41 protein-coding genes, 1 tRNA gene and 1 pseudogene are annotated in these 43447 nt (G+C 60.5%); 22 read left to right on the forward strand and 21 right to left on the reverse strand.

Annotated elements, in window-relative coordinates; genetic code table 11:
• The 6 genes from ACS5Q1_RS27190 to ACS5Q1_RS27215 form a co-directional block, all read right to left on the reverse strand.
• Positions 1-223 (reverse strand): porin (locus tag ACS5Q1_RS27190; RefSeq protein ID WP_473101106.1); only part of this gene is annotated, 223 nt, incomplete at its 3' end.
• Positions 224-722: 499 nt separating this feature from the next.
• On the reverse strand, positions 723-1838 hold the full coding sequence (gene hppD, locus ACS5Q1_RS27195) for a 4-hydroxyphenylpyruvate dioxygenase (protein WP_473101107.1): 1116 nt from the start codon (positions 1836-1838) through the stop codon (positions 723-725).
• Between the two features lie 87 nt (positions 1839-1925).
• A complete protein-coding gene (maiA, locus tag ACS5Q1_RS27200) occupies positions 1926-2552 on the reverse strand; it encodes a maleylacetoacetate isomerase (protein WP_473101108.1) in 627 nt (208 codons plus the stop codon).
• On the reverse strand, positions 2549-3037 hold the full coding sequence (locus ACS5Q1_RS27205; RefSeq protein ID WP_473101109.1) for a MarR family winged helix-turn-helix transcriptional regulator: 489 nt from the start codon (positions 3035-3037) through the stop codon (positions 2549-2551). The genes maiA and ACS5Q1_RS27205 overlap by 4 nt, the downstream gene beginning before the upstream one ends.
• Positions 3038-3232: 195 nt before the next feature.
• Positions 3233-4222 carry an endonuclease/exonuclease/phosphatase family protein gene (locus ACS5Q1_RS27210; protein ID WP_473101110.1) on the reverse strand — a complete coding sequence of 330 codons (990 nt, stop codon included), beginning with the start codon at positions 4220-4222 and terminating at the stop codon, positions 3233-3235.
• Between the two features lie 21 nt (positions 4223-4243).
• Entirely contained in the window at positions 4244-5332 is a 1089-nt protein-coding gene (locus ACS5Q1_RS27215; protein ID WP_473101140.1) for a TRAP transporter substrate-binding protein, read from the reverse strand.
• Positions 5333-5405: 73 nt separating this feature from the next.
• Here ACS5Q1_RS27215 and ACS5Q1_RS27220 point away from each other — a divergent pair, with 73 nt between their 5' ends.
• Positions 5406-6425: a fumarylacetoacetate hydrolase family protein gene (locus ACS5Q1_RS27220; protein ID WP_473101111.1), complete on the forward strand. Its 1020-nt coding sequence runs from the start codon at positions 5406-5408 to the stop codon at positions 6423-6425.
• Between the two features lie 66 nt (positions 6426-6491).
• Positions 6492-6707, forward strand: coding sequence for a dodecin (locus ACS5Q1_RS27225; protein WP_203440205.1), 216 nt, complete (start codon positions 6492-6494; stop codon positions 6705-6707).
• 362 nt (positions 6708-7069) lie between these two features.
• Here the strand turns inward: ACS5Q1_RS27225 and ACS5Q1_RS27230 are convergent, their stop codons facing one another.
• Positions 7070-8035, reverse strand: a complete 966-nt coding sequence (locus tag ACS5Q1_RS27230) for a DUF6454 family protein (RefSeq protein WP_473101112.1) — start codon at positions 8033-8035, stop codon at positions 7070-7072.
• 182 nt (positions 8036-8217) lie between these two features.
• On the opposite strand from ACS5Q1_RS27230, the gene ACS5Q1_RS27235 reads away from it, so the two are divergent.
• Together ACS5Q1_RS27235 and ACS5Q1_RS27240 are read left to right on the forward strand one after the other, a co-directional pair.
• Complete coding sequence (locus ACS5Q1_RS27235; protein ID WP_473101113.1) at positions 8218-8847, forward strand: LysE family translocator; 630 nt, start codon at positions 8218-8220, stop codon at positions 8845-8847.
• 165 nt (positions 8848-9012) lie between these two features.
• A complete protein-coding gene (locus tag ACS5Q1_RS27240) occupies positions 9013-9258 on the forward strand; it encodes a hypothetical protein (RefSeq protein ID WP_473101114.1) in 246 nt (81 codons plus the stop codon).
• A gap of 513 nt (positions 9259-9771) precedes the next feature.
• On the opposite strand, the gene ACS5Q1_RS27245 is transcribed toward ACS5Q1_RS27240, so the two are convergent.
• From ACS5Q1_RS27245 to ACS5Q1_RS27260, 4 genes and pseudogenes are all read right to left on the reverse strand, one after another.
• The gene (locus ACS5Q1_RS27245; RefSeq protein WP_473101115.1) at positions 9772-10977 is read right to left on the reverse strand and encodes a calcium-binding protein; all 1206 of its coding nucleotides are present in this window, start codon (positions 10975-10977) and stop codon (positions 9772-9774) included.
• Positions 10978-11019: 42 nt separating this feature from the next.
• Positions 11020-11148 (reverse strand): annotated as a pseudogene (locus tag ACS5Q1_RS27250) (calcium-binding protein); the annotation flags it as partial.
• Complete coding sequence (locus ACS5Q1_RS27255) at positions 11091-12008, reverse strand: hypothetical protein (protein WP_473101117.1); 918 nt, start codon at positions 12006-12008, stop codon at positions 11091-11093. The pseudogene ACS5Q1_RS27250 and the gene ACS5Q1_RS27255, both read right to left, overlap by 58 nt.
• Positions 12009-12117: 109 nt before the next feature.
• Positions 12118-13929 (reverse strand): ABC-F family ATP-binding cassette domain-containing protein, encoded by a 1812-nt coding sequence (locus ACS5Q1_RS27260; protein ID WP_473101118.1) that lies wholly within the window; start codon positions 13927-13929, stop codon positions 12118-12120.
• A 112-nt stretch (positions 13930-14041) separates the two neighbouring features.
• On the opposite strand from ACS5Q1_RS27260, the gene ACS5Q1_RS27265 reads away from it, so the two are divergent.
• From ACS5Q1_RS27265 to ACS5Q1_RS27280, 4 genes are all read left to right on the forward strand, one after another.
• Positions 14042-16105 (forward strand): sensor histidine kinase, encoded by a 2064-nt coding sequence (locus tag ACS5Q1_RS27265; RefSeq protein WP_203440232.1) that lies wholly within the window; start codon positions 14042-14044, stop codon positions 16103-16105.
• Positions 16106-16226: 121 nt separating this feature from the next.
• On the forward strand, positions 16227-17840 hold the full coding sequence (locus ACS5Q1_RS27270) for an ABC transporter ATP-binding protein (RefSeq protein WP_473101141.1): 1614 nt from the start codon (positions 16227-16229) through the stop codon (positions 17838-17840).
• Positions 17841-17853: 13 nt separating this feature from the next.
• Positions 17854-19326 (forward strand): aldehyde dehydrogenase family protein, encoded by a 1473-nt coding sequence (locus ACS5Q1_RS27275; protein ID WP_473101119.1) that lies wholly within the window; start codon positions 17854-17856, stop codon positions 19324-19326.
• Between the two features lie 30 nt (positions 19327-19356).
• On the forward strand, positions 19357-20106 hold the full coding sequence (locus ACS5Q1_RS27280; protein WP_473101120.1) for an SDR family oxidoreductase: 750 nt from the start codon (positions 19357-19359) through the stop codon (positions 20104-20106).
• A 274-nt stretch (positions 20107-20380) separates the two neighbouring features.
• Here ACS5Q1_RS27280 and ACS5Q1_RS27285 read toward each other — a convergent pair whose 3' ends face one another.
• Entirely contained in the window at positions 20381-20668 is a 288-nt protein-coding gene (locus tag ACS5Q1_RS27285) for a DUF2218 domain-containing protein (protein ID WP_473101121.1), read from the reverse strand.
• A 196-nt stretch (positions 20669-20864) separates the two neighbouring features.
• On the opposite strand from ACS5Q1_RS27285, the gene ACS5Q1_RS27290 reads away from it, so the two are divergent.
• The 3 genes from ACS5Q1_RS27290 (at position 20865) to ACS5Q1_RS27300 (ending at position 24430) form a co-directional block, all read left to right on the forward strand.
• Entirely contained in the window at positions 20865-22346 is a 1482-nt protein-coding gene (locus ACS5Q1_RS27290) for an ABC transporter substrate-binding protein (protein ID WP_473101122.1), read from the forward strand.
• Between the two features lie 297 nt (positions 22347-22643).
• Positions 22644-23591 carry an ABC transporter permease gene (locus ACS5Q1_RS27295; protein WP_203440237.1) on the forward strand — a complete coding sequence of 316 codons (948 nt, stop codon included), beginning with the start codon at positions 22644-22646 and terminating at the stop codon, positions 23589-23591.
• Complete coding sequence (locus ACS5Q1_RS27300; RefSeq protein WP_473101123.1) at positions 23588-24430, forward strand: ABC transporter permease; 843 nt, start codon at positions 23588-23590, stop codon at positions 24428-24430. Before ACS5Q1_RS27295 ends, ACS5Q1_RS27300 begins: the two co-directional genes overlap by 4 nt.
• A 3-nt stretch (positions 24431-24433) precedes the next feature.
• Here ACS5Q1_RS27300 and ACS5Q1_RS27305 read toward each other — a convergent pair whose 3' ends face one another.
• Together ACS5Q1_RS27305 and ACS5Q1_RS27310 are read right to left on the reverse strand one after the other, a co-directional pair.
• Positions 24434-25426 (reverse strand): LLM class flavin-dependent oxidoreductase, encoded by a 993-nt coding sequence (locus ACS5Q1_RS27305; protein ID WP_473101124.1) that lies wholly within the window; start codon positions 25424-25426, stop codon positions 24434-24436.
• Positions 25427-25615: 189 nt separating this feature from the next.
• Entirely contained in the window at positions 25616-26704 is a 1089-nt protein-coding gene (locus ACS5Q1_RS27310) for a TRAP transporter substrate-binding protein (RefSeq protein ID WP_473101125.1), read from the reverse strand.
• 602 nt (positions 26705-27306) lie between these two features.
• Here ACS5Q1_RS27310 and ACS5Q1_RS27315 point away from each other — a divergent pair.
• Complete coding sequence (locus ACS5Q1_RS27315) at positions 27307-28062, forward strand: hypothetical protein (protein ID WP_473101126.1); 756 nt, start codon at positions 27307-27309, stop codon at positions 28060-28062.
• Positions 28063-28076: 14 nt separating this feature from the next.
• On the opposite strand, the gene ACS5Q1_RS27320 is transcribed toward ACS5Q1_RS27315, so the two are convergent.
• The gene (locus ACS5Q1_RS27320) at positions 28077-29153 is read right to left on the reverse strand and encodes a S66 family peptidase (protein ID WP_473101127.1); all 1077 of its coding nucleotides are present in this window, start codon (positions 29151-29153) and stop codon (positions 28077-28079) included.
• A 106-nt stretch (positions 29154-29259) separates the two neighbouring features.
• Here ACS5Q1_RS27320 and ACS5Q1_RS27325 point away from each other — a divergent pair, with 106 nt between their 5' ends.
• A complete protein-coding gene (locus ACS5Q1_RS27325) occupies positions 29260-29472 on the forward strand; it encodes an alkylphosphonate utilization protein (RefSeq protein ID WP_203440244.1) in 213 nt (70 codons plus the stop codon).
• A 123-nt stretch (positions 29473-29595) separates the two neighbouring features.
• Here ACS5Q1_RS27325 and ACS5Q1_RS27330 read toward each other — a convergent pair whose 3' ends face one another.
• From ACS5Q1_RS27330 to ACS5Q1_RS27340, 3 genes are all read right to left on the reverse strand, one after another.
• Positions 29596-29808 (reverse strand): SlyX family protein, encoded by a 213-nt coding sequence (locus ACS5Q1_RS27330; RefSeq protein WP_473101128.1) that lies wholly within the window; start codon positions 29806-29808, stop codon positions 29596-29598.
• On the reverse strand, positions 29801-30556 hold the full coding sequence (gene trhO, locus ACS5Q1_RS27335; RefSeq protein WP_473101129.1) for an oxygen-dependent tRNA uridine(34) hydroxylase TrhO: 756 nt from the start codon (positions 30554-30556) through the stop codon (positions 29801-29803). Before trhO ends, ACS5Q1_RS27330 begins: the two co-directional genes overlap by 8 nt.
• 187 nt (positions 30557-30743) lie before the next feature.
• Positions 30744-32168, reverse strand: a complete 1425-nt coding sequence (locus ACS5Q1_RS27340) for an amidase (RefSeq protein WP_473101130.1) — start codon at positions 32166-32168, stop codon at positions 30744-30746.
• A gap of 365 nt (positions 32169-32533) precedes the next feature.
• On the opposite strand from ACS5Q1_RS27340, the gene ACS5Q1_RS27345 reads away from it, so the two are divergent.
• The 3 genes from ACS5Q1_RS27345 (at position 32534) to ACS5Q1_RS27355 (ending at position 34295) form a co-directional block, all read left to right on the forward strand.
• Positions 32534-33319, forward strand: coding sequence for a Crp/Fnr family transcriptional regulator (locus ACS5Q1_RS27345; RefSeq protein WP_473101131.1), 786 nt, complete (start codon positions 32534-32536; stop codon positions 33317-33319).
• 106 nt (positions 33320-33425) lie between these two features.
• Entirely contained in the window at positions 33426-33710 is a 285-nt protein-coding gene (locus ACS5Q1_RS27350; protein WP_473101132.1) for a hypothetical protein, read from the forward strand.
• Positions 33711-33863: 153 nt separating this feature from the next.
• Positions 33864-34295: a hypothetical protein gene (locus ACS5Q1_RS27355; protein ID WP_203440253.1), complete on the forward strand. Its 432-nt coding sequence runs from the start codon at positions 33864-33866 to the stop codon at positions 34293-34295.
• Positions 34296-34364: 69 nt separating this feature from the next.
• On the opposite strand, the gene ACS5Q1_RS27360 is transcribed toward ACS5Q1_RS27355, so the two are convergent.
• The 3 genes from ACS5Q1_RS27360 to ACS5Q1_RS27370 all read right to left on the reverse strand — a co-directional run bounded on the left by ACS5Q1_RS27360 (position 34365) and on the right by ACS5Q1_RS27370 (position 38482).
• Positions 34365-35483: a branched-chain amino acid ABC transporter substrate-binding protein gene (locus ACS5Q1_RS27360; RefSeq protein WP_473101133.1), complete on the reverse strand. Its 1119-nt coding sequence runs from the start codon at positions 35481-35483 to the stop codon at positions 34365-34367.
• 31 nt (positions 35484-35514) lie between these two features.
• Complete coding sequence (solA, locus tag ACS5Q1_RS27365; protein WP_473101134.1) at positions 35515-36654, reverse strand: N-methyl-L-tryptophan oxidase; 1140 nt, start codon at positions 36652-36654, stop codon at positions 35515-35517.
• 154 nt (positions 36655-36808) lie between these two features.
• Complete coding sequence (locus ACS5Q1_RS27370) at positions 36809-38482, reverse strand: calcium-binding protein (RefSeq protein ID WP_473101135.1); 1674 nt, start codon at positions 38480-38482, stop codon at positions 36809-36811.
• A 427-nt stretch (positions 38483-38909) separates the two neighbouring features.
• Between ACS5Q1_RS27370 and ACS5Q1_RS27375 the strand changes: the two genes are divergently transcribed.
• The 6 genes from ACS5Q1_RS27375 (at position 38910) to ACS5Q1_RS27400 (ending at position 43074) form a co-directional block, all read left to right on the forward strand.
• Positions 38910-39395, forward strand: a complete 486-nt coding sequence (locus tag ACS5Q1_RS27375; protein ID WP_473101136.1) for a YidB family protein — start codon at positions 38910-38912, stop codon at positions 39393-39395.
• Between the two features lie 214 nt (positions 39396-39609).
• On the forward strand, positions 39610-39852 hold the full coding sequence (locus tag ACS5Q1_RS27380) for a hypothetical protein (RefSeq protein ID WP_473101137.1): 243 nt from the start codon (positions 39610-39612) through the stop codon (positions 39850-39852).
• A 197-nt stretch (positions 39853-40049) separates the two neighbouring features.
• Positions 40050-40349 (forward strand): hypothetical protein, encoded by a 300-nt coding sequence (locus tag ACS5Q1_RS27385; protein WP_203440259.1) that lies wholly within the window; start codon positions 40050-40052, stop codon positions 40347-40349.
• A 205-nt stretch (positions 40350-40554) separates the two neighbouring features.
• Positions 40555-40737: a hypothetical protein gene (locus ACS5Q1_RS27390; protein ID WP_473101138.1), complete on the forward strand. Its 183-nt coding sequence runs from the start codon at positions 40555-40557 to the stop codon at positions 40735-40737.
• 385 nt (positions 40738-41122) lie between these two features.
• Positions 41123-41213: transfer RNA gene (locus ACS5Q1_RS27395), tRNA-Ser, on the forward strand.
• 382 nt (positions 41214-41595) lie between these two features.
• Positions 41596-43074: a phenylacetate--CoA ligase family protein gene (locus tag ACS5Q1_RS27400; protein ID WP_473101139.1), complete on the forward strand. Its 1479-nt coding sequence runs from the start codon at positions 41596-41598 to the stop codon at positions 43072-43074.
• The last annotated feature ends 373 nt before the right edge of the window (positions 43075-43447 follow it).

Genomic DNA, 43447 nt, shown 5'->3' on the forward strand with positions numbered 1-43447 from the left:
GATCGGTCGGCTCGAGGTAGCGGAACTCGGCGCGAACACGGCCGCCGACGCGGAGGCAGGTTTCGGTGCCGGGGATGTAGAAGAAGCCTGCGCCGTAGGTGGAGCAGACGCGCACGTATTCGACAGCAGCGGCCTTCTTCGCGGGAAGGTCGGCGGCTTGAGCCCCGGCGACAGCCGCGAGACCCGCGACCGATCCGAGGAAGAGGCTCTTAGCGAGCTTCATGGTTAAACCTCCAAAGTTTCGAGACCCTGGGGGGCCGGGTTTTTGTGCTTCGGCAGCTTCAACGAAGCCTTCAAACACGTCCCTTTTCCCCTAGTACCCGGCGGCCCGTTTTCATTCGAACTCACCAGGATGACGACTGGGGTGCCCCCGTCGCTGCAGCCACATTATCCAGGACATTTCCGCAAGCAACCGAATGAAGGCACAAAATGGGCAAGAGAGGGGGCTTTTCAGGGGCATGTTGCACAAACGCAACGTTCGGTACCTCCTCCTTAACTGCTTGTTAAGACTATGCGCCCGTTCTTCAGAAATCCTTAAGGAACAAGGATTCTAGCTTGAGCCCGGATGCCGGCGGAGGAGAGGCCGGGCAATGATTGGAGCGCAACCCATAGACCGGGGCTGTGAATAACGCCCGTCACAATTTCGATAGCTCGCTTACCAAGGCACGCAGGAAAAAGGCCGGGCGAGCCCGGCCTCCCTCGAATCGTAGGAGTGTCAGAGGCTAGGCGACCTTGGGACCGATCACGCCTCGGCGAATCTGATCCTCTTCAATGGATTCGAAGAGCGCCTTGAAGTTGCCCTCCCCGAATCCGTCGTCGCCCTTGCGCTGGATGTATTCGAAGAAGATCGGCCCGATGGCGGTCTTGCCGAAGCGCTGGAGCAGGACCTTCGTGAAGCCGCCTTCGACCACGCCCTCCCCGTCAATGAGGATTCCGTTTTTCTTCAGACGGTGGAGAGGCTCCTCATGGCTGGGCAGGCGCTTGTCGACACGCGCGTAATAGATCTCGTTCGGTGCCGGCATGAACTCCAGCCCACCCTCGATAAGCGCCTCGATGGATTCGTAGAGATCGTGCGAGCCAAGAGCCACATGCTGGATGCCCTCCCCCTTGTACTCCTGCAGATATTCCTCGATCTGCCCGGTCTCGCCCGCATCCTCGTTGATCGGAATGCGGATCTTGCCGTCCGGGCTCGTCATGGCGCGGGAATGCAGACCCGTCAGCTTGCCCTCGATGTCGAAGTAGCGAATCTGGCGGAAATTGAAGAGGCGCTCGTAGAAGCCGGCCCACTCATTCAGGCGCCCGCGATAGACGTTATGGGTCAGGTGGTCGATGTAATAGAGACCGACGCCCTTCGGCTTCGGATCGGGCTCGCCCAGCCATTCGAAATCCACATCGTAGATCGAGCCTTTCGCGCCATAGCGGTCGACGAAATAGATCTGCAGGCCGCCGATTCCTTCGATGCCCGGGATCTCGAGCTCGCCAGGGCCGACCTGCGTTTCAATAGGCTTCGCGCCCATGGAGAGCGCACGGTCCAAGGCGTATTTCGCATCGGCTACGCGGAAAGCCATGGCAGGCGCCGAAGGACCATGCTCCCTCGCGAAACGCTCGGCAAAGGAGCCCGGCTGCGCGTTGACAATGAAATTGATGTCGCCCTGGCGATAGAGAATGACGTTCTTCGAACGGTGCTTGGCGACGACGCTGAAGCCCATCGTCTTGAAAAGGCGATCCAGGGCCTGCGGGTCGGGATGGCAGAACTCCACGAATTCGAAGCCATCCGTGCCCATGGGGTTCTCTTCGGAGATGGCGGCTGGCGGCGCATCGTGCGGAAACGGTCCCATGATTATCCTCCTGTTTTGCCTCTGACGATCGAGAGGCCTGTGCTTCTGAAAACAACGCATTCGCCCTGGAACGGATGCGATTCTTCGTCAGGCCGCGTCGGGCTGATTGGCCGGGGCTGCATCCTGAAAGGCTTTGTGCGCGGCGCAGGCCGCATCGACCGCCACGATCTTCGGATAGGCCTCGAGCGGGATGTTGAAGCGCCGTGCGTTGAAGACCTGCGGCACCAGATAGATATCGGCCAGGGTGACCCGGGCCCCGAAGGCATAGGGCCCGGGCCCTATGAGAGCTTCGATAGCCTCGAAGCCCTCGCGCACCCAATGCGCATACCATTCGTCGGCAGCGGCCTTATCGTGCCCGAGCCGGTTCTTGAGATAGGCCAGCGTTCCGGAATTGTTGAGCGGATGGATATCGCAGGCGATCAGGCTGGCGATGGCTCGCACCTTGGCGCGAGTGACTGCACCGACCGGCAGCAGGGGTGGCTCGGGATAGACCTCGTCGAGATATTCGAGGATGGCCGGAGACTGGATCAGGGTCGTGGCGCCGATATTGAGGGATGGCACGCGTCGTTGAGGATTGATGGCTTTGTAACCCTCCTCTCGCTGCTCCCCCTTCAGCAGATTGATCGACACGGATTCGTATGTCACGCCCTTCAGGTTGAGAGCGATCCTGACACGGTAGGCGGCAGAGGAGCGGAAATAGGTATAGAGCTTCACGCGTCATCCCCCTCGACGTCCTGAGGCGCCAGCGAACGGGCCTGCTGGGTGAGCTTGTCGATCAAGGCAGCAAACGTCTTCTGCTCCTGCGGGGTCAGAGCCGACAGGAGACGCTCCTCGACGGCGAGAGCCTCGGGAGCGACAGCCTCGTAGATCGCCCGCCCTTCCGGCGTCAGGGCCAGCCATTCCTCGCGCCGGTCGTCGAGATTGGGGCGGCGAACGACAAGCCCGCGCTTCTCGAGAGCCGAGACAGCCCGTGAAACGGTGGATTTATGCATGACACCGTCGGGTGCCATGTCCCGCGCCGTGCGGACCTCATATTGCCCAAGGGTGACGATGACCCGCCAAGCGGGAATCGAGAGGCCAAATCGCTCTGCATAAATCTGGGCAAGCGCGCTCGACGTCAGGCCCGCCAGAACATTCAGGCGATAAGGGAGAAAGCGCTCCAGAACCACCAGGGGGCCTGGCGCGTCCTCGTTCTTCATTGCAGACTGAGGTGCCATAGTGGACAAAAACCGTTGCTTATGCAACCAATAGATTAAGTTCGTTGCGCGTGCAACCAGGTTTGAGAACTCCTGGTTTCCCTCGGAGCACCAATATGTTTGGGCGGAGACGAGGGCTTCTGCATAAGCTCAGGATTTCAACGCCCCAGGCGAAACTTGCGACAGCCTTCCCTGCACCTATGGATTCGCGGCAAGCATCAGGTCAGCAAGGACTGGGAAATGGTCCGATCCCAGGTCCCTGCCCACCCTGCTCTCGATAACGCTAAAGCCTCGATTGATGAGAATGTGATCGATCGGCAGCCCGAACAACGGAAACCGAGAAGACCATGTTGCCGTGAATTTGCGCACTCTCGCCGTATCGTACAATTCAGCATCGCCGATCAGCGACTGAAATGCCGGCGACCAGGGCGTCAAATTGAGATCCCCCATAAGGATGACAGCATCGGTCGAAGCTGCCTTGACCTCGCGTGCGGCGATATCGAGCTGTGTGCGCTGTCGTTTTAGATCGTTCCCGAAGGGTTGAGCGGCGTGCAGGCCGACCAATGTGAAGCAACGGGCAGCGAGGTTGGGATGGCACAGACGCGTCGTCAGGACAGAGCGAAATCGCGCGGCACTCCTGTCCGCGGACCAGCTCCTGGGCTCCCAGCGGCTGAGGAGTACGACACCGAGCGGGAAGCCCTGATAATCTGAGATGCGATGAGGGTAGCGGTTCTCCCATCCGTGCAGGAGATAGCTTGTGTCATGTGGCGCTTCGGCCAACAGGATCACATCCGGATTCTCCCGCTCGACCATCTGCCGGAAAGCATCCGGATCGGTGCCTTGCCCATGCATGTTGAAGGTCAGAACGCGAAGCCGGACATGATCCTCGGCACTACTGCCTTCAGCGGCACGGACGCCGCCGGATAGGTAAGGTGCCAGAGGAGCAACGTTGATCAGGGTCGTTACAAGGCTCACGACCAAAGCCATTCGCGCAGACGTCAGAAGCGCCACCACGATGGCGACCAATCCTACGGCGGCGAGCTGCGGGCGGAAATGCGTCAGGAGATCGAGCTGCCACGACCAGGAGCCGAGAAAGCTCCCGATCGTCGCCATGCAGACCAGCGCCGCCAGTATAACTGGCAGCGCTTTCGCGACCGGTTGAATGGGCCAGAATATGCGCCGCCCCATTCCGGGAACATCCTTCAAGGACTACGCCCGTCCGCGGGTGCGGATCATGAAGGTGTCGAACGCATATTCGTTGAGCTGCCACCAGGGCAGAACATCGTTGCGATAGGCTACCATCGAGTCATAGGCCTTCTTGAAGTCCGCGTTCTTGGCGGAGAGCTCGGCATAGAGCTCGTTGGCGGCCTTGAGCGAGGCCTCCAGGATGGCCGGGGAGAAGCTACGCAGCTCAGCGCCCGCACCGACCATGCGGCGCAGGGCCTGGCCATTCACCGCATCGTATTTCGCCAGCATCCAGTTGTTCGCGGCTTCCGTCGCCTGGTTCATGATGGCCTGGTACTGCTTCGGCAGCTCGTTCCACTTCTGCTGGTTGATGACGAGGTGCAGCATCGCGCCACCCTCCCACCAGCCGGGAGCGTAATAGTATTTGGCGACCTTCAGGAAGCCGAGCTTCTCGTCATCGTAAGGACCGACGAACTCGGCTGCGTCGAGGGTACCGCGCTCCAGCGCCGGATAGACGTCTCCGGGGGCGATCTGCTGCGGTACAACGCCGAGCTTGGCCAGAACCTGCCCACCCAGGCCGCCGATGCGGAACTTAAGGCCCTTAAGGTCATCGATGGTGTTGATTTCCTTGCGGAAGAAGCCGCCCATCTGGGCGCCGGAATTACCGCAGACGAGGGAGGTGCAGTTATACCGCGCCATCACCTCGTTGATGATTTCCTTGCCGCCGGCGAAGTGCCACCAGGAATGGAGCTGGCGTGCGTTGAGGCTGAACGGCAGGCCCGTGCCCATGGCCAGGGCCGGCTCCTTGCCGATGTAGTAGTAGAGCGGGGTATGGGCGCATTCCACGACGCCGTTCTGCACCGCGTCCATGGCCTGAAGGCCACCAACGATCTCGCCTGGGGCGAAGACCTGAATCTGGAACTTGTTGTCGGTCGCCTCCGCCATGTACTGGGCGAAGGTCTGGGCGGTGCCGAAGATCGTATCGAGGGATTTCGGGAAGCTCGAGGTCAGGCGCCAGCGGATTTCCGGCATGCTCTGGGCGATGGCCGGGGCCGCCACCGTTCCGGCTGCCGCCGCAAGACCTGCCCCTTTCAGAAAGTTTCTTCTCTTCATCGTCGTCATTGGCGTTTCCCCGGAAAGCATTCTGTTGCAAGTTGAATGGACCATAACAACCCGGTCGGTGGCAATGAAGCTCTCCTCCCTCAACCAAGGCCGTGACGGCCGCCTCGTCATCGTCTCGAAAGACCTGACCCGCGCGACAGATGCTTTTTTCATTGTTCCGACGCTTCAGCAAGCCTTGGACAATTGGGAAAAAGTCGAGCCTCAATTACGCGACCTCGCAGAGCAGCTGGAGCATGGTTCCGTACCGGCCTTCCGCTTCCACGAGCATGACTGCGCCTCGCCGCTGCCCCGCGCCTATCAATGGGCCGACGGCTCGGCTTATGTGAACCATGTGGAGCTGGTGCGAAAGGCGCGCGGTGCCGAGATGCCGGCCTCCTTCTGGACCGATCCGCTCATGTATCAGGGCGGCTCCGATTCCTTCCTGGGACCAAGGGATCCGATCCTGGCGATGGACGAGGCGCATGGGGTCGACTTCGAGGCCGAGATCGCGGTGATCACCGATGACGTCCCGATGGGCGCAAGCCCTGAGGAGGCCGCCAAGGCCATCCGCCTGATCGTCCTCGTCAATGACGTCTCCTTGAGAAACCTGATTCCCGCCGAGCTGGCGAAGGGCTTCGGCTTCTTCCAGGCCAAGCCCTCCTCCACGCTGTCGCCGGTGGCTGTGACGCCCGATGAGCTGGGTGAGGCCTGGGACGGCGGCAAGCTGCACCTGCCCCTGCTCTCCAGCCTCGACGGCAGGCCTTTCGGCAAGCCCAATGCAGGCGTCGATATGACGTTCGACTTCCCGACCCTGATCGCCCACGCGGCCAAGACCCGGCCGCTCGGAGCCGGCACGGTCATCGGCTCCGGCACGGTCTCCAATAAGGACGAGGCGGGCGGACCGGGCAAGCCGATTACAGATGGCGGCTTCGGCTATTCCTGCCTGGCGGAGCTGCGCACCGTGGAGACGATCCTCCAGGGCGAGGCGAAGACGCCCTTCATGCGCTTCGGCGACACGATCCGCATCGAGATGAAGGACAAGCAGGGCCACTCGATCTTCGGTGCCATCGAACAGAAGGTCGAGGCCTATCGCAAGGAAGGCTGAAAGGCCCCATAGGCGACGCCATTCGGCGCTCTACGTTCATGCTTCCAGCAAAGCATGGAGCGGCCCATGGATGACCATGTCTACAAGATCGTCGAACTCGTCGGCTCGTCCGAGACCAGCATCGAGGATGCCATCCAGACGGCGATCCGGCGCGCGAACCATACCTTGAGAAACCTACGCTGGTTCGAGGTCATCCAGACCCGCGGCCATGTGGAGGACGGCGAGGTGCGCCATTACCAAGTGGTGATCAAGGCCGGGTTCACGTTGGAGGCCGGCGGGTAACCGGCTCTCTCGTCATCACCAGCCTTACGCCGGTGATCCGCGCCTTTTCTGGCTGAATCCTCATCCTGAGGAGCAGATGCAGTCTGCGTCTCGAAGGAGAATCCAGAGTGCACTGGACGCTCCTTCGAGACGGTCGCTGCGCGACCTCCTCAGGATGAGGACTGAGTATGTAGAGGTGGATTCCTTCCCTCGCCTGCAGCTCGCCGGGGATGAAATCCTCACATCATGGCCGGGCTTGTCCCGGCCATCCACGTCTTAAGAACCACGACGCATCAAAGGCGAGGATCCCCAGGACTAGCCTGAGGATGACGGCGAGAGTTTTGACCCGAACGCTCAGCCAACAAGCCTTCTGAGTCCAATCTCTACTTCACCTCGGCCTCGTAGATGTAGAGCGTAGACTTGTCGTCCTCGGGCATGAAATAGCCGCGGATTCCGGAATCGCTCGTTTCCATCCAGACCGGGTTGTGGGTCATGTCCATACCGCCGGCCGACCAGAGCAGGACCGGCGTCTGGAAGATCGGGCGGCCGTCGGCGAGGTTGACGAGATCGAGCCCGCCGAGACGGAACGGAGCAGCCTCCGGCGTCACGCGCATCTCGGTCACGCCGGAGCACAGCATGCGGCTTTTGCCGACATATTTGCAGTCCTGGTAATCGAGATAATGCGACGTGTTGAGCGCCCGCAGCTTCTCGGGACTTTCGTTCGCATTGGTGGGCTTGCCATTGGAATCGAGAGACCAGCGATAGAAACGGCGCGAACCCCAGCTCACTCCGTGCAGGGACTTGTCGGCGGTGTTGTGTACCACGCCGCCGATATGATCGGCGAAGCGGAACATCTCCTCGGCCTTCATGGTCTCCGGATCGACGCGATAGACGATGGAACGGCTGTTCGGCCGATACTCGGCCACCGGAACCCATATATATTTCCCGTCATAGTCGATCCCGCCCGGATGATAGATCGTGCCTTCACCAAGGGTGATGTCGGCAATGAGATTGCCTTTCATGTCGAGCTTGAACAGGTGCCCGACACCGGCACCCGTATCGCGATCATATCCGTCCACCGGCTGCGGAAACCGCTTGGTCGGTTGCTGGATCTCAACGGACGACACGAACAGCGTATCGCCGATCTTCACCATGCCCTGCGGATGATGGGTGAGGAAATTGACTGGAACGGCGGAAACGGGCTTCCACTGTGTTCCGCGCGACAGCTTCGTCACGCGCTCGGCCAGCGCGTCCCGGTCGGGCTCCGCAGCCATGAGGGCCGCGGGCGCAGCCCCGAGGCAGAGCATCGTCAGAATCGTAGTCAGGCAACGTCTCGAAAAGCAGCCCATCGCGTTCCTCCTTCAGTGACGATCCGCTTCTAACGAGCGGGTGATGTCAGTTTAGTGTCGCGCCCGACGTCCCGCTATCCATTCGTAAAGACGTTTTAGTCGAGGGCCTCCTTTCTGGGCCTCTTGCCTTGACCGCCGCGATGTGGCTTGGTCGCAAAAATGCAATGCGAGGGAGAATATCCATGCCCGATCCCACCTTGTGGGGGGTGTTCATCGTGGCATCGGTGGTGCTGCTTCTGACACCCGGCCCGGCCGTGCTCTTCATCATCGCACGCTCGGTCCAGCAGGGCCGGACAGCGGGGCTCGTCTCCGTGATGGGGATCCATCTCGGCACCATCGTCCACATCGTTGCGGCAGCGGTTGGGCTTTCAGCCCTGATCGTGTCCTCGGCCCTTGCCTTTGCGATCGTCAAGTATCTCGGTGCCGCCTATCTCATCTGGATGGGCATCCGCACCCTCATGGCCAAGGATCCCAGCCCCGAAATGCCCGTGGTCCCCGCCGAGCCACTGCACCGCGCCTTTCGCGACGGCTTCGTGGTCAATCTCTTCAATCCGAAGACGGCGATCTTCTTCCTCGCCTTTCTGCCGCAATTCGTCGACCCCGCGCGCAGCGCGCTCCATTGGCAGATCCTCATCCTCGGCCTGACCTTCATGGGGCTCGGCATCTTGAGCGACGGGATCTTCGCGCTGCTGGCCGGGGCAGCCGGCGATGCCCTTCGCCGCAGCCGGCGCCTCCAGCGTCTCCTGCGCTGGTTCTCCGGAACCTCGTTCATTGGCCTCGGGGTCACCGCAGCCCTGGCGACACGCAAGTAGATCTATAGGGACGCCTCACATCCTGAACCGAAGGTGTCATGTCTTCTTCAACATCCCTCGGGATGTGAACCGTACGCTCTCGGCCAAGCCGAGATGTAACGGCCTAGGGGGGATGATGAATCATCCGAACTGAATTACAAAATCCGCTTCTCCTCGGAGCGGCCCATGCGTAACGTCCTAGTCGTCACCGCCTGCATCCTTGCAGTACCTGCCTGCGCCCTCGGCCTTCTCTTCACGATGATGTGGCTGTCGCTCGATACGCATGAATTCGGCCCATGGGACTCCAGATATCTGCTCCTCATTCATGGAACTCAGAGTCTGACTCAAAATGCGGCTATCCGCTGCCACCGAGGTGTCTTCCTGGCGCTCCCCGCACCTGAAACGGTGAAAATCTGTCCCGTTTGGGCCTGATTAAGCTTCCTATTCCTGCCAGGATGCAGCCACAGGATGCGTTCCGGGAGTTTTCAGTCAGCCTCTCAGGTCGGGGAACTGGATCTGCTGGAACCCGTCGCCGGCAGTGTTGAATATATGGGACAAGGACAGGACGGTACGGCTCCCGCCTATGCGTATGTGACGTTCAAGACCAAGATTATGCCAGAAGAGGTTATCGACACGTACAGTGCGCGATGCCGTGCGATTGGGCTCGCCGCTCAACGACAGCCTAAGGATCAACAGAAGCTGGGACTAACTTGCGCGCGTGAGGGGGCTGAGGTCGGCATAGCAGCAGCTCAACTCGGTGATGCTACGGAAGTGACCATCAACGGATGGGAATTCGAACAGCTTGAACCAACGCCGCAGCGGCCTGCTTCTCAGTGCTCCTCGGCTTGGCCTTCTTCCACACAGCCCCGGCCTGCACGCTCTGCCCGTGCCAGGACAGCAATAAAAGGGGCGCCGTAGCGCCCCTTCATGAAGCAAGCCGCTGGCTCATAGGATGAAGAACTCGGTGTACTTCAGTTCCTTGCTGACGTCCTTGGAGAACTTGAAGATTTCGACCCCCCGCTTCGAGCCCGAGCCGTCGGCGTCGTAGTACAGGGTCTTCGTCTTCTTACTGTAGACCAGATAATCGTTCTGATCCTTGGCCTTGTCGCCTATTGTGAAGAATTTCTTGTTCAGCTTGCCCGGATTGGCCTCCGAACCCTTGCCCAGTTTTGGCATGTACTTGTTGTCGAGCCAGATCGCGTCGTCTGCGGCCTTGTAGTCGTAGATCGTATCGAGGTTCTTGCTCTTGCTAGGCTTGTTGGCGTCAAAAACGAAGATATCGCGGCCCACACCGCCATAGAGCTTGTCGCTGCCCGAACCGCCGGAGATCGTGTCATCTCCCTCGCCGCCCTTGATCGTGTTCTTGCCGACATTGCCCTTGATCGTGTTGTCGAGGGCGTTGCCGGTGATGTTCAGGTTGGATTTGCCGGAGGCAGTGACGCTCACCACGCCCGGGTCTAGCGTCACGCTCTTCGTGACCTGGACCGTCGGTGAAGCCAGCAATTGGTCGAGGGTGAACCGGCCTTCGGCAAAATCAAAGAACTCGACACCGAGAACGGTATCCTGACTATCACCGGCTCGGTTGTCGATGATAGCGACCTGACCGGTCCCATTCGTTGTGACCGCATAGTTCAAGCGGCTTCCCGCATAGGCCACGACGTCGACGCCCGCCCCACCGTCCAGCGTGTCATTGCCTGCCCCACCCGAGAGCGTATCGTTGCCGTTTTCCCCTCTCAGGCGATTGTTGAGGCCGTCGCCGATAATCGTGTCCGCATTGTCCGTGCCGCGAATACGCTCGATGGCGATCAGCGTGTCGAGATGATCCGTGGCATCCCGGACCTGTCCCTTGGTGAGATCGATCGTCAATCCGGTCTGGAGCCCCACGGCTCTTGCATCAGCCCGGTAGTCGACCTCATTGATGCCGAGGGTGCCGTTGAAGATATCGTTCCCCGCATAGCCGATGAAGCGCTGGTTGCCGGCGCCCAAGCCGCCAATGAACGTATCCGCGCCGTCGGTGCCGAACACCGCGTCAATGGCGAAGAAAGTATCGGTGCCCCCACCGTTGCCGGTTTTCTTAACGGTTCCGGAACGGGCGGTCGAACCGAAGGTCACTACGATCCCCGTGAAGCCCAGATTGCTGTAGTTCAGCACATTCCAGTTCAGGTCCGGATTGTCGTCAGCCCCGATCTCACCGCCATGGATCGTATCGTCGCCGGCGCTGCCCTCGAACAGATCCTCCCCGAAACCTCCGCCGATGCCGCCGATCAGGACATCGTTGCCCTCGCCGCCATCCAGTGTATCGCTGCCAAGACCACCATCCAGCGTATCGTTCCGCTGTCGCCCCGCAGCCGGTTGTTGAGGCTGTCCCCGATCAGGTGGTCATTATGGCGGGTTCCCCGCAGGAACTCGATGTTCCTCAGCTTGTCGACGTCGCCGTTGAACCACGAAACGGTCACGAACCCGTCGGCGCCGACTTTCGACAGATCGACGTCGACGCCAATGCCGCTCTCACGTGCATCGTTCCGATAATCGACCTCGTCGTCACCGGCCCCGCCGTCGAAGGTGTCGTTGCCCCCGAAGCCGCGGAAACGCTGGAAGCCATCATGGCCGATGAAGTGATCGTCGAACTGGGTTCCGTGAACCGCCTCGATGCCGGTGAACGTGTCGATTTCGTTCAAACCGTTGGCCCGAACCGTTCCGGTCCCTTCGCTCGTAAACTCAACGGTAATGCCATTCGGCCGGTTCATCAGATTGGATTCGGCGAGGTAGATGAGATCGTCGAACCCCTCGCCGCCATCGATCGTGTCGTTCCCGAAGCCCGCGACCAGTTCATTGTTATTGTCATTCCCGAAGATCGCGTCATCTCCGACGAGAAACAGGTCGAAGATGTCACGGATTGTGTAGGCGGGATTCGCCAGCGCATCATCGAACACGAACTGGGCAAGGTTCAGCCCCGTGAATTCCGCAACGACAGTCGTGCCGTCCGCTTCGACCAGTTCTAGTTCGCTTATCGTCCCTGCACCCATATTGAGGCCGGTTCCCGTGACGACGACCTTCCGAATCCCGATCGTATAGACCAGTCTCGTGCTGGTAGACTCTCCGTCAGGCACCTCTGGGAAGGGCGCGGGAAAGAACTGGTCGAGAGCGAACCCCTCGTCGGAGATAATGCTAAAATTGGCCATGATGCCCCTCCAAGACGATATATCGTATCAGATTATTCATCCATGGGCCTAGGAGTATATCCCAGAAGAGATATTCAACGCGCTTTTGAAAGGATGTTGCAAAAAAACATCACCCCTCCAGTTCCTCGCGCAGCATTTCAAGCTCCAGCCACCGCTCCTCAGCCGCGTGCAGCTCCGTCTGCAATTGCGTAAGCGCGTCCATGGCTTTCTGGAAGCGGGCGGGGTCGCGGGAATAGAGTTCCGGATCGGCAAGGATCTCCTGCACCTTGGCGATCTTGGCTTCCATCTCGCCCATGCGCTGAGGCAGAGTCTTAAGGTCGTGCTGCTCGTTGAAGGAGAGCTTACGCTTTGCTTGCGCGGGTGCCGAGGCGGCAGGCTTGTCGACACTCTTCGGTTTTGCTTCCTTCTCGACCACGCGGGCCTGAACACCACGGCCGCGCTGGGCCACCATGTCGGTATAGCCGCCTGCATATTCGAGCCAGCGCCCTTCGCCTTCCGAGACCAGGACGGAACTGACCGTGCGGTCGAGGAAATCGCGGTCGTGGCTGACCAGGATCGCGGTGCCGGAATAATCCTGGATCATCTCTTCCAGGAGATCGAGGGTTTCGAGATCGAGATCGTTGGTCGGCTCATCGAGCACGAGCAGGTTCGAGGGCTGCGCCAAAGCACGGGCCAGCATGAGGCGGTTGCGCTCGCCGCCGGAGAGCACACCCACGGGGGTGCGGGCCTGTTCGGGCGAGAACAGGAAGTCCTTCATGTAGCCGATCACATGCTTCGTCTGTCCGCCGATGGTGACCGTATCGCCGCGCCCACCGGTGAGTGTTTCCGCCACGGTGGCGTCGGGATCGAGGCTCGCCCGGCGCTGGTCGAGGGTGACCATCTGCAGATTGGAACCGAGCCGCACCCGGCCCTCATCCGGCTCCAGGGCGCCGGTGAGCATGTTGATCAGGGTCGTCTTGCCGGCCCCGTTCGGCCCGATGATGCCGAGCCGGTCACCGCGCAGGATACGCAGGGACAGGTTCGAGACGATGGGGCGGTCGCCATAAGTCTTGGCGATGCCCTCCGCCTCGACCACGAGGGTGCCGGACTGCTCGGCTTCCGCCAGGCTCATATTGACGGTGCCGACGGCGCGGGTGCGCTCACGGAATTGCTGGCGCATGGCATGGAGATTGCCGAGGCGGCGCATATTGCGCTTGCGCCGTGCCGTCACGCCGTAGCGGAGCCAGTCGGCCTCGGCCACGAGCTTGCGGCCCAGCTTGTGATGCTCCGCTTCCTCCTGCTCCAGGACCTGATCGCGCCATTCCTCAAAATGGGCAAAGCCCCGATCCATGCGGCGAGTCCTGCCTCGGTCGAGCCAGATCGTGGCCTGGGACAGGCTTTCCAGGAAACGGCGGTCGTGGCTGATGAGCACGAGAGCCGAGCGGAGACTCTTCAGCTCCCCTTCGAGCCATTCGATCACCGGCAGGTCGAGATGGTTCGTGGGCTCATCGAGGAGCAGGATATCGGGCTCTGGCGCCAGAACATGGGCGAGCGCCGCACGCCGGGCCTCGCCGCCGGAAAGGTCAGCGGGCTTCTCATCGCCGGTCAGGCCTAGCTGCTCCAGCAGGTAGCGGGCCCGGTAGGGATCGTCGCCTGGGCCAAGCCCCGCCTCCACATAGGCGAGTGTTGTCGGATAGGTGGAGAGATCCGGCTCCTGCGCCAGATAGCGCACTGTGGCTCCTGGCTGCACGAAGCGCTTGCCATGGTCGGCTTCGACGAGACCTGCGGCGATTTTAAGCAGGGTGGACTTGCCCGAACCGTTGCGGCCGACAAGGCAAGCCCGCTCGCCCGGGGAGACGGAAAGCTCGGCGCTCTCGATCAGGGGCGTGCCGCCGAACGTGAGAGCGATATCTTGGAGGAGGAGAAGAGGAGGAAGCGCCATCGCCGCTCACCTGACACCTCTTAGTCGCAGATGCAAGGCCGCTCCGTTTTGTTACGGGGTGGACGGTCGTCGAACTTTATGTTCCCCTTCCAACGTTAAGCTGAGCGTTTGAATGACACTGACGAGGCGTCTGCTTCTTCTTGCTGTGATCTCGGTTCTGCCGGCGATCGTCATCTGGACTTACACGGAAGTCTCTCTGCGCCGCGCCCGGGAAGCCGAGGTGAACGACCTCGCCATCAGGCAAGCGCAGCTGGTGGGCGCAGAGCTCGAACGGATCTTCGATGGCATCCACAGCCTGCTGCTTGCCGTAGACGAGACCCCCTCCATCCGCTCCTTCGACACGGCTGCTTGCAGCCCCTATCTGAAGGCCATTCAGGAAAAGGTTCCTTATATCCTGTCCTTCGTGGCGATGGACATCAGCGGACATGTTCGCTGTCGGCCGGTCGGGACCATCGACACACAGCACTATTTCGCCGATCGCGCCTATTTCCATGATGCGCTGGGCAAGCTGGGATTCGTTGTCGGAGACTATACTCCTGTCTTCGAGGAAGGGGGTCTTGGGCCCCACCCCGTGTTGCCCCTGGCTCTGCCGATCTGGAACGACAGAGGTGACGTGGTCGGCGTCTTGGCGGCAGCCCTGGATTTGCGCTGGCTCAATCAAAAGGTGAAAGAGCGCACTGTGCCGGAGGACGGCTCGGTGACGATTGCCGACCGGAGAGGCATTGTGATCGTGCAGCACCCTCATCCGGAACGCATGCTCGGAAAGCTGCTTCCCCAGGAGTATCAGGCTCAAGCCAGGGCGAAAACCGCCGGGACTGCCGAAACCATCAGCACGGACGGCGTCAAGCGGGTTCTGGGCTATATCCCCCTCGGAGTCCCGCCCAGGAACATCTACATCAACGTAGGCCTGTCGACGAAGGCCGCCTTCGCGTCGATCAACCAGGCAGCGAGACGCGGCTTCATGCTGATCGCAGCGGCGCTCATCCTGGCCCTGTCCCTGTCCGCCCTCCTCAGCCGGGCCTTCATCACGAGACCGTTCGAACTCTTGACGAACGGCATCCGAGCCTGGCGCCAGGGCGATTACCAGGCGCGCATCGATCTTCCGGGGAAGTCCGGTGAGTTCGGCATCCTGGCGCGGGCCTTTAACGATCTGATGGACGACGTGGCCGAGCGCCAGAAGGCGCTTCAGGCGAGCGAAGAGAGAGCACGCCTGGCCCTTGAAGCAGGGCATATGGGAACCTGGTGGTACGACCCGACCAAGAGTGTCGGCGGCTGGTCCAGCCAGGCAACCGCGATGCTAGGGCTTCCTCACGCCAACGAGATCATGGACCACCAATACTGGCTGGACATCCTCCATCCCGAGGATTTGGATCGTGTCGTTCAGAAATGGTACGATACCGTAAAAAACCAGGGGGATTACCAGGACGAATATCGGATCCGGCTGCCGAATGGCAGTCTTCGGTGGATCAATTCCAGGGGCCGGGTTTTCTTCGATATCCAGAAAAGGCCGGTCTATTTCATCGGGATCTTCCAGGACATCACGGAACAGAAACATGCGGAGGAGCAGCAGCGCTTCTTCCTCGACGAGTTGAACCACCGGGTGAAAAACACCCTGACCACCGTGCAATCCATCGCCTCCCAAACCCTGCGCACGACCGAGACCCCGGCCCAATTCAAGGAAGCCTTTGAGGGCCGCCTGCTCGCTTTGTCGAAAACGCATAACCTGCTGACACGCAAATCCTGGCGCGAGGCGGAATTGCGCGATGTGGCCGAGCAGGAACTGGCACCCTATCGCAAGCAGGGCGATGAACGGATTGTTCTCAATGGGCCGAATGTCAGGCTACCGGCGCGCTATGCCATCAATCTGGGCCTTGTGCTGCACGAACTGGTGACGAATGCCGCCAAATACGGAGCGCTTTCGACCAATGCAGGGCGCCTCGAAATGAATTGGTCGATCGTCGAGAACGACGATCGACCGGATCAATTGCGAATCCATTGGTCCGAGAGCGGTGGACCGCCGGTCGCGCCGCCGAAACGCCAGGGCTTTGGCTCGCGCCTGATCCGCCGCAGCATCGAGGGGGAATTGGGCGGCTACATGGTGCTCAACTTCGCGGAAGGCGGCGTCGCCTATGACATCTCCGTGCCCCTCGCTCACACGGCGAGTGCGGCAGCATAGAGATCGGCGATCTTCATCTCGTGAATCGAGACTGAAACCATTCTCAACACGGCATCGGACAAGACGGATTGACGAAGCGGCAGAGATCGCAAGGATGAGCTCAATCGTTATCAGGAGCATGATGTTGAGCAGCCCCTCCCCTGTGCTGTCGATCGAAAACCTCTCCATCGGCCTTCCTGCCCTGGCCGACCGGCAGCACGCGATCAAGAATCTGTCGCTTTCCATCAATCCGGGCGAAACTCTCTGTGTCGTGGGCGAATCCGGCTCGGGCAAGTCGATGACCGCCATGGCGACCATCGGCCTCCTGCCCGCTGGCGTCGAGGTCCTGTCCGGCTCGATCAAGCTCGGCGAGCGCGATCTTCTCGCCCTCAATGAGGCTGGCTGGTGCGACGTGCGCGGCCGGGAGGTCGGCACCGTCTTCCAGGAGCCGATGACCTCGCTCAATCCGGTGATGCGGGTGGCGGACCAGATCGCGGAGACCTTTCGCGCCCACGGCCTGCTCACTCCCGCCGAGCGCGAGAAGCGCGTGCTCGACCTTCTCACCGAGGTCAACCTGCCGAACCCCGAGCTGATCGCGAAAGCCTATCCGCACGAGCTCTCCGGCGGCCAGCGCCAGCGGGTAATGATCGCCATGGCCCTAGCGCTGGAACCCAAACTCCTCATTGCCGACGAGCCCACGACTGCGCTCGACGTGACCACCCAGGCCCAGGTGCTGAAGCTGATCGACAACCTGCGCCACAAGAAGGGCACGGCGGTGCTCTTCATCACCCACGATTTCGGCGTGGTGGCAGAGATCGCCGACCGGGTCGCCGTGCTCCAGCACGGCGAACTCGTCGAGCAGGGATCGGCCGTGGAGGTGCTCACCCGCCCGCAGCATCCCTATACCAAGCGCCTCCTGGCGGCGGTGCCATCGCTGACCCCTCCCGCTCCGAAGCTCCTCGCCGGTGAACCGATCACCCTGAAGGTGGATGCCCTGACCAAATCCTATGGCGGGCGCGGCTTCTTCCGGAAAAGTCGCGAGGTCCAGGCCGCCGACGCGGTGAGTTTCGACATCAGACGCGGGGAGACCCTGGGGCTCGTGGGCGAATCCGGCTCCGGAAAGTCGACCGTGGGCCGCTGCGTGCTGCGCCTCATCGAGCCGGACGGCGGCGCCATCGAGATCGGAGACCTTTCCTTCAGCGCCCTGTCCCAGCGCGAGCTGCGCCCCTATCGGCGCAGGATCCAGATGGTGTTTCAGGATCCCTTCGCCTCCCTCAACCCACGGCGAACCGTCGGGCGCATCATTGCCGAAGGGCCGATCACGCAGGGTGAAGACCCGGCCAAGGCCCTGGACGAGGCGCGCATCCTTCTGGAGAAAGTCGGCCTGCCCGCCAAGGCCATCGAGCGCTATCCGCACGAGTTCTCCGGCGGCCAGCGCCAGCGCATCGGCATCGCCAGGGCGCTCGCCATGAAGCCGGACGTGCTGGTGGCGGACGAGGCGGTCTCAGCCCTCGATGTGTCGGTTCAGGCCGATATCCTCAAGCTGATCCGAGGGCTGCAGGAAGAGCTCGGCCTTGCCATTCTCTTCATCACCCACGATCTGCGGGTCGCCGCCCAGATCTGCGACCGCGTGGCAGTTATGCAAAAAGGGCGGATTGTGGAAATGGCCGAAACCGCGCAACTCTTCGCTCACCCGCGGGACGCGTATACGCGCCAACTCCTGGCCGCCGTGCCGGGCATGAACAAGATGATTTAGGGAGACGACATCCGTGAACGATCAGGTCAGCGCGACGCTCGCGCCCAATATGGTGTTCCAGAATCTCATCGGCGGACGCGACCGCCCGGCCTCGGACGGCCTGACCCTCGATGTGCTCTCGCCGATCGACGGCTCGCTCCTCGCCCGGATCGCAGCCGGAACCGCCCAGGACATCGACGAGGCAGTCAAGGCCGCCCGTGAGGCTTTCGACGGCGCCTGGGGCAAGCTGACGGCGACCGAGCGCGGACGTCTGCTCATGAAGCTCGCTGCTGCTGTCGAAGCCCATGCCGACGAACTCGCAATTCTTGAGAGCCGCGACAACGGCAAGCCCCTGCGCCAGTCGCGCGTCGATGCCATTGCCCTCGCCCGCTATTTCGAGTTTTACGGCAGCGCCGCCGACAAGCTGCACGGCGACGTGATCCCCTATCTCAACACCCATTTCATCGGCGTCGAGCGGGTGCCGCACGGGGTGACCGGGCATATCGTGCCGTGGAACTACCCGATGCAGATCTTCGGCCGCTCGGTCGGTGCAGCGCTCGCGGCCGGCAACGCCACCGTGGTGAAGCCTGCGGAGGATGCCTCGCTCACGATCCTGCGCGTCTCGGCGCTGGCCCGCGAGGTCGGCTTCCCCGATGGCGCGCTCAACATCGTGACGGGCCTCGGCCGCACGGCGGGCGCGGCCCTTGCCGCTCATCCGGGCATCGATTTCCTGTCCTTCACCGGCAGCCCGGAGACTGGCACGGCCGTTCAGACGGCGGCGGCGAAGAACCATGTAGGCGTCACCCTCGAACTCGGCGGCAAATCGGCCCAGTTGGTTTTCGACGATGCAGATCTCGAACGCGCTTTGCCCACCCTCGTCAACGCCATCATCCAGAACGGCGGCCAGACCTGCTCGGCAGGCAGCCGCATCCTGATCCAGCGCGGCATCTTCCAGGACGTGGTCGATGCGGTGGCTGAGCGCTTCCGCGGCTTGCGCGCCGGACATCCCGAGCGCGAGCCCGATCTCGGCCCCATGATCAACCAGGCGCAGCAGCGCCGCGTCGTCGGCTATCTGGAGCGCGGCCGCAACGAGGGGCTGAACATTGTCGGCGAAGGCGCGGTGGCGCTCGATGCGCCGGCAGGCGGCTTTTACGTAGCCCCGGCCTTCCTGGCTCCGGTCCCGCACGAGAGCATCCTGTCCCAGGAGGAAGTCTTCGGCCCCGTTCTCGTGGCGACGCCCTTCGAGGACGAGGCGGAGGCAATTCGGCTGGCGAATGGCACGGCTTACGGCCTTGCGGCCGGCGTCTGGACCAAGGATGCGATGCGCTCTACCCGCGTCGCCCGCTCCATGCGCGCCGGCCAAGTCTTCGTGAACTGCTATGGCGCGGGCGGCGGCATCGAGCTGCCCTTCGGCGGCTTCGGCCGCTCGGGGCATGGCCGCGAGAAGGGTTTTGAGGGGCTGATCGAGTTCACAACGACCAAGACTCTCGTTATTGCGCACGGTTAATTCCGGCACATTCATATCAGGGGAAGAAACATGAATCGCCTTGAAGGCAAGGTCGCACTGATCACAGGCGCCGGCTCCGGTTTCGGCTTAGGGATTGCGGAAACCTTCGCCCGCGAAGGCGCCAAGGTCGCCATCATCGACATCAACGAGGCAGCGGCCAAGTCGGCTGCAGAGAAGATCGGTGCATCCGCCATCGGCCTCGCCGCCGACGTGTCGAAGGCCGCCGATGTGAACGCGGCCGTGGAGAAGACCGTTGCCGCTTTCGGCAAGCTCGACATCGTCGTCAACAACGCCGGCATCAGCCATCGCAACCGGCCGATGCTTGAAGTGGAAGAAGACGAGTTCGACCGCGTCTTCGCGGTCAACGTGAAGTCGATCTATCTCTTCGCCAAGGCGGCCGTTCCGCTGATGCAAAGCCAAGGCGGTGGCGCGATCATCAATGTCGGCTCGACGGCAGGGCTGCGTCCTCGTCCGGGTCTCACCTGGTACAACAGCACCAAGGGCGCCGTGCACACCATGACCAAGTCCATGGCGGTGGAGCTCGCCCCCAACAAGATCCGCGTCTGTGCGTTGGCCCCAGTCGCCGGCGAGACGCCGCTGCTCGCCACATTCATGGGCGAGGATACCCCGCAGAAGCGCGAGCTCTTCGTCAACTCGATCCCGCTCGGCCGTTTCTCCACCCCGCAGGATATCGCCAACGCGGCGCTTTACCTCGCCTCGGACGAAGCCAGCATGATCACCGGCGTTGTGCTGGAGGTCGACGGCGGTCGGTGCATTTAAGCAAAAGCGTTTTTCGACGTCATCACCAGCCTCGTGCCGGTGATCCCGATTAGGAGCGCCGCACTTCCCATTGTCGGGATGGCCGGGACAAGCCCGGCCATGACATCGGACATGATACCCTCACTGTCATCCCGGGGCGCCGAAGGCGAGCCCGGGATCCATAACCGCTGACAGTGCAGGATAGGGCATGACGCTGATCGCTCTTTCTGACACGCCGTGTTTATGGATCCCGGGCTCCGCTACGCGGCCCCGGGATGACAGCGGAGCAGTCCCGTCACCCCTTCTGCCACTCGAATGGCAACGGCGCCTCGCGAAATGCGAACCGGTCGAGATGTGAGGCTACGACGCCCTTCATCCGCTGCAGAGTCTCATCGTCAGGAGCCTCGACCGAAACCGTGAGAGAATCGGGATCTGCCCTCATCGTCGCGACGGCCGCCGGAAAACGGACGATGCCCTCGTTCTCCAACAGTTGAACGTCCAGCTTGTGGCTCCAATGCTTGCAGAGCTGCTGGAGGTATCTGGCGCCGTTCGCAGTGGGCACCCGTGCGGCCTCAAGAGCCATTCTTTTAGCCTTTCATTCCGCCTACGGCCTCGAACCGGCTGATATTCGGCGGATCTGCGCCCCCCGATGCTTAAGCCTCAGTCACGCTGAAGTTAAGTGAAGAATCGGTAATGAGCATCTTCCATCCGGCGCCGTCCTGCGTAAGCTTAGGCCACCGCGATCTGTCGCCGCCTATACCGGATGGAGTTCAAGCCTGATGACGAAGCGCTTCCTGACTGCCGCCGTTCTTCTCTCCGTCAGCGTCATCCCGGCCTATGCCGCCAAGACCTCCCTCGTGGTGGGCATGCCCATCGAGCCGCCGGGCCTCGATCCGACCGTGGCTGCTCCCGTGGCCATCCGCGAAGTGACCTGGGTCAATCTGTATGAGGGCCTCGTGCGCATCGACCGGACCGGCAAGGTCCAGCCGCTTCTGGCGAAGAGCTGGGAAGTCTCGCCGGACGGCCTGACCTATACCTTCCGCCTGCAGGAAGGCGTGAAGTTCCATGACGGCTCGACCTTCGATTCGGCGGATGTGAAGTTCGCCTTCGACCGCGCCCGCGATCCGAAATCCACCAACGCGCAGAAGCAGATCTTCGCCCCGATCACCGCTATCGAGACGCCCGATCCCGCGACTGTGGTGATCAAGCTGAAAGAGACCTCGGGCAACTTTCTCTATTATCTCGGCTGGGGCGATGCGGTCATCGTGGCGCCCGAAACGGCGGAGGCCAACAAGGCCAATCCGGTTGGCACCGGGCCCTTCAAGTTCAAATCCTGGACGCGCGGCGACCGGGTCGAGCTCGTCCGCAATCCCGATTACTGGCAGAAGGACAAGATCAAGCTCGACAGCGTCACCTTCCGCTTCATCAACGATGCGCAGGCGCAAGTGGCCGCGCTGAAGGCTGGTGACGTGGATGCCTTCCCCAACCTGGGCGCACCCGAACTCTTCGCCGAATTTCAGGAGGATTCGCGCTTCAAGGCTGTTGCCGGCAACACCGAGGGCGAGACCGTCGCAGGCCTCAACAGCGCGAAGAAGCCGTTCGACGACGTGCGCGTGCGGCGCGCCCTCATGCATGCGGTCGACCGCAAGGCTCTCGTCGAAGGCGCCTATTCCGGCTTCGGCCAGCCCATCGGCAGCTTCTTCTCGCCGAACCATCCGGCTTTCGTGGATACGACCAATATCGTTCCCTACGATGTCGAGAAGGCCAAGGCGCTGCTGAAGGAAGCAGGCTACGGCAACGGTCTGTCGATCACCATCAAGAGCCCACAGATGGCCTATGCCAGCCGCTCGGCGGAGCTGCTCTCCGCCATGATGGCGGAAGTGGGTGTCGATCTGAAGATCATCCCCACCGAATTCCCGGCGAAGTGGATCGAAGAGGTCTTCAAGAACAAGGATTACGACGTCACCATCGTGTCCCACACGGAGCCGCTCGACATCGATATCTTCGCCCGCGACAACTATTACTTCAATTACAAGAACGACAAGTTCAAGGCCGCTCTGGCGGAAGCCGCGAAGACAACGGACGAGAAGGCACGCTACGCCAAATATGCGGAAGCGCAGAAGATCCTCGCGGAGGATGTCCCTGCCCTCTTCCTCTTCCAGCTGCCGAAGCTCGGCGTGTGGAACGCGAAAGTGAAGGGTCTGTGGGAGAACTCACCGATCCCGTCGAACGATGTGACGGAGGTTTCGTGGAGCGAGTGAGCCTGGCGCATCGCCGCGCGCCGTTTCCTCTGGAACGACGCCACGTCATCACCGGCCTTATGCCGGTAATCCCGATGCGAGAGGCGCTGCGTTCCACATAATCGGGATGGCCGGGACGAGCCCGGCCATGACGAAGTGGGTGTCATTTCCGGCCGAAGCGTCAACGGGGGGAAGGGAATCCACGGACACGTGCTATATTATGGATCCCCTTCCCGGCCTGCGGCCGCCGGGGATGACACTTGCACACCCCCGTCCTACCCCTCCCCGCAAAAGGGGGAGCAGGCGTCGAGTAAATTCATGCTGCGTCTCATTCTCTCCCGCCTCGTCTCGCTGGCAGTCACGCTGCTTGCCGTCTCGCTGGCGATCTTCCTCATCATGGAAGTCCTGCCGGGCGATCCGGCCGCCATCATGCTCGGCACGGCCGCGCGTGAGGATACGCTTGCGGCCCTGCGGCAGGAGCTCGGGCTCGATCAGCCGGCGCTCGTGCGCTACCTGCAATGGATCGGTGGGATTCTTCACGGCGATCTCGGCACGTCGATCACCTACAAGATGCCGGTCGCCACTCTCGTGGCCGAGCGCATGAACGTGACGCTGCCGCTGAGCCTGCTCGCGATTCTGATCTCGACCGCACTTGCACTTCCGCTCGGGGTTGCAGCCGCAGCGCGTCGCGACGGGCCGGTGGATCGCGCCGTGCTTGTGTTCAGCCAGCTCGGTGTGGCCGTTCCGAATTTCTGGATCGGCCTCCTGTTCATCCTGTTCTTTTCTACCTGGCTCGGCTGGTTTCCCGCCGGCGGTTTTCCCGGCTGGAGCGCCGGAATCTGGCCGGCCTTCCAGGCGCTTCTGCTGCCGGCCGTCGCGCTCGCCCTACCGCAGGCGGCTGTGCTCACCCGCGTCACGCGCTCTGCCACTCTCGAAGTGATCGGCGCCGATTTTGTGCGCACCGCCCGGGCCAAAGGTGTCGACAAGGGGGGCACGCTGCGCCGCCACGTGGTGCCGAATGCGCTCATTCCTGTTACGACGATCCTCGGGCTGCAGCTCTCATTCTTCTTCGGTGGCGCAATCCTTGTCGAGAACGTGTTCAACCTGCCGGGCCTCGGACGATTGGCCTATCAGGCGCTCAACCAGCGCGATCTCGTGGTGATCAAGGACATCGTGTTGATCTTTTCCGGACTTGTGATCGTCGTGAATTTCCTCGTCGACATCGGCTACGCCATTCTCGATCCGCGCTTGAGGGGTCGGTCATGAGCAAGCGCTCCCGCATTCCGCTGAATTCCGCCCTCATCGTCGGCGGAATTCTCACCGCGCTGCTCATTGTCACCGCGCTCGTGTCGCTCGTCTGGACTCCGGAAGTGCCGACGCGCGTGCGCGTCGCCATGCGCCTGAAAGGCCCTGGCGAAGTGGGACTTCTCGGCACCGATCATTTCGGCCGCGACGTCGCTTCGCTTCTCATGGTGGGAGCATGGAACTCGCTCGCCATCGCTTGGCCGGCGGTTCTCCTGGGCGCAGCCATCGGCACCGCCATCGGCTGCGCCGCGGCCGCGTGGAAGGGTCTCGCCGATGAGATCGCCATGCGCGTCTCAGACGTGGTATTCGCCTTCCCAGCCGTCCTTTCGGCCATCATGATCGGCGCACTGGTGGGCTCGGGGCCGCTCGCGGCGATCCTGGCGATTGCGGTGTTCAACATCCCGGTCTTCGCTCGCGTCACACGCGGCGTCGCGCTCCAGGTTTGGACACTCGACTACATCGCGGCGGCTCGCGCGATCGGCAAGCATCCGCTGCGCATCACCTGGGAAGACGTGATGCCCAACATCGCGGGGGCGCTCATCGTCCAGGTGACGATCCAGCTCGCACTCGCGATCCTGACGGAAGCGGGCTTGAGCTATCTTGGCCTTGGCGTGCGTCCGCCCAATCCGAGCTGGGGCCGGATGCTCAGCGACGCGCAGACCTATCTCTCGCAGGCTCCTCACCTCGCCATCGCGCCCGGCGTCGCCATCGCACTTTCGGTGCTGGGTCTGAACCTCTTAGGCGACGGCCTGCGCGATGCGCTTGATCCGACGTTGAAAGGGCGAGGCGCTCCGGCCTAAAGCTCAGGCGGACATCGTCTTGTGCACGTCGCTGAGGATTTCGTAGGAGCGCAGGCGCTTGGAATGGTCATAGATCGCGGCTGCGACCATGACCTCGTCGGCGCCGGTCTGTGCGATGAAATTCTCCAACCCGTCCTGCACCGTCTTGGGCGATCCGACGAAGGAGCAGGACAACATGTTCATGGCCTGCGCCTTCTCGCTGGGCGTCCAGTAGCTCTCGATGTCGTCGATGGGCGGTTGAAGCCTGCCGCGCGCACCGCGGAACAGATTGGTGAAGGATTGCTGCGCCGAGGTGAAAAGATGGCGCGCCTCGTCATCCGTATCGGCGGCGATCACGTTGACGCCGACCATGGCGTATGGCCGGTCGAGTTGGGCCGAAGGCTGGAAGCGCTCGCGATAAACCTGCAGCGCCTGCATCAGGGCGCCGGGCGCGAAATGCGACGCGAAGGCGTAAGGCAAACCCAGCATCGCGGCGAGCTGCGCCCCGAACAGGCTGGAGCCGAGAACCCAGATCGGCACGTTCGAACCCGCTCCCGGCACCGCCCGGATCGCCTGATCCGGCTGCACGACTCCGAGCAGAGCCTGCAATTCGAGCACGTCCTGCGGGAAAGTATCGGCGCTGGTGGGGTCGCGGCGTAGCGCACGAAGCGTACGCTGATCGGTGCCGGGCGCACGCCCGACGCCGAGGTCGATCCGCCCTGGGAACAGAGCATCTAGAGTGCCGAACTGCTCAGCGATGACGAGCGGCGCATGGTTCGGCAGCATGATGCCGCCCGCGCCGACGCGCATGGTGTTGGTGCCGCCGGCTACGTGGGCGATCACGACACTCGTTGCAGCACTCGCGATGCCGACCATGTTGTGGTGCTCGGCAAGCCAGTAACGATTGTAGCCCCATCGTTCAGCGTGCTGGGCCAGATCAAGCGTATTGCGCAAGGCATCGGAAGGTGTGAAGCCTTCAGGAACGGGCGCGAGATCGAGGACCGAAAAGAGAGGCATGGCGAGGCAGCTTTCTGGTTGCTTCTGCGTTTGAGCCGCAGAGACTTATCAGATCAGGTCTGCGGGTCCTCAATGCAAGTCACGGTCCGCACCATTGAGCTCAACTGAGCCATGCACGGGATGCCGCGAAAAGAAAACCCGGCGCTGAAGGGTCAGCGTCGGGTTCTCAATCAAGTCACGGCAAAATACTTAGCCGCGGGTACGGGCGCGGATCATGTATGTGTCGAAGGCGTATTCGGCCACTTGGAACCAAAGATATTCCTCGTTCCGGAAGGCGCGGATCGAATCGATCACCTTCTTGAAGTCCGCATTCTGTGCGGAAATCTCGGCATAAACCTCATTCGTCGCCTTGTAGGCGGCGTCGAGGATCTCCTGCGAGAACGGACGCAGCTGAGCGCCGGCGCCGACGAGGCTGCGCAGGGCGGCCGGATTCTTGGCGTCGTACTTGGCGAGCATGTCCATGTTGGCGGCCATGCAGGCGGATTCGAGGATCGCCTGATAGTTCTTCGGCAGGGATTCCCACTTGCCCTTGTTGAACAGGAAGTGGATCGTCAGGCCGCCCTCCCAGAAGCCTGGATAGTAGTAATACGGCGCAACCTTCTGGAAGCCGAGCTTCTCGTCGTCGTACGGGCCGATCCATTCGGCCGCATCGATGGTGCCGCGCTCGAGCGACGGATAAATGTCGCCGCCGGCCACCTGCTGCGGAATGACGCCGAGCTTCTGCATCACCTGCCCGGCGATACCGGCGATGCGCATCTTCAGACCCTGCAGGTCCTGGAGCGTCTTGATCTCCTTGCGGAACCAGCCGCCCATCTGGGTACCGGTATTGCCGCCAGGAAGGGCATAGAGGTTGTGCTTGGCCATGAACTCGTTCACGAGGCCGATGCCGCCGCCGTGGTAGTTCCAGGCGTTGAGCTGGCGGGCATTGAGCGTGAACGGAAGTGCCGCTGCGGCCGCGAAGGTCGGGTCCTTGCCGACGTAGTAATAGGCCGCCGTATGGGACATCTCGACCGTACCGGCAGCGACCGCATCGGCAGCCTGGAAGGTGCCAACGATTTCACCGGCCGAGAACGGCTGGATCTGGAACTTGCCGTCGGTGGCTGCAGATACGTACTTCGCCAAAAAGTCGGCGCCGCCATAGATGGTGTCGAGCGACTTCGGGAAGCCGGAGGTCAGACGCCAACGGATTTCCGGGCTGGACTGAGCAATGGCGGGCTTGGCGACGGCGCCTGCGGCAAGGCCGGTGCCAGCAGTGGCGAGAAAATTGCGGCGTTTCATGAGTGCCTACTCCAGTTCGAGGGCATGTCGCGCTTTTGAGAGAGGCTCGGTAACAAGGGATGGCTGAGCCCGAGTAAAGTTAGACGAAAGGCGAAGTTCGCATAGCTGCGTCCCTGGCAACCGGATAGCCCTCCCTCCTGTTCCGTGGGCTGCCTCCACCTCAAACCGTTGATTTGACGGAGATGTGGCGAGCTCCGACGAACGAGGCGCCAGTCGAATGGCATCGTCACAAATTGCCGGGCATGATTTCTATGCAACGGGTCCCTGCCAAGCTTGCATGAGAAACATGACGAGGGCAGCCAAATCTAAAAGGCGCCACCCGATTTTGAGCTTCTCGATCGCCTCTTCAGGCTTGATCAAATCAAATAATATAACATATGGACATATGATATAAAGTAGATGAACTTAGTCATCATCGCGATAAATAATTCTCATCAATAAACTATGAGAATCTTGTAGCAATTACTTTGTGAAGCATCAGTATTACGAATACATACCCCTTACGAGCCATCGGATTATTTATCCTTGGCCACAGATTTGCCACAGTCATTAAATGAGTTTTACCCGAGCAAGGGGAAGGGCCAACGCGCTCTTATAGGCCGATGAACAAGACGCTTATTTTGCTTGGAGCCTCCATCATCACGCATGGGATGATGTTCAGTGGTGCGGAGGCCCGGTTGGTCCGCTACGAGATCAACGGAAAACAGTACTCCTACAGCACCAACAACCGCGCCCAGACTGCCGAGGCGAAGAAGCGGATTGCGGCGGCGAAGGCGGCAGAAGCTGCGAAAGCAAAGGCTGAGGCGGAAAAGTCTAAGTACCCTCTCACCGCGGCCTTCGGCTCATCGGCGCAGAGAGAAGCCTCAGAGGCGGAGGAGCGACTTCAGAAACTCCTTTCCGGGCCGACTGAGTACATGGCGGTTTCGGAACCTGCCCGCGAACCGGCCGACGTCTCCGACAAGAAGCCCCAGGACAAGCCGTCTCGTTCAGCTTCCGTCGCCAAGGCTCCGCAGAAATCCATCGTCGTGGTCCGGGCACCGGTCAGCCCAACGCGGGTAGCGCCTCCAGTGGCTCTCGTCATCGCCGAACCGGTCGATCCGGAGCGTCAGACAAAGGTGAAGTCCGTCTCCTTCGATATCCAGTCCGGCATCAAGACGACGGTCATGATCGACGGTACGATCGAAGAGGAACCTTTCGACAGCAGCGCTCTATCCTTCCTCGCTCCCGAACCGGAGAACACAAACAGTCTGATGGCTTTCGTGAAACAGCTGCGCAAAGTCGCGCCTGAGGAAACGACCGGTTCGATCGTAACCAGCGTGGCCGAACCGGAGGACGGCTCTCTGATCCGACATCGTTAGTTTTCGGATCAGCATCAGCCGTGAATGTCTGACACGCCTGGCTCCAACATCGTGAACCGGGCCCGGCTGCAATCGATCTCAGCCATCACGCCATAGGGCAGTGTGGCGATCGGATCGGTGTGCCCGAAATCGCACTCGGCCAGAACCGGAAGGCTTTCCAGGCCTGCCTCAGCAAGCGCACGCACGACTGCCTCTTCCTGCTCGCTCCTGTACGTCTCATCTGTCTGGCCGCCGGGACGGCCGAGAACGATGCCGGATAGCCGGGACAGGATGCCCTGAGCAGCGAAATTGCGCAGCCAGCGCAGGACCAGATTTGCCGGCGGCGCCTCCTCGGAGGTCTCGTAGAAGAGGATCGCTCCGTTCCAGTAATCCAGCGGTGGCCACCAGTCCGAGCCTTTCAGCGTCTCCAGAACCTCGGCGCACCCGCCGATGAGATGTCCCTGCACGGTACCGGTTCCCTGCAGAGTTCGCGGTCCCGTCGAGGGCATCAGTGTTCTGCGGCGGTTTTGATTCTCAGGGTCTTTCCAAGGCAGGTGCTCGACGGTCCACCCTTCCCTGTTCGGTTCGATCTCGCCGATAGGCGCCGTTTGAAAGATCGCCTTGCGCAGGGAGTTCTCGGCATAAGCATGCATGCCGCCGTTCTCAGCAAAGCCCGTCATGATCGTCGGGCCGTAGAACGAGCCAAGGCCTGCCTTGAGACAGCCGAAATGCAGGACGGTCGGATCGGAATAGCCGAGGAAGATTTTTGGATTGTCCGCGATCACGTTCAGGTCGATATGCGGGATCAGACGAATCGCATCGTCACCGCCGATGCTAACAATGACACCTTTGATCGACGAATCCGCGAAAGCGCTGTTGATGTCCTCAGCCCGTGCCTGCGGGTTCTGGTCGAGCCAAGCCGCCTCACGCAACGCATGGGGCATCTCGACGAGTTCGAGACCAAATGCTTCCGCCAAGTACTTCTTGCCCGCCTTATAGCGATGAGGAAAAGTGGCCGGCCCGCCCCAACTCGTCGAGACTATAGCAACGCGATCTCCTGCCCGAAGAGCTTGCGGCCTTATGAGGGGTCGCGAAAAATTTTTGGTATTCATCGCAGAAGAGCCCCGGGCACAGCATCGACGATAACCTGATGGACATTTCAGCCGCCAGGCTCCAAAGCCCTCTTTAACAATCTCGCATGAGCATCAAGGAGACGGCATGGTTGTCAAGGATAGCAACGGGGCCACCCTCAACGAGGGCGATTCCATTCAGGTCATTAAGGACCTGAAGGTGAAGGGCTCGTCCACCGTGGTGAAAAGAGGAACCGTGTTCAAGAACATTCATTTGACGGATGACGAAGGTGAGATCGAGTGCCGGTCAAGCCAGATCAAAGGCCTCGTGCTCAAGACCAGCTTCGTGAAGAAGGTTTAAGAGCCCTCTCCTTCCAGCCCCACTTTCCGGCATTGCAGGCCGCCGGGGACGACATCCGGCTGCTATTCCCGGCCAGAGCGAAGGGGCAGGAAAACCAATCCCACAAAGTATACATCATCTGGATTAATAATGCGGCGGCGGAGGTTCGGGTACGGATGGGCCGCCTACGTTATCCTCGACCTCCTGAACGCGGTCGAGGAGTTCGTTCAGCTGCCGCTTCAAACTATCGATCTGCTTCCACTGGGTGATGACGGTCTGGTTCAGATCCTCAATCACCTGATCCTGATAGGCGACACGCACCTCGAGCGCTTCAATGCGGGCCTCAAGATCACTCATCGGATGATCCTATCTCGCCCCGTTGCTCCGCGAGTCCGTGACCGAGCGCGCCCCGCTCGTCGAAGACGAAGCATCCGCCGTTCCAGCGGCTCTCCGTTTCCGGGACCTCCTCCAGATACTTGAGGATGCCGCCCTTGAGATGGAAAACCTCCTCGAAGCCCTGGGCCAGCATATAGGAGCTGGCCTTCTCGCAGCGGATGCCGCCCGTGCAGAACATGGCGACCTTCTTATGCTTGGCCGGGTCGAGTTCGTTCTTCACGAAATCCCTGAACTCGCTGAAGCGCCTGATACGGGGATCGACCGCTCCTTCGAAGGTACCCATCTCGACCTCGAAATCGTTGCGTGTGTCGAGCAGCACGATGCCAGGCTCGTCCAGCAACCTGTTCCACTCGCCCGACGTCACATAGGTCCCGACACGGCGCAGCGGGTCGGTCTGCGGATCGCCCAGGGTCACGATCTCCTTCTTGAGCCGCACCTTCATCCGCTTGAACGGCATCTCGGCCGCCGTCGAGAACTTCAGCTCGAGATTGTCGAGACGACCCTTAAAGAGCGTACCTTCTTGCAGCTCGGCCACGAGGGCATCGATGGCCTCATCGTCCCCGGCCACAGTCCCGTTGATGCCTTCATGGGCGAGCAGAAGCGTGCCCTTGATCCCGAGATCCAGGCAGAGCTTGTGCAGCGGATCCTTCAGCTCCCGGAAGCCAGGCTGCGGGACGAACTGGTAGAGAGCGGCAACTTTGTACGTCATGGAGGCTGTTTATCAGCAGCTTTCACACGAGGAAACCCATGCGCAGGGGCCTCGATGTCGCCCTGGATGCCGTGGCTCCGTGGATCCCCTTCCCAGCCCTGCGGACCGCCGGAGATGACAGCATGGGCAAACCCGATGTCATTCCCGGCCGGAGCGAAGCGGAAGGGAATCCACCCTTGACGCCGGTCTACAGCTTTGGCCAAGGCCGCTTGTCGGCAGCCATCTCCTCCCAGGCCTGGGAGAGCCGCAGCACACCCACATCGTCGAAGCGGCGGCCGATGATCTGGAGACCGATGGGGAGCCCCGCCTTCGTGAAGCCGGCATTGACGGAGGATGCAGGCTGGTCCGACATGTTGAAGGCGACCGTGTAGCCGATATGCTCGAACGGCTCCTCCGGATTGTGGATGGGCGATGCCAACTCGGCAGAGTAGGCAACGCAGGGCGCCACCGGCGAGATCACGAAGTCGAAGCGGTGCGTGGCGGCAACGGCGGCATGCCGCATCACCAGCATCTGATTCATGCCGTGATAGACTTCTGCGCCCGTCAGCGCCTTGCCGCCTTCGGCCCATTGCAGGATGTAGGGCAGGATTTTCGCGCGCTCTTCATCGCTCAGCGGCGCCATGTCCATCCAGGCCCGCTGGCGCCAGAAATCGTCGAGGCCGTCGAGCATCTCACGGGTGATGAAGGGCGGCACCTCTTCGACGATGGCGCCGGCTTCCTCGAATGCCTTTGCTGCGCTCTCGACCGTGGCGCGGACCTCCGGATCGAGCGTCATGCCAACGCCTGCCTGCATCATCACGCCGATCTTCAGCCCCTTGATGTTTATGCCAAGATCGAGCCAGGGCAGATCCTGGTAAGGCAGGCTCATGGGATCTCGCACATCGGGACGCGTGAGGCTCGTCATCATGAGAGCGGCATCACGCACCGTGCGCGTCATCGGCCCGGCCACGCGGCCATAATAGGTCGGATCGATAGGAATCCGGCCGAAGCTCGGTTTCAGGCCGAACACGCCACACCAGGAGGCCGGCAGGCGGATCGATCCGCCGATATCGGTGCCGATATGGAACGGCCCATAGCCGGCCGCCGCCGCAGCGCCCGCGCCCGCCGAGCTGCCGCCCGGGTTCTTCGACAGGTCCCATGGATTTCGCGCCAGCGGGTGAAAGCTCGAAAGACCAGACGAAAGCATCCCGTAATCCGGCATGGTCGTCTTGGCGAGAATGACCACGCCATCCTCGCGCAGGCGTGCTGCCGAGGGGGCATCCTCTGCAGCCGGGATGAGCGGACGCGCCGCCGTGCCGAGCGGCACCGGCGTGCCCTTGGTGGCGATGTTCTCCTTGATCGTCGCGGGAATGCCGTCGAGCGCCCTCGCCTCCCCGTTCATCCAGCGCTGCTCCGACGCCCTCGCATCGCGAAGCGCCGCATCCGGATCGAAGGCATACAGAGCCTGGAGTCTCGGCTCATAAGCATCGATGCGTGTAATCACAGCTCTCGTGACCTCGACAGGAGATACCGCCTTGCAGCCATAAGCTTCGAGAAGCTGAGGAGCGGACCAATCGGCCAAATCTGCCGGTGAATTGCCCTGTGTCTGATACGAAGACGATTGCGTACTCAATGCGAAATTCTCCTCAAGGAATCGGCCGCAGCCATGCTGGATTCTTCCATGAGACCGGTAAACCGGTTTTGTCTTTGATCATGTGCATGGGCCCATGACATCAACGCAGAGGCAGGCCTGGAAGGCGTCCGTAAGCGCTTTCGGCGTCATACTCTTTGGAGGCATGTCCGTCAGATTCCGGCACAAAGCGGAGCCCTTATAGTTTCTCCGCAGCCGACCGCCTTCCTGTGAGGCGTCCCCTCAGAGCCTGAGCCGTCTGTTTATAAGTAATGTGCGAAATTGCACATCCTAAGGTTGTGTTATTATTATCATGAGGAGATGCCCGGTTCTCTGACCGGGGATCTGCAACACGGTGATACCCTGCCATGAAGAATGGTGCGAAGGCTGCCATTCACCGAAGAAATCGGCTCCTCGCCGCTTTGGAGCCGGACGATTATTCATGGCTCGAACCTCATCTCGAAATCGTGGATTTGCCTCGAGGCAAGGTCATCTATCAAAGCGGCGAGACCATCCGGCATACCTACTTCCCACATGATGCCGTCGTTTCTCTGGTCACCGTGCTGCAGAATGGCGGATCCGTCGAGATGGCGGTATTCGGCAGGGAATCCGTCTTCGGCTTCGTGAGCGCACTTGTAGCCCGCCAATCTTTCGGCCGTTATATCACCCAGATCTCCGGCAAAGCGTCCCGCATCGCCCTGGATCGACTGAGCACCGCCATCGACCAACGCCCCCAAATCCGCAGGGTGCTGTTCCGATACACGGAAGCCCTTTTAGCCCAGACCCTCCAGACCGTTGCCTGCAATGCTGTGCATGGTGTGGAAGCCCGATGCTGTCGCGCGATTCTGAGCACCCGCGACCGAACTGACAAGGACGACATCCCCCTCACCCACGAAACTCTGGCCGAGATGCTCGGGGTTCAGCGCTCGACAGTGAGCAGCGTCACGAGTGCGCTCCAGCGGATGGGTCTGATTAGCCAGGGTCGGGGAACGATCAGAATTACCAACCGTGTCGGGCTCGAGGAAACGGCCTGCGAGTGCTACCACGCGATCCGTCAAAGCTTCGAGAGGCTCCTGCCGGCAGGCCACAAACGGACTGAGCCAAGCGCGGGTTCTCGCCTTACCCTGGCAAAGCATCGAAACACAGTGGGTTGATCGGAAAGAAAGATTTCTTCTGGTTTTGTCGGGTTCCCAACAGACGGAGTAACCCTACCTTAGTACCTTCAAGCCCTATTAACGAAAAGTTAATATGAGGGATGAGATGAACGATACTAAGTTTCATAACAATGAACCTAATAACGGGGCTCTCCTTCCTAGAATGTACTCGCCCACCTACCAGCCGTTGCTTCAGTCTCTCCTTGCGACCTTGGCCGATATCGATTTCGATTACGAAAAGGAACGCGAGAAGCTGAGCAACACCTCACCAGACACCAACATCAAGATCCGCGCTCTCGAGAAGCTGAAGGCCCGCCACTATGAGCGCCGGCAGCCTTACATCCAACAACTCGCCGTCCTGCAGAAACGCATGATGGAATTAAGAGCGTAGTCAAACGTCTCATCATTCGGCGCAATCCAAACGCCAGCCGCCGAAGCCAAGAACAATAATTCTCCAGGGGCATAAGCACTCAACGAGTCAGGTTAGATGGGTGCGTTCACAAGACCTGAGCACATACCAACTGCTCATGAGGGATTGTCGACAATGACTGAGGAAGAAATCGAAATCGTTGCGGAGGAACTGGCCAAGATCGGTGGCGTGACTTGGTATCCAGGACGCGAAAAAGGAACCCTCATGAGGGTCGTCTGCGACCGTTACCGCGATAGGGCCAGGGTGGCTATTCAAGCCCTTGAGCGCTATCGGGCCGGTCAGAAGGCCACCCTCGCGCAAGACAATAGCCAGGGCGAGATGTCCTCGAGCGGCGGACTGCCTTCATCGGTCCATGAGGACATCAGGCCCGGCACCACGGTCGTATACCGTCCGCCAGGTGATCGCAGGGCCTATTCCTGCCGGGTCGTCGAGATCGAGGGCAACCGTGCATATCTTGCCCCTATTCTCAGAGCCTGTACCGACTGGGTTTCCATCGAGCACCTCGTTCCAACACAGGAGCCCGACAAGGCTGCGGCAGGCGAATAAACCACCCTCAATACAATCCGGGCGGCTCCGTCAGGAGCCGCCCTTTGCTTTCCCCGAGCAAGTCTTCCCTCACTGAGTCAGCTTGCTGTAGCTGCCACCCTTCCAGACATTGATGTTGTATTTCGGATCCTTGATGTCGCCCTTCTCATCGAAGGTCACCGGCCCGAGCACCGTATCGACATTCGTGCTGCGCAGGGTCTTTGCCACGGCTTTCGGATCTGTGCTGCCGGCCTTGCCGATTCCTTCGGCGAGGGCCTGAACGGTCGCGTAGGAGAACAGCGTAAAGCCTTCCGGCGAGAAACCGATCTGCTTGAACTGCTCCAGCGCTCCCTTGGCCGCCTCGCTGTCACGACCGTCGGGCGGGAAGGTGAACAGGGTTCCTTCGGCCCCCGGGCCCGCCACAGCCCCGAATTCCGGCGTCGCGATGCTGTCTCCCATCATCAGCTGGAACTTGTAACCCTGATCCGCGGCCTGACGCATGATGAGGCCGGCTTCGGTGTGGTAGCCGCCGAAATAGAGGAATTCGACACCCTGGCTCTGGAGGCGGTTGACCACCGCCTTGTAGTCCTTCTCGCCCGCGTTGATGCCCTCGTAGAGCACTTCCTTCACTCCGGCCCCATTGAGGGACGCCTTCACCACATCCGCGAGGCCTTTGCCGTAGGCGCTCTTGTCGTGGAGGATGGCGATCTTCTTGGTGCCGTAGTTCTGCTTGATCCATGGCCCGATGAACTTGCCCTGCGCATCGTCACGGCCATAGAGGCGCATGATGGTCGACCAGCCCTGCTCGGCCGCCTTCTCGGTCATCGCCGGATTGCTGGAGGCCGGACTCATCATCAGGACATCCGCCTCGGCATAGACCTCGGAGGCCGGGATCGAGGAGCCTGAGCAAGCATGACCGTCGACAAACTTGATGCCCTCGGCGACGATACGGTTGGCGATGGCAACGGCCTGCTTGGGATCGCAAGCATCGTCGTAGACGACAACCTTGACGGTCTTCCCGTTCACGCCACCATTCTTGTTGATGGCCTGTGCCGCGAGTTCGGCGCCGTGCTTAAGCTGCTCGCCGATGCTGGCCACTGCCCCGGTCATCGGACCGGCCACGGCGATGGTGATATCCTCTGCGCGAGCAAATCCGGTTCCCGCCAGCAGGGCCAGGACGGATAGGTGATAGGCGTACCCTCTCTTCATGGCTATGCCTCCAGCTTCATGCTTCGACACTTCAGGCCGATTGCAGCCGGAAGCGATCGAGCTTGAAACGAGAGATGTCGTTCGCAGGCGGTTTTCCAAGAGCGAGATCGGCCAGCACTTCCCCGATCACGCTTGCGAACTTGAAGCCGTGCCCGGAACAGGGCGAGGCCAGGACGATCCGCGGATCGACAGACGAACGATCGATCACGAAATCCTCGTCCGGCGTGCGGGTGTAGATGCAGGTCCGCATGGCCTTGAGCGGACCGTTCGCGTCCGGCATCGCAAGTGCCAGCATGCGCCGGATCTGCGCCTCGTCGGCGGGGCCACCGTCCTGAGTCAGGTCGTCGGCCGACGTGAGATAGGCACCTTTGCGATGAGAGGCAGTCTTGACGCCGGTACCGGCGAAATCCGGGAAACCATAGCAGGCATCGTCTTCGGATTCGAGAATGAAGACCGGGCATCGATCCGGAGAGTAATAGGCTGGTTGCAGAGGCTCGAACCAGCCGAGCACCTGACGCGTCAGCTTGAGATGCGGCTTCAGCTTGGGCGCAAAATCACCGATCCAGGCACCTGCCGCAATGATCACGGACCCGGCCTCGATCTCGCCGGTTTCCGTTCGCACACGCACGCCGGAGCCAAGCGGCTCGATGGCCAGGACGCGGGTCTGCGTGCGAACCTCTGCGCCATGCCTTTCCGCCAGTCCGACGAATTGCTGGATCGCGCGTTCCGGCCGCAGGAAACCGCCTTCGGGCTGATACAGCCCTGTCCAATGGGACGGCACCTTGAAAGCGGGAAAGCGCCGGTTGATCTCGGCGGCACTCAAAACCTCATGGTCGAGGCCATGCAGCCTGGATGCTTCGAGAGAGCCCTCGACGACCTGGCAGCCGGGATAGCCTGCCTCGAGGATACCGGTAACGGTGAGAATGGTCTGGCCGCAGAGCTGTTCCAACTCGCGCCACTTCTCCATCGCCCGGCGCGCCAGCGGAACATAGGACGGGTGCTCGAAATAGGAGAGCCGAATGATCCGGCTTTCTCCGTGCGACGAACCTTTGTCATGCCCTGGCTCGAACTGCTCGATGCCGATAACGCGCTTTCCCCGGCGTGCGAGATTGAAGAGAGCCGCGCTGCCCATGGCGCCAAGCCCGATCACCGCCACATCGAACGTCGTCATCAACCTAACCTTTCAAGACTCTCCCGAATGAGGGCGCCTACATTCGGCAGTGATCGATGGTTCGTCAATCTGGCACTCTCAGAGGCACTTCGGGTGTGACGTCACTGTCCCAAGCGAAGGCCCCGCAGTCTCCTGCGGGGCCGATGTGCATGGCTCAGATGATGTAAAAATCCTTCTCGCTGATGGATGTCTTGTTGCTGAACTTGGCGATCTCGACAGCCGCAGCTTTGCCAGAACCGTCCTTGTCGTAGGAGAGGACACCGGTCTTCTTGTTGTAGACGAGATAATCGCTCTTGTCCTTGGCATGGCTGCCAATGGTGAAGAACGCCTTCGCAAGCTTGAGGGGCTTGTCCGGATTGCCCTTCTTGATCGCGCTGTAGAAGGACTTGCTCGACTTGAACAAGCTGTTGTCCAATACGATCTTGTCCTGCCCCGCCTTGAAATCTTTGACAGTGTCGGTGTTTGACTTGGCGAGCGTCGTATCGAACACGAACCAGTCCTTTCCGGTGCCGCCGGTCAGAACATCTTTTCCGGACTTGCCGTAGATCTTGTCGTTTCCGGCGCCGCCATTCATCGCGTTCTTGGACGAGGTTCCGAGCAACACGTTGTCGAACGCATTGCCATTGAGGACGGGAACGTTGCCGACCGCATAGACGGTATCGATGCCCGAATTTGATCCCAGCGTGAAGCTGGTACTGGCATAGACGACATCCACACCACCGGTATCGACGACGACGTCATTGACGTTGTCGACGTAATAGACGTCGTTTCCGCCACCGCCCTGCATGACGCTGCCGCGGCCCTTGCTGCTGAGGACGTTGCTGCCCTCGTTGCCGATCAGGGTCGTGGTGTACTCGTTCCCCGTCAGGTTGATCGGAGCATAGCCATCGGCAGCTCGCAGAACTTCCACGGCGCTCATGCCGATGTCATAACTCACGCTCGCGATCACGGTGTCCGTGCCAGCGTGATATGACTGCTCGCGAGCCTCGTCCTTGGCACTGTCGACGTAATAGACATCACTGCCCTCGCCGCCCTGCATATGGTCCGTGCCTGCGCTGGCATCCAAGGTGTCATTGCCTCCGGAACCATAGAGCGAGTCATTGCCGAGACCGCCGAAGATGGAATTGGCTTGTCCGTCGCCGGTCAGAGAGTCATTGTAATTGGAACCGACGACGTTCTCGAAGTTCACCCAGGTATCGCCTTGCGAGTCGTTGACCCCGCCTCCGCCTGCGCCGAGGCTGACGGAAATGCCCTGGCCTGACAGAGCATAGGACACGGTGTCGATGCCATCACCACCATCCATGACCTCCTGGCCCGATCCGCCGATGATGGTGTCGTTGCCGGCACCGCCGATAAGCTTATGCTTCTCGCCATTGCCGACGATCAGATCGTTGTGAGCCGTGCCGATGATGCCCTCGATGGAGTTGTAGACATCGCCCTTCGCTTCGCCGGTGCTGAGCGTCGTGTTGCGCAGGTTCAGGGTCAGGCCGATTGCAGAGCCTGCGTAGGACGCGTAGTCCCAATACGTGCTTCCGGAACCGCCGTTCAGAACATCCGCGCCTTCTCCGCCGACAAGGGTGTCATCATAGTTGTCGCCACCATTGAGAACGTCGTTGCCGGCGCCACCGTCGAGATAATCCTTGCCGTCTCCGCCGTTGATCGTGTCATCGCCGCCATGACCGTAAATGATATCGGCGTAGTCGACAGAAATGTCGTTGTGTCCATTCAGCGCTTCAGCTGTGTCATCGCCGTGAATGATATCCGGCTCAATTGCAGCCAAGGCCGACAAGCTGGTTGAATCGTCGAGATACTGATGTTGTTCAGACAAAGTTTCGTCCACTTCGAACATACGTTTCTAGGATTGTTTGCTCAGGCCTAAGCTCGGCTGTTTACGCACGTGCAAAGAGAGCCTGCAAGATTGCAAAGACGAGGGAGCACCCCGTCGAAAATGACTGCTGCAGCCGGTTTGCTAATCTTTGCAACAGCTTGGCAATTTTTTCAGTGCTGAACGGCTTGTCCCGGGCCGTGCGGGGCCACACATTGCACGGAATAACGTTCTGCAGCTTTGAATTGATGTTGCCTGCAGACCGCTACTTGAATGAGGGAACATTCTGGGATGCGGCGCCCGAAAAGCTTCCGCCATCCTCATTGATTCATGCTGACCTATATTGATCGGCGGACCGTGGTTCAGATGCCGGGTCTTGGAACCCTTTCGACGTAGCTGCGGTTCTCGTGCATCGGACGAGGAGGATCAGATGAGCCGAGGCTTTCCATCCATGACGGCCCTGTTGGGGCTACTTGCCGTCGCCGGCTTTCAGAACAGAGATAAGATTGCCGAGATGCTCGGTGGTCTCACATCCAACAATCCTGGAGGCACACCGGGAAAACCTGGCCAGCCGCAAGGTGGCTTGGGCGATCTCGGTGCCTTAGGCGGCCTAGGCGGATTGCTGGGTGGCCTGGGCGGGCAAAATCCGGGTGGCCTTTTGAGCGGCGGTCTGGGCGAACTGGTCGATAGTTTCCGCCAGAACGGCCAGGGCGATATTGCCGATTCCTGGGTTGGCACAGGCCCCAACAAGGAGGTCGCACCTCAGCAACTGGAGCAGGCGATCGGCTCCGATGTGTTGGCAACTCTGGCACAGCAGACTGGCCTGTCGCGAGACGAGATCCTTGCTCGGCTGTCGAGGGAACTTCCGCAAGCTGTCGACAGATACACACCGGACGGACGGATCCCTATGACCTGAACCGGTCTGCCCGTTCATTTACAAACGGGGCGCGGTTGATATGAGCGGCCGCGCCGCAATACTCCGGATGAGTGCAGAGCGCCGCAGCTTCCTTAAGGGGCTGGGCGCTCTATCCTTTTGACCTGCCTGCTACCTCCGACGCTTCGTTCCGGAAAAGCCGCAATCAGGTAGCCTTTCCAACACTCGGTTGCGAAGCGGAGGATGGGAGGGGCTGATGCATACGGACCGCTTTGTCGTCTTCAAGTTTCAGGACGAATGGCTGGTAACCTACGCAGATCGGGAACAGACATCATTCGCAACACGCGAGGACGCGGAACGGTCGGCTTTTGACGCGGCGGATATACTCGCATCCAATGGCCATGCCGTATCCGTGCTTATCATTCCAGATGGCTCGGACGACGTCTCCAAATCCTATTCGCACGTGGAAGGATCCGTTCGGAAGAAGAACCTGAATTAGAGTCATCTCCGCTTCGACCGACACCAACCTATCGCGTGAACCGCATTTGCAGATCGGGATGGGCTCGGCGAACGTCCTCATCCGAACAGCTTTCTTTTCAAACCCAATAGTTTCTCCTTTGAGCATTCGCTCGCTTGTGTGCCAGCACTAGGTTAGGATTTGATACGTGATGTGCTCTTTGGAGCGGGACGTCGGCAATGCTCTGGGCAAAGAAAGCAATCGACCCCGCCGAATGGGGCCCGACGCAGGATCAGTTCGAAGAGCTTTTCGTCAAGCTTGGAAGCCCGAAGCAGATGATGCTCGCTTCCGCATCCGACCCGGCATCCGGCCAATCGATCTTCCTCATGAGTCTCCCGAACACGACATTCCTCGGCTTCTTTTCAGGATTCGAGTGCGTGACCGAGGATGCACTCCCCTCGGAGGCTGCACTGCTCGTCGGCCACAATGACGAATTGCTCAAGCACTTCAGGTACCCGGCGCGAAGGCCGCTGCCTTAAGCTGGCGAGCCTTTTCCTCTGAATTCGGCGTTCAAACGCAAGCTTGCGGCAAGCTTGGGCATTCGGTCGCCACAATTCACTGCCAATGGCCGAGATCGTTCGAGCCTTTGCAGTGGAGACGATTGTGACCACAGCCCACGATTTCGATGAGATGGTGGATCTTCTTGCATTAAGCCGGCCCTTTGAGAGATCGAGGGGTATGAACATGGCATGCAAGATCGCAACATTGCCGCTTCGGGATGCCATCGCCCTGGTCATCGAAGATTGGGCCGATGACAAGTTCAGGCAGTTGAGTGCCGTCATCGTGCGGCAGTCGGGACCGACCATCCGCAGCCTCGAGGAAATCCGGCATCTCTACGGGAGGGCGGAGATGGCACCAGCGTCATGAGCGAAGTGGGGTAAAGCTCTTCCGATATTCACAATGCCCTGCATTTGGGCTCATTGGCTCATACTTCATCAACCTGCCCTCTTCCCTATTGGGCCCACAACCGCTTTTATGGGCCCCGCTCAGGACCAATTGGAGGGATAGGGTGGAACTCAACGAAGCAAAATGCTCATGCCCGAAGTGGTTTCCGGTCTTCCTTTCCGGCATCGGGCTTGCGAGTCTCGCCCTCTCCTATCTGATTTGGTAGAACCCGCCCTCGGGTCAGCCAAGAGCCGGCTTTCCCTCGGCGACTGACGCGATCGAGCCATTTTGGACCTTGACGAAAGAACCCTGTTCGCGTCTATTGCGCCACCTGCGAAGCGGGATCCCAGATCCGGTCTTTTCGCCTGGAGACGTGGCCGAGCGGCTGAAGGCACTCGTTTGCTAAATGAGCATACCCCAAAAGGGTATCGAGGGTTCGAATCCCTCCGTCTCCGCCATCTAACTTTTCTTAGTAATTTCAAATACTTATCTTGACGTCTGCAACGCTGTTTATAGCAGCTTTGCGGCGTGTGTTTTGTCGCGCCACACCTGCGGGCAAGCACATAACGCCGCACGGCTTGTCAATGATACTCGAGACCGCGCTGGAGGGGGTGATCAAGACCGTCCGCAATGGAGATGGGAGTATCGGAGTGCGCTGCGGGGTAATCCCAAGGATTTATTAGTTAGCTCTTTGAGATGCCGAAAAACTCAGAAAAACGTGATAAATTTTTTGTGATCGAAGGCTACAAATGCGTAAAACCGTAAAATCTTTGCACTGATTAGGATCATATAAGCCATTAGAATAACAGCAAATTAGGGGAAAAGCGTGAAGGTTACGCTATGGACGATATTCTTTCAGGCAAATTACTCGATATCGGCCGAACAGCGTATCTTAAAATTCCATTTTCACTGCGACAGTATTTAGGGCGCGCCCTTCAAAGTCTGCCGAAGGATATACGCCTCGGCGCAACCTACCGTGGCTGCCGCGCGCTCATTGAGCAGGCACGGAACGATCCGGACTTGGCCATTCACGAGCAACAGAACCGGCTGCGGCACGTGCTGACAACGGCTCTCAATCAATCAAGCTACTATCGCGAGACGCTTACGGCGGTCTTCGGCCCATCTATCAAGGCAGAAGAGCTTATCGTCGCGGAGCAGTGGCGACGCATTCCCATTCTCACCAACCAGATCGTCCGTCGCGAGGCCGAACGAATGTGCACGCGGCCGCTGAACAGGCTCGACCGAGCGATGACGAGCGGCTCCTCAGGCCAGCCGCTGCCCTTCTTCGTCGATCGAGACCGCAGTCCGATCGAGTACGCCTTCGTGGTGCATCAGTGGGCGCGGGCCGGATGCTGCCCCGACACATGGCGGGCCACGTTCAGAGGGTGGCATATTCCGAACGTCGACACACAGCCGTTCGAGATCGAGTTCGGCCTGCGCGAAGTCAGGATCTCGGTGTTTCACTTATGCGATGACCTGATGGCACGCTATGCGCAGGAACTCGAGCGGCGCGGGATTGCTTTCCTGCAGGGGTATCCCTCTGCCATTGCCACTTTCGCAGCCTTCCTGACCCGCCGGGATCTGCCTATGCGCCACAGGATCCGGGGTGTGATGCTACATTCCGAACCGATCTACTCAGACTTTCGCCGCACCATCAGCCATGGCTTTCCCAGAGCGAAGATCATCCCGTTCTATGGCCTGAGTGAAAAATGTGCGTTCGGCACCGAGGTCGAAGACGTGCCCGGCCTCTACGAGATGGATCCACTTTATGGCTTCACCGAACTCCTCGACAAATCCGGCGCTCCGATCACAGAGCCGGGCCGGGTTGGGCGGGTGGTGTCAACTGGGCTTCAGTTCACAGGGATGCCGTTCATTCGCTACGACACCGGCGACGAGGCCACGCTCGTCGAGCCTCCAGAAAGGCGCAATGGCTATCGTCTTCGCGTCGCGAATATCGTACCGAGACGGGCTCACGATTTCTTTCTGTCGCGATACAACCATCTCATTCCAGCGACATCCCTTGCTATGGCGGACGATGTCCTCAGGTTTGTGACCGATTACCAGTTTGAGCAGCATACACCCGGCGAGGTTCTCATACGGGTGGTGCTCGCGGAAGGGGCGCCGCCGCATACTCTTGACTCGTATGTCAAGCTTGTGACGGAACGGGCGGCTGGCGGGTTGTCCTTCATTCCAGAGGTTGTCAGATCGATCCCGCTGTCGGGGCGGGGCAAGCGGAAGTTCGTGATCCAGCAGCTCGATATCGCTGCCGCGATGAATGCCGCTGGTTTTGAAATTGGACGAAGGACACCGAAGCAGTAGAGAGTTTCTTTTGCCGACCGAGCTCAAGCGGATGGCCAACACATTCTTCGCAATACTCGAGAAGAGCGTGGTGCGGATGAGCAAGCGAGAGCTCATCTGGAAAGATAACTCTTGGCGCGCCTCGAGAGCGGCCGTCTAAATCCGAGCACCGCTGCGGCGGTTCTGCAGGTCAGTGAGTGCCTATCGGCCCATAAGTGTCGTAAGCAAAGTTCCGTTTTAGACGATAAAGAAGTCCTTGTGGGTGATATCCAAGTTCTTGGACAGCTTCGCAATCGCCCTCATGGGAGCATCGCCTGTGCCATCGGAATCGTAATAGAGATAGCCGGTCTTATCGTTGTAGATGACCCGATCATTCGCATCGTGCGCTTTCGAT

Source organism: Microvirga sp. GN3 (assembly GCF_055792825.1).

What these genes read in the sequence shown, in the direction of transcription:
- hppD (WP_473101107.1), bottom strand. Translation starts at nt 1,838, where the DNA reads ATGGGACCGTTTCCGCACGATGCGCCGCCAGCCGCCATCTCCGAAGAG.
- ACS5Q1_RS27205 (WP_473101109.1), bottom strand. Translation starts at nt 3,037, where the DNA reads ATGAAGAACGAGGACGCGCCAGGCCCCCTGGTGGTTCTGGAGCGCTTT.
- ACS5Q1_RS27210 (WP_473101110.1), bottom strand. Translation starts at nt 4,222, where the DNA reads ATGGGGCGGCGCATATTCTGGCCCATTCAACCGGTCGCGAAAGCGCTG.
- ACS5Q1_RS27215 (WP_473101140.1), bottom strand. Translation starts at nt 5,332, where the DNA reads ATGAAGAGAAGAAACTTTCTGAAAGGGGCAGGTCTTGCGGCGGCAGCC.
- ACS5Q1_RS27220 (WP_473101111.1), top strand. Translation starts at nt 5,406, where the DNA reads ATGAAGCTCTCCTCCCTCAACCAAGGCCGTGACGGCCGCCTCGTCATC.
- ACS5Q1_RS27225 (WP_203440205.1), top strand. Translation starts at nt 6,492, where the DNA reads ATGGATGACCATGTCTACAAGATCGTCGAACTCGTCGGCTCGTCCGAG.
- ACS5Q1_RS27230 (WP_473101112.1), bottom strand. Translation starts at nt 8,035, where the DNA reads ATGGGCTGCTTTTCGAGACGTTGCCTGACTACGATTCTGACGATGCTC.
- ACS5Q1_RS27235 (WP_473101113.1), top strand. Translation starts at nt 8,218, where the DNA reads ATGCCCGATCCCACCTTGTGGGGGGTGTTCATCGTGGCATCGGTGGTG.
- ACS5Q1_RS27240 (WP_473101114.1), top strand. Translation starts at nt 9,013, where the DNA reads ATGCGTAACGTCCTAGTCGTCACCGCCTGCATCCTTGCAGTACCTGCC.
- ACS5Q1_RS27255 (WP_473101117.1), bottom strand. Translation starts at nt 12,008, where the DNA reads ATGGCCAATTTTAGCATTATCTCCGACGAGGGGTTCGCTCTCGACCAG.
- ACS5Q1_RS27260 (WP_473101118.1), bottom strand. Translation starts at nt 13,929, where the DNA reads ATGGCGCTTCCTCCTCTTCTCCTCCTCCAAGATATCGCTCTCACGTTC.
- ACS5Q1_RS27265 (WP_203440232.1), top strand. Translation starts at nt 14,042, where the DNA reads ATGACACTGACGAGGCGTCTGCTTCTTCTTGCTGTGATCTCGGTTCTG.
- ACS5Q1_RS27270 (WP_473101141.1), top strand. Translation starts at nt 16,227, where the DNA reads ATGTTGAGCAGCCCCTCCCCTGTGCTGTCGATCGAAAACCTCTCCATC.
- ACS5Q1_RS27280 (WP_473101120.1), top strand. Translation starts at nt 19,357, where the DNA reads ATGAATCGCCTTGAAGGCAAGGTCGCACTGATCACAGGCGCCGGCTCC.
- ACS5Q1_RS27285 (WP_473101121.1), bottom strand. Translation starts at nt 20,668, where the DNA reads ATGGCTCTTGAGGCCGCACGGGTGCCCACTGCGAACGGCGCCAGATAC.
- ACS5Q1_RS27290 (WP_473101122.1), top strand. Translation starts at nt 20,865, where the DNA reads ATGACGAAGCGCTTCCTGACTGCCGCCGTTCTTCTCTCCGTCAGCGTC.
- ACS5Q1_RS27295 (WP_203440237.1), top strand. Translation starts at nt 22,644, where the DNA reads ATGCTGCGTCTCATTCTCTCCCGCCTCGTCTCGCTGGCAGTCACGCTG.
- ACS5Q1_RS27300 (WP_473101123.1), top strand. Translation starts at nt 23,588, where the DNA reads ATGAGCAAGCGCTCCCGCATTCCGCTGAATTCCGCCCTCATCGTCGGC.
- ACS5Q1_RS27305 (WP_473101124.1), bottom strand. Translation starts at nt 25,426, where the DNA reads ATGCCTCTCTTTTCGGTCCTCGATCTCGCGCCCGTTCCTGAAGGCTTC.
- ACS5Q1_RS27310 (WP_473101125.1), bottom strand. Translation starts at nt 26,704, where the DNA reads ATGAAACGCCGCAATTTTCTCGCCACTGCTGGCACCGGCCTTGCCGCA.
- ACS5Q1_RS27315 (WP_473101126.1), top strand. Translation starts at nt 27,307, where the DNA reads ATGAACAAGACGCTTATTTTGCTTGGAGCCTCCATCATCACGCATGGG.
- ACS5Q1_RS27320 (WP_473101127.1), bottom strand. Translation starts at nt 29,153, where the DNA reads ATGAATACCAAAAATTTTTCGCGACCCCTCATAAGGCCGCAAGCTCTT.
- ACS5Q1_RS27325 (WP_203440244.1), top strand. Translation starts at nt 29,260, where the DNA reads ATGGTTGTCAAGGATAGCAACGGGGCCACCCTCAACGAGGGCGATTCC.
- ACS5Q1_RS27330 (WP_473101128.1), bottom strand. Translation starts at nt 29,808, where the DNA reads ATGAGTGATCTTGAGGCCCGCATTGAAGCGCTCGAGGTGCGTGTCGCC.
- trhO (WP_473101129.1), bottom strand. Translation starts at nt 30,556, where the DNA reads ATGACGTACAAAGTTGCCGCTCTCTACCAGTTCGTCCCGCAGCCTGGC.
- ACS5Q1_RS27345 (WP_473101131.1), top strand. Translation starts at nt 32,534, where the DNA reads ATGAAGAATGGTGCGAAGGCTGCCATTCACCGAAGAAATCGGCTCCTC.
- ACS5Q1_RS27350 (WP_473101132.1), top strand. Translation starts at nt 33,426, where the DNA reads ATGAACGATACTAAGTTTCATAACAATGAACCTAATAACGGGGCTCTC.
- ACS5Q1_RS27355 (WP_203440253.1), top strand. Translation starts at nt 33,864, where the DNA reads ATGACTGAGGAAGAAATCGAAATCGTTGCGGAGGAACTGGCCAAGATC.
- ACS5Q1_RS27360 (WP_473101133.1), bottom strand. Translation starts at nt 35,483, where the DNA reads ATGAAGAGAGGGTACGCCTATCACCTATCCGTCCTGGCCCTGCTGGCG.
- solA (WP_473101134.1), bottom strand. Translation starts at nt 36,654, where the DNA reads ATGACGACGTTCGATGTGGCGGTGATCGGGCTTGGCGCCATGGGCAGC.
- ACS5Q1_RS27375 (WP_473101136.1), top strand. Translation starts at nt 38,910, where the DNA reads ATGAGCCGAGGCTTTCCATCCATGACGGCCCTGTTGGGGCTACTTGCC.
- ACS5Q1_RS27380 (WP_473101137.1), top strand. Translation starts at nt 39,610, where the DNA reads ATGCATACGGACCGCTTTGTCGTCTTCAAGTTTCAGGACGAATGGCTG.
- ACS5Q1_RS27385 (WP_203440259.1), top strand. Translation starts at nt 40,050, where the DNA reads ATGCTCTGGGCAAAGAAAGCAATCGACCCCGCCGAATGGGGCCCGACG.
- ACS5Q1_RS27390 (WP_473101138.1), top strand. Translation starts at nt 40,555, where the DNA reads ATGGCATGCAAGATCGCAACATTGCCGCTTCGGGATGCCATCGCCCTG.
- ACS5Q1_RS27400 (WP_473101139.1), top strand. Translation starts at nt 41,596, where the DNA reads ATGGACGATATTCTTTCAGGCAAATTACTCGATATCGGCCGAACAGCG.